The sequence below is a fragment of the Priestia sp. ST2 genome, from assembly GCF_055810735.1.
Map to the genome: position 1 here is coordinate 57672 of NZ_JBVVNT010000008.1, position 57671 is coordinate 115342.

The 57671-nt window shown below is 38.1% G+C and carries 54 protein-coding genes, 1 pseudogene and 2 riboswitches (2 of these 57 cut by a window edge); of the genes and pseudogenes, 40 read left to right on the forward strand and 15 right to left on the reverse strand.

The features are described 5' to 3' along the window. Positions 1 to 395: the 5' portion of a response regulator transcription factor gene (locus AC0KUU_RS25815; protein ID WP_043975761.1), read on the reverse strand. The gene continues 331 nt to the left of window position 1, outside the view; only the first 395 of its 726 coding nucleotides appear in the window; it begins with the start codon at positions 393 to 395; the stop codon falls past the left edge of the window. A gap of 170 nt (positions 396 to 565) precedes the next feature. On the opposite strand from AC0KUU_RS25815, the gene AC0KUU_RS25820 reads away from it, so the two are divergent. The 7 genes from AC0KUU_RS25820 to AC0KUU_RS25850 all read left to right on the forward strand — a co-directional run bounded on the left by AC0KUU_RS25820 (position 566) and on the right by AC0KUU_RS25850 (position 7357). Next, positions 566 to 1780 (forward strand): DUF418 domain-containing protein, encoded by a 1215-nt coding sequence (locus AC0KUU_RS25820; RefSeq protein WP_043975760.1) that lies wholly within the window; start codon positions 566 to 568, stop codon positions 1778 to 1780. 35 nt (positions 1781 to 1815) lie between these two features. Next, positions 1816 to 2499: an ABC transporter permease gene (locus AC0KUU_RS25825; protein WP_043975758.1), complete on the forward strand. Its 684-nt coding sequence runs from the start codon at positions 1816 to 1818 to the stop codon at positions 2497 to 2499. A 1-nt stretch (position 2500) separates the two neighbouring features. Continuing rightward, the gene (locus AC0KUU_RS25830) at positions 2501 to 3433 is read left to right on the forward strand and encodes an ABC transporter ATP-binding protein (protein ID WP_043975756.1); all 933 of its coding nucleotides are present in this window, start codon (positions 2501 to 2503) and stop codon (positions 3431 to 3433) included. Positions 3434 to 3579: 146 nt separating this feature from the next. Then, positions 3580 to 4173, forward strand: coding sequence for an undecaprenyl-diphosphatase (locus AC0KUU_RS25835; RefSeq protein WP_043975754.1), 594 nt, complete (start codon positions 3580 to 3582; stop codon positions 4171 to 4173). Positions 4174 to 4325: 152 nt separating this feature from the next. Next, positions 4326 to 4745 carry an organic hydroperoxide resistance protein gene (locus AC0KUU_RS25840; protein ID WP_165575634.1) on the forward strand — a complete coding sequence of 140 codons (420 nt, stop codon included), beginning with the start codon at positions 4326 to 4328 and terminating at the stop codon, positions 4743 to 4745. A 105-nt stretch (positions 4746 to 4850) separates the two neighbouring features. Then, positions 4851 to 5033: riboswitch (cobalamin riboswitch) on the forward strand. Positions 5034 to 5166: 133 nt separating this feature from the next. Continuing rightward, positions 5167 to 5964: a HoxN/HupN/NixA family nickel/cobalt transporter gene (locus tag AC0KUU_RS25845; RefSeq protein ID WP_043975750.1), complete on the forward strand. Its 798-nt coding sequence runs from the start codon at positions 5167 to 5169 to the stop codon at positions 5962 to 5964. Positions 5965 to 6193: 229 nt separating this feature from the next. Then, complete coding sequence (locus tag AC0KUU_RS25850; protein ID WP_043975748.1) at positions 6194 to 7357, forward strand: M20 family metallopeptidase; 1164 nt, start codon at positions 6194 to 6196, stop codon at positions 7355 to 7357. Between the two features lie 69 nt (positions 7358 to 7426). Here the strand turns inward: AC0KUU_RS25850 and AC0KUU_RS25855 are convergent, their stop codons facing one another. Further along, positions 7427 to 7849 carry a DoxX family protein gene (locus tag AC0KUU_RS25855; protein ID WP_016762814.1) on the reverse strand — a complete coding sequence of 141 codons (423 nt, stop codon included), beginning with the start codon at positions 7847 to 7849 and terminating at the stop codon, positions 7427 to 7429. A gap of 305 nt (positions 7850 to 8154) precedes the next feature. Here AC0KUU_RS25855 and AC0KUU_RS25860 point away from each other — a divergent pair, with 305 nt between their 5' ends. Beyond that, the gene (locus AC0KUU_RS25860; protein ID WP_013055087.1) at positions 8155 to 8679 is read left to right on the forward strand and encodes a type 1 glutamine amidotransferase domain-containing protein; all 525 of its coding nucleotides are present in this window, start codon (positions 8155 to 8157) and stop codon (positions 8677 to 8679) included. Positions 8680 to 8725: 46 nt separating this feature from the next. Here AC0KUU_RS25860 and AC0KUU_RS25865 read toward each other — a convergent pair whose 3' ends face one another. Then, positions 8726 to 8965 carry a hypothetical protein gene (locus tag AC0KUU_RS25865; protein ID WP_230184681.1) on the reverse strand — a complete coding sequence of 80 codons (240 nt, stop codon included), beginning with the start codon at positions 8963 to 8965 and terminating at the stop codon, positions 8726 to 8728. 346 nt (positions 8966 to 9311) lie between these two features. Here AC0KUU_RS25865 and AC0KUU_RS25870 point away from each other — a divergent pair, with 346 nt between their 5' ends. Beyond that, positions 9312 to 9800, forward strand: coding sequence for a DinB family protein (locus AC0KUU_RS25870; protein ID WP_013081487.1), 489 nt, complete (start codon positions 9312 to 9314; stop codon positions 9798 to 9800). 26 nt (positions 9801 to 9826) lie between these two features. Here the strand turns inward: AC0KUU_RS25870 and AC0KUU_RS25875 are convergent, their stop codons facing one another. Beyond that, complete coding sequence (locus AC0KUU_RS25875) at positions 9827 to 10579, reverse strand: lipase family protein (RefSeq protein WP_013081488.1); 753 nt, start codon at positions 10577 to 10579, stop codon at positions 9827 to 9829. A 254-nt stretch (positions 10580 to 10833) separates the two neighbouring features. Here AC0KUU_RS25875 and AC0KUU_RS25880 point away from each other — a divergent pair, with 254 nt between their 5' ends. After that, positions 10834 to 12288 (forward strand): alanine/glycine:cation symporter family protein, encoded by a 1455-nt coding sequence (locus AC0KUU_RS25880; protein ID WP_043975744.1) that lies wholly within the window; start codon positions 10834 to 10836, stop codon positions 12286 to 12288. Positions 12289 to 12320: 32 nt separating this feature from the next. Here the strand turns inward: AC0KUU_RS25880 and AC0KUU_RS25885 are convergent, their stop codons facing one another. Continuing rightward, entirely contained in the window at positions 12321 to 13376 is a 1056-nt protein-coding gene (locus AC0KUU_RS25885) for an aromatic acid exporter family protein (RefSeq protein ID WP_322551674.1), read from the reverse strand. Positions 13377 to 13519: 143 nt separating this feature from the next. On the opposite strand from AC0KUU_RS25885, the gene AC0KUU_RS25890 reads away from it, so the two are divergent. Next, positions 13520 to 14686: a M20 family metallopeptidase gene (locus AC0KUU_RS25890; protein WP_322551675.1), complete on the forward strand. Its 1167-nt coding sequence runs from the start codon at positions 13520 to 13522 to the stop codon at positions 14684 to 14686. A 54-nt stretch (positions 14687 to 14740) separates the two neighbouring features. Here AC0KUU_RS25890 and AC0KUU_RS25895 read toward each other — a convergent pair whose 3' ends face one another. Further along, positions 14741 to 15196 (reverse strand): ferritin-like domain-containing protein, encoded by a 456-nt coding sequence (locus AC0KUU_RS25895; protein WP_162215174.1) that lies wholly within the window; start codon positions 15194 to 15196, stop codon positions 14741 to 14743. A 151-nt stretch (positions 15197 to 15347) separates the two neighbouring features. Here AC0KUU_RS25895 and corA point away from each other — a divergent pair, with 151 nt between their 5' ends. The 3 genes and pseudogenes from corA to AC0KUU_RS25910 form a co-directional block, all read left to right on the forward strand. Further along, a complete protein-coding gene (gene corA / locus AC0KUU_RS25900) occupies positions 15348 to 16313 on the forward strand; it encodes a magnesium/cobalt transporter CorA (RefSeq protein WP_162215175.1) in 966 nt (321 codons plus the stop codon). Between the two features lie 154 nt (positions 16314 to 16467). Next, on the forward strand, positions 16468 to 18054 hold the full coding sequence (dcuS, locus tag AC0KUU_RS25905) for a DcuS/MalK family sensor histidine kinase (protein WP_322552482.1): 1587 nt from the start codon (positions 16468 to 16470) through the stop codon (positions 18052 to 18054). After that, positions 18047 to 18379: pseudogene (locus AC0KUU_RS25910) on the forward strand (response regulator); the annotation flags it as partial. The gene dcuS and the pseudogene AC0KUU_RS25910, both read left to right, overlap by 8 nt. 241 nt (positions 18380 to 18620) lie before the next feature. Here AC0KUU_RS25910 and AC0KUU_RS25915 read toward each other — a convergent pair. Next, the gene (locus AC0KUU_RS25915; protein WP_354002547.1) at positions 18621 to 18770 is read right to left on the reverse strand and encodes a DUF952 domain-containing protein; all 150 of its coding nucleotides are present in this window, start codon (positions 18768 to 18770) and stop codon (positions 18621 to 18623) included. A 163-nt stretch (positions 18771 to 18933) separates the two neighbouring features. On the opposite strand from AC0KUU_RS25915, the gene AC0KUU_RS25920 reads away from it, so the two are divergent. The 13 genes from AC0KUU_RS25920 to essA all read left to right on the forward strand — a co-directional run bounded on the left by AC0KUU_RS25920 (position 18934) and on the right by essA (position 35700). Beyond that, the gene (locus tag AC0KUU_RS25920) at positions 18934 to 19548 is read left to right on the forward strand and encodes a cobalamin B12-binding domain-containing protein (RefSeq protein WP_473453791.1); all 615 of its coding nucleotides are present in this window, start codon (positions 18934 to 18936) and stop codon (positions 19546 to 19548) included. 236 nt (positions 19549 to 19784) lie between these two features. Further along, the gene (locus AC0KUU_RS25925) at positions 19785 to 20537 is read left to right on the forward strand and encodes an STAS domain-containing protein (RefSeq protein WP_043975732.1); all 753 of its coding nucleotides are present in this window, start codon (positions 19785 to 19787) and stop codon (positions 20535 to 20537) included. A gap of 293 nt (positions 20538 to 20830) precedes the next feature. Next, the gene (locus tag AC0KUU_RS25930) at positions 20831 to 21925 is read left to right on the forward strand and encodes an ATP-binding protein (RefSeq protein WP_280558985.1); all 1095 of its coding nucleotides are present in this window, start codon (positions 20831 to 20833) and stop codon (positions 21923 to 21925) included. Between the two features lie 365 nt (positions 21926 to 22290). Then, positions 22291 to 23496, forward strand: coding sequence for a DEAD/DEAH box helicase (locus tag AC0KUU_RS25935; RefSeq protein WP_043975728.1), 1206 nt, complete (start codon positions 22291 to 22293; stop codon positions 23494 to 23496). Between the two features lie 251 nt (positions 23497 to 23747). Further along, positions 23748 to 24065 carry a hypothetical protein gene (locus AC0KUU_RS25940; RefSeq protein WP_013055102.1) on the forward strand — a complete coding sequence of 106 codons (318 nt, stop codon included), beginning with the start codon at positions 23748 to 23750 and terminating at the stop codon, positions 24063 to 24065. A 109-nt stretch (positions 24066 to 24174) separates the two neighbouring features. Then, on the forward strand, positions 24175 to 24774 hold the full coding sequence (locus AC0KUU_RS25945; protein WP_043975725.1) for a WXG100 family type VII secretion target: 600 nt from the start codon (positions 24175 to 24177) through the stop codon (positions 24772 to 24774). Positions 24775 to 24835: 61 nt separating this feature from the next. Then, the gene (locus AC0KUU_RS25950) at positions 24836 to 25228 is read left to right on the forward strand and encodes an SseB family protein (protein ID WP_013055104.1); all 393 of its coding nucleotides are present in this window, start codon (positions 24836 to 24838) and stop codon (positions 25226 to 25228) included. A 372-nt stretch (positions 25229 to 25600) separates the two neighbouring features. Then, positions 25601 to 25894 (forward strand): WXG100 family type VII secretion target, encoded by a 294-nt coding sequence (locus tag AC0KUU_RS25955; RefSeq protein ID WP_013055105.1) that lies wholly within the window; start codon positions 25601 to 25603, stop codon positions 25892 to 25894. 93 nt (positions 25895 to 25987) lie between these two features. After that, the gene (gene yukD / locus AC0KUU_RS25960) at positions 25988 to 26227 is read left to right on the forward strand and encodes an ESX secretion system protein YukD (protein ID WP_013055106.1); all 240 of its coding nucleotides are present in this window, start codon (positions 25988 to 25990) and stop codon (positions 26225 to 26227) included. 14 nt (positions 26228 to 26241) lie between these two features. After that, positions 26242 to 27546: a type VII secretion protein EssB gene (essB, locus tag AC0KUU_RS25965; protein ID WP_230184685.1), complete on the forward strand. Its 1305-nt coding sequence runs from the start codon at positions 26242 to 26244 to the stop codon at positions 27544 to 27546. A gap of 12 nt (positions 27547 to 27558) precedes the next feature. Next, entirely contained in the window at positions 27559 to 32037 is a 4479-nt protein-coding gene (gene essC / locus AC0KUU_RS25970; protein ID WP_230184686.1) for a type VII secretion protein EssC, read from the forward strand. Next, entirely contained in the window at positions 32034 to 35225 is a 3192-nt protein-coding gene (gene esaA, locus AC0KUU_RS25975) for a type VII secretion protein EsaA (protein WP_322551677.1), read from the forward strand. Before essC ends, esaA begins: the two co-directional genes overlap by 4 nt. Further along, positions 35203 to 35700, forward strand: a complete 498-nt coding sequence (essA, locus tag AC0KUU_RS25980) for a type VII secretion protein EssA (RefSeq protein ID WP_043975714.1) — start codon at positions 35203 to 35205, stop codon at positions 35698 to 35700. Before esaA ends, essA begins: the two co-directional genes overlap by 23 nt. A 50-nt stretch (positions 35701 to 35750) precedes the next feature. Here the strand turns inward: essA and AC0KUU_RS25985 are convergent, their stop codons facing one another. Beyond that, positions 35751 to 36227, reverse strand: a complete 477-nt coding sequence (locus tag AC0KUU_RS25985; RefSeq protein WP_013081504.1) for a hypothetical protein — start codon at positions 36225 to 36227, stop codon at positions 35751 to 35753. Between the two features lie 288 nt (positions 36228 to 36515). On the opposite strand from AC0KUU_RS25985, the gene AC0KUU_RS25990 reads away from it, so the two are divergent. Next, positions 36516 to 37670, forward strand: coding sequence for an endonuclease (locus AC0KUU_RS25990; protein ID WP_043975712.1), 1155 nt, complete (start codon positions 36516 to 36518; stop codon positions 37668 to 37670). Between the two features lie 106 nt (positions 37671 to 37776). Further along, entirely contained in the window at positions 37777 to 39414 is a 1638-nt protein-coding gene (locus tag AC0KUU_RS25995) for a family 14 glycosylhydrolase (RefSeq protein WP_322551678.1), read from the forward strand. Between the two features lie 49 nt (positions 39415 to 39463). On the opposite strand, the gene msrA is transcribed toward AC0KUU_RS25995, so the two are convergent. Continuing rightward, the gene (gene msrA, locus AC0KUU_RS26000; RefSeq protein WP_043975708.1) at positions 39464 to 39979 is read right to left on the reverse strand and encodes a peptide-methionine (S)-S-oxide reductase MsrA; all 516 of its coding nucleotides are present in this window, start codon (positions 39977 to 39979) and stop codon (positions 39464 to 39466) included. Between the two features lie 368 nt (positions 39980 to 40347). On the opposite strand from msrA, the gene AC0KUU_RS26005 reads away from it, so the two are divergent. Next, positions 40348 to 41685, forward strand: a complete 1338-nt coding sequence (locus AC0KUU_RS26005; protein ID WP_322551679.1) for an ATP-binding protein — start codon at positions 40348 to 40350, stop codon at positions 41683 to 41685. A 163-nt stretch (positions 41686 to 41848) separates the two neighbouring features. Beyond that, complete coding sequence (locus AC0KUU_RS26010; RefSeq protein WP_043975703.1) at positions 41849 to 42745, forward strand: hypothetical protein; 897 nt, start codon at positions 41849 to 41851, stop codon at positions 42743 to 42745. A gap of 193 nt (positions 42746 to 42938) precedes the next feature. Here AC0KUU_RS26010 and AC0KUU_RS26015 read toward each other — a convergent pair whose 3' ends face one another. Next, positions 42939 to 44495 carry an ABC-F family ATP-binding cassette domain-containing protein gene (locus AC0KUU_RS26015; protein ID WP_013055117.1) on the reverse strand — a complete coding sequence of 519 codons (1557 nt, stop codon included), beginning with the start codon at positions 44493 to 44495 and terminating at the stop codon, positions 42939 to 42941. A gap of 261 nt (positions 44496 to 44756) precedes the next feature. Here AC0KUU_RS26015 and AC0KUU_RS26020 point away from each other — a divergent pair, with 261 nt between their 5' ends. Both AC0KUU_RS26020 and AC0KUU_RS26025 read left to right on the forward strand, forming a co-directional pair. Continuing rightward, positions 44757 to 45689 carry a D-2-hydroxyacid dehydrogenase gene (locus AC0KUU_RS26020; protein WP_043975701.1) on the forward strand — a complete coding sequence of 311 codons (933 nt, stop codon included), beginning with the start codon at positions 44757 to 44759 and terminating at the stop codon, positions 45687 to 45689. Between the two features lie 99 nt (positions 45690 to 45788). Continuing rightward, a complete protein-coding gene (locus AC0KUU_RS26025) occupies positions 45789 to 46874 on the forward strand; it encodes a nitric oxide synthase oxygenase (protein ID WP_043975699.1) in 1086 nt (361 codons plus the stop codon). Between the two features lie 48 nt (positions 46875 to 46922). Here the strand turns inward: AC0KUU_RS26025 and AC0KUU_RS26030 are convergent, their stop codons facing one another. Next, on the reverse strand, positions 46923 to 47054 hold the full coding sequence (locus AC0KUU_RS26030; protein ID WP_016762840.1) for a YflJ family protein: 132 nt from the start codon (positions 47052 to 47054) through the stop codon (positions 46923 to 46925). Between the two features lie 173 nt (positions 47055 to 47227). After that, positions 47228 to 47677, reverse strand: a complete 450-nt coding sequence (locus AC0KUU_RS26035) for an Rrf2 family transcriptional regulator (RefSeq protein WP_013055121.1) — start codon at positions 47675 to 47677, stop codon at positions 47228 to 47230. 216 nt (positions 47678 to 47893) lie between these two features. Here AC0KUU_RS26035 and hmpA point away from each other — a divergent pair, with 216 nt between their 5' ends. The 4 genes from hmpA to AC0KUU_RS26055 all read left to right on the forward strand — a co-directional run bounded on the left by hmpA (position 47894) and on the right by AC0KUU_RS26055 (position 52199). Then, positions 47894 to 49075, forward strand: a complete 1182-nt coding sequence (gene hmpA / locus AC0KUU_RS26040; protein ID WP_043975696.1) for an NO-inducible flavohemoprotein — start codon at positions 47894 to 47896, stop codon at positions 49073 to 49075. 72 nt (positions 49076 to 49147) lie between these two features. Beyond that, entirely contained in the window at positions 49148 to 50437 is a 1290-nt protein-coding gene (locus tag AC0KUU_RS26045; protein ID WP_043975694.1) for a lysine N(6)-hydroxylase/L-ornithine N(5)-oxygenase family protein, read from the forward strand. Positions 50438 to 50580: 143 nt separating this feature from the next. After that, on the forward strand, positions 50581 to 51093 hold the full coding sequence (locus tag AC0KUU_RS26050) for a type 1 glutamine amidotransferase domain-containing protein (protein ID WP_013081517.1): 513 nt from the start codon (positions 50581 to 50583) through the stop codon (positions 51091 to 51093). A 359-nt stretch (positions 51094 to 51452) separates the two neighbouring features. Continuing rightward, entirely contained in the window at positions 51453 to 52199 is a 747-nt protein-coding gene (locus AC0KUU_RS26055) for a CAP domain-containing protein (protein WP_322551680.1), read from the forward strand. 238 nt (positions 52200 to 52437) lie between these two features. Here AC0KUU_RS26055 and ade read toward each other — a convergent pair whose 3' ends face one another. Both ade and AC0KUU_RS26065 read right to left on the reverse strand, forming a co-directional pair. Further along, complete coding sequence (gene ade, locus AC0KUU_RS26060) at positions 52438 to 54174, reverse strand: adenine deaminase (RefSeq protein ID WP_043975688.1); 1737 nt, start codon at positions 54172 to 54174, stop codon at positions 52438 to 52440. Positions 54175 to 54257: 83 nt separating this feature from the next. Beyond that, positions 54258 to 54359, reverse strand: a riboswitch (purine riboswitch). 182 nt (positions 54360 to 54541) lie between these two features. Then, positions 54542 to 54769, reverse strand: a complete 228-nt coding sequence (locus tag AC0KUU_RS26065; RefSeq protein ID WP_013055127.1) for a DUF1128 domain-containing protein — start codon at positions 54767 to 54769, stop codon at positions 54542 to 54544. Between the two features lie 176 nt (positions 54770 to 54945). Between AC0KUU_RS26065 and AC0KUU_RS26070 the strand changes: the two genes are divergently transcribed. The 3 genes from AC0KUU_RS26070 to AC0KUU_RS26080 are packed head-to-tail and all read left to right on the forward strand — an operon-like array spanning position 54946 to position 56650. Continuing rightward, positions 54946 to 55419, forward strand: coding sequence for a low molecular weight protein-tyrosine-phosphatase (locus tag AC0KUU_RS26070; protein WP_043975685.1), 474 nt, complete (start codon positions 54946 to 54948; stop codon positions 55417 to 55419). Between the two features lie 38 nt (positions 55420 to 55457). Further along, positions 55458 to 55796, forward strand: a complete 339-nt coding sequence (locus AC0KUU_RS26075) for a hypothetical protein (RefSeq protein WP_013055129.1) — start codon at positions 55458 to 55460, stop codon at positions 55794 to 55796. A 14-nt stretch (positions 55797 to 55810) separates the two neighbouring features. Continuing rightward, on the forward strand, positions 55811 to 56650 hold the full coding sequence (locus AC0KUU_RS26080; RefSeq protein WP_013081521.1) for a YihY/virulence factor BrkB family protein: 840 nt from the start codon (positions 55811 to 55813) through the stop codon (positions 56648 to 56650). A gap of 229 nt (positions 56651 to 56879) precedes the next feature. Here the strand turns inward: AC0KUU_RS26080 and AC0KUU_RS26085 are convergent, their stop codons facing one another. Continuing rightward, a protein-coding gene (locus tag AC0KUU_RS26085; RefSeq protein WP_043975683.1) for a heavy metal translocating P-type ATPase crosses the window boundary here: on the reverse strand, positions 56880 to 57671 show its 3' end. It continues 1128 nt past the right edge of the window; 792 of the gene's 1920 nt are visible here — the last part of the coding sequence; the start codon falls outside the window, past its right edge; the stop codon is at positions 56880 to 56882.

The following is a 57671-nucleotide window of genomic DNA, read 5'->3' on the forward strand; positions in this document are numbered from 1 at the left end:
CTTATAGAAGTTCCTTCAGTCAGCGCTTGCTTTCTGCGCAGTCGTGCTTTAATTCGTGCCGCAATTTCTAAAGGATTAAACGGCTTAGTTACGTAGTCGTCTCCTCCCATGGCGAAACCCGTTAGTACGTCCAGGTCGGATACTTTGGCTGTTATGAATAAAATATACGCGTTTGAGAGCTCACGAATTTTAGGACAGATATCAAATCCGCTTTGATCGGGAAGCATTACGTCCAACAAAATAATATCAATTGTTTGATTATGTAAAACATCCAGCGCTTCTTGAGCGGTGTGAGCTTTATAAATTTGGTTGAATCCTTCTTTTTTTAATACTGTTTCCAGCATTTTGACGATGGCAATTTCATCATCAACTAGCAATATAGACGCATCTTCCAACGTAAATCACCTCTGTTTCATTTCATACGTATTCGATTTTAGCATAAGAACATTACGAAAAGATTAACAAAATTGGAAAATGTTAAGGAAAAGATAATCTCCTGGTTATTTTCTTGAAAACTTCATTTCATATACTAAATGCACAGACACATAGTAAAGGAGTTAAAAGGATGAGTAATGATTTTAGGCGGGTTAAAGTAATTGATAGTATGAGAGGATTCAGCTTGTTTGGTATTTTACTAGCGAATATGCTGATTTTTCAATATGGCATTTACGGAAAGGATATGATTCATCTCTTCTCGCTATCACCAAGTGATTCAGCAGCCTATGTCTTTTTAAAAGTCGCGGTAGAGGAAAGTTTTATGCCGATTTTCACCTTTTTATTTGGCTATTCAATGGTGAAGATGAAAGAAAGCTTAGAAAGAAGGAAGCTAGGGGTAAAAAGGCATTTCTTTCGCCGTTTTCTTCTACTTCTAGGGTTTGGCTTACTGCATGGAGTGTTTTTATGGGAAGGAGATATTCTTACATTTTACGGAATGATGGGAGTATTTTTACTACTTTTCTTTTTAAAGCGTAAAGCCAAAACACTTTTGGTGTGGGCATCGATTTTGCTGGTCCTTACAGGAGCATCCGGATACGGTTCATTAAACGATAATATGTATCTTCTTAGCGATAAACAAACGCTTACGACATATGTAAAAGATACGATTCATGTGTATGGAAGTGGAACTTATGAACAGATTAAAGACCACCGCAACAATGTTGATCCGATGAATATAGCAGGATATAAATTTGCTTTTGCCTTCTTGTTTACGCCATTTATAATGGGCGCTTTGTTTTTATTTGGTATGTATGCAGGAAAGAAAAAGTGGTTTTACGATGTTTCAGCTAATCAAAAACAGTATGGCCGTTGGGCAGCCGCGCTGATTCCGCTTGGCTTGCTGTTAAAAGGGACTATGTACGTATGGCCAGATGCGAATTGGGCTGGTTCTACACATATGTTAGGTGGAAGTCTTCTATCTCTTGGTTATATTGCAGGCTTTGCTTGGTTATATGCGAAATACGAGAAGTCATTTTTGATAAAGGCTTTTGAAAGTGTAGGCAGGATATCGCTTAGTAATTATTTAATGCAAACGGTCATATGCACGACGATTTTTTACGGTTACGGATTAGGTTATTTCGGAAAGCTCGGCATGATTGCAGGGATTTTTGTCTGCATAGGTATTTACGGAATTCAGCTTATCAGCAGCTATATGTACGTGCAAAAATTTCAAACTGGACCGGTGGAAAAGCTACTGCGTATATGGACAAATTTTTCTTGGAGTGGAAAGCCCAAAGAAAAAAAAGCCTTACCGGCGGAAGTAAATCATCCTTTTGTTGGATGATAGCATTCAAATTTATTTAAAAGGAGATTTTAAAAATGTGGGCTATTAGTGTAAAAGAGTTTCAAAGCTTATTTAAAAGTATTAAATCAATTATCGTTATCTTAATCGTATGCGGTGCTTCCTATGGAATAGCCCATATAGTTAGTCAACTTGGAGGTCAACTGACGAGTGCACAGATTCAAGATGGAGCCAACGGGGGAATTTTGGTGATGCTTCTCGGGTTCGGACCTTTATTTATTTCAAGTCTTTCTCATAATGTTATTAATCAAGAAATTAAAACAAGAACAGCAAGGTTTTTAGTTACCAAAACATCAAGAGAGCGTATTGTACTAGGAAAATTCTTAGGTATTTGCTGTTTCTGGCTTGTTTGTATCTCTATTTCATTTCTACTGATTGTGTTTATTTCGCATCATTTTTCTTTTTATATATTTTTAGAGTGCCTGCTATTCACCGTTTGTATCATTTCATTTGTTTTAATGCTTTCAGCTTTAATGCCAAGCCCAACTCATACTATGTTTTTATCAATTATTTTATCGTTTGTTCTACCGGTACTGAGCGTGTGGAGCATATTTTCATCAAAAGCGTACATTGCATGGTTTAAGTATGTGACACCCTACTACTATTTAAAGCTGGAGAAAGGGTATCTAACAGTTCTTCTTATTTTTGCAGCACTTTGTTTATGTACGGCACTTTGGAGTTTTAAAAGGAGAGAAGTATAATATGTATGCTATTGAAACAAGTAAATTAACTAAAAAATATGGATCTAAAACAGTTGTTAACGGTATTAATTTACAGGTACCACAAGGGGAAATTTACGGATTTTTAGGAAGAAACGGAGCAGGAAAGTCTACATTTATTAATATGCTTACCGGCGTTTCATTTCCTTCAGCAGGAGAATTTACGCTGCTGGGACAGAGTGATATTGATTTAGAGCTTCAGAAGAAAATAGGTGTGCTTCCTGACTATGCTAACTTTTATGATGAGATGACAGCGCTCAATCATTTGCGCTATTTTTTAAAGATAAACGGCCATCGTTTTTCGAAAGAACACTGTAGTATTGTACTGAAGAAAGTAGGATTAGAAGGACATGAGCATCAGAAAGTTGGAAAGTTTTCATTTGGAATGAAAAAGAAGTTAGGAATTGCTCAAGCAATTGTAGCAGACCCAGATCTTATCTTTTTAGATGAACCAACTTCTGGAGTAGATGTTGAATCTGCTCTTCACATTCATGAACTAATAAGAGAACTCCAAAATCAAGGCAAGACAATTTTTATGACGTCTCATAATTTAAATGAAGTTGAGAAGATTTGTACACGTGTAGCGATTATGAAAAATGGGGTCATTTTAATAGAAGGTACAATGGAAGAGCTGCGCTTTCAATATCAAGCGAAAAAAACGGTGATGATTAAACATGATCCCTACCCAAGCAGCCATAAAGAATATATTCAACAGTTTTTCCGTACGTTGAGTCCCGAAGTTGAATACCATCACATGTACACAAAAGTGATGCTTCAAAAAGAAAGAAATATTCCTCTTATTATTCGCGAATTGATTCAATGCGGCATCGACATTTATCAAGTTCACGTCGAAGAACCTTCTTTAGAGGAAATCTTTTTGCAAAAAAATATTGTGGATCACTCACAGGTGAGTTAATGGGCGAAAGTCCGTTGGTTTACTACTCAGTCTGAATACATTATTTATAAATACCAGTTAGGAAGCTTCTGACAAAAACATGTTCATTTTCTCAAGAAACTGATAAGATAGCTAATGACATTTAAAAATAAGAAAGGATTTCGATTATGTTATCAGCTATTAATTCAGTAGATTATACCATCTTCCACGCGGTGAATCAGTATGCCTCACACGTAAAGCCTCTAGATTCGCTGATGGTATTCTTTGCAGATTATGCCCAGTATGTACTTATCGTTTTACTCGGCTTGTTTTTACTTATTAATAAAAACGGCAGCCGTGTTGTAGCATTTCAAGCTTTGTGTGCTTGTGCCACAGGAGTCATTATCAATAAAGTGATTAGTTTATTTGCTTATCGAGATCGTCCGTTTATCTCTCACCACGTGAATCAGCTTGTTGATCACGCCGCAAATTCTTCATTTCCAAGCGATCATGCTACATCTGCATTAGTTATCACTTTTACCATTTGGCTGCATTTCAAACGTTCAGGACGCATGTGGGTTGTCATGGGCGTACTCATTGCCTTTTCACGCGTATGGGTTGGCGTTCATTATCCATTCGATGTGTTAACAGGAGCCGTTTTAGGCTGCGTGCTGGCGCTGTTTATTCATTATGTTATTTTTAATACGAAACTGATGAGGTCCATTACCAACTTGTCTATTTTTCGAAAATCAGCTTATGACGAACAGTCTCAATATTATTAAGAAAAAGTCGCAAATACGCGGCTTTTTTTATTGGGAAATTTTTAACGTATTTAATACTTGTTTTTTAAAATTAAATTGTGTACAATTAAATCATAGAAACGATAAATAAAAAACTTTTAATAAAATTAATGAAAAAGAGGAGAGGTTTATACATGAAAGCTTTATATGAAACAACAGTCGTTAACACAGGTGGAAGAACAGGAGAAGTTCACTCTTTAGATAACATCTTTAACTTAGACGTTGCAACACCTCCAGCGCTTGGTGGAGAAGCAACAACAGCAACAAACCCAGAGCAGCTGTTTGCAGCTGGATACAGTGCTTGTTTCAACAGCGCGTTAGAATTTATGTTGAAAAAACATAACGTAGAAATCAAAAGCAGTGAAGTAAAAGCTACTGTTCAGCTGCTTCCTGATAAAGCTGATCAAGGAGTGAAAATTGAAGTAGCGCTTGAAGCACATATCGAAGGCTTAGATTTAGAAACAGCGAAAAAATATGTAGACCTAGCTCATTCATACTGCCCGTATTCAAAAGCAATCAGCGGCAACGTAGACGTAACGATAGAAGTAGTTTAATTGCTTTAAAAAGCCCTGCTAAGCATGTAAAGCTTAGCAGGGCTTTTTTATTTGAATTTTCTCTATTCATTTGTAAGCGGTACTAGTATAATGAGGAAGAAAATGAATCATTCGCACAGTTTAGGTGCTCTTACATAGCGTAAGAGGTAACAGGGAATCGAGTGCAAATCTCGAGCGGTCCAGCCACTGTAAGCAGGGAGTTTTCTATCTTATCGTCACTCAAAATGGGGAAGGCGGTAGAAAATGATGATCTCAAGCCAGGAGACCTACCTATTCTGTACACTTGACTCTTCTAGGAAAGAGGCGGTGTATCAAGGTACGCAGTGAGCAATTGCTGTTTATTTTCATATGCCGACACGTCCTCAATTTCTATAGAATTGAGGCTTTTTTACGTTTTATTTTAAAAAAAGGAGTGTAGGAAATGGAAGGTTTATCAGTTTTTTTACTTGTCTTTTTATTAGGAATCAGGCACGGATTGGATGCAGATCACTTAGCTTTTATTGATGGCCAGACCCGATATAATTGGAGAATGGGCAGCCGTTTTGCCCCGTGGGTTGGAACGCTGTTTTCACTAGGTCATGGAGGAATGGTGGCCGTCACGGCCGGGGTGCTGGGCGTGGTGATGAAGAATTTTACGTTTCCTTCATATTTCGATCATTTTGCATCTTGGGTATCCATTATCTCTCTCTTTCTGATTGGAACATTAAACACATATCATTTGCTTCGAACTAAAAATAAAGAAGAAGAGTTTCAGCTGAGCGGATTAAAAGGGAAGTTTATTCCGAAAATCGCAAAAGGAACAACGAATCCTTTTTTAATTATTCTTGTAGGGGCATTGTTCGCTTTAGCAGCCGAAACGGTCAGTCAAACGGCCGTGTGGTCTCTAGCTGCAGGGAACGCAGGCAAGTATACGCCGCTTTTGTTGGGACTAGTGTTTATGTTTGGCATGATGCTTACAGATACAATCGATTCGATGATTGTACATAAAATGGTGAATGAATCGAGTAAATTTGGACAATCTGCTTCCCGCTTGATGGGCTGGGTTATTGTTGTCCTCGCGTATGGTGTGTCGTTCTATTTAGCATTCACTTTCTTTAACCCATGGGCCGAAGTAAACTTTGAAATGGTTGGCGTTATTCTGTTTATTTTTTTAGTGTCTATGTTTGTTTTTGTGAGTGTGAAGTCAAAAGGAAAAAATATTAAAATAAATGTCAATTAGTCAAACGAAAGCTTTAATCTGTTGAAGATTGAAGCTTTTTTGTATGAATTTGTTGAAGTTTATGGCTATTTTCGGTCGGTTATGAATAAGTTAAAGTATTATCTGTATTTAAAGGATGGAAAATTGTCTGAAAACCATTATAATTAAGGATAATTTAAGGTCGTTATGTGAAACGTAGAACATAGTTATACGTAAAATAAATAAAAGCATTTAATGCAAGCAGCAGGGGTTGTTTGGAGGAGGAATTGATTTGAGTCAGGTAATGGTAGAACAAAGCGTGTTTAGTTATTTAAAAGAACACGAACAAGATATGCTTGAAGATTTAATTGGATTTGTGAAAAAAGAATCACCGTCCTACAGTAAAGAGTTAGTAGATCAGTGTGGAATGTATTTAACGCAGCTGTTTCAAAAGCGGTTAGGGGTAGGGTACGAAATCATAGAAGAAAAAGAAGTAGGAAACCACTTGAAATTTACGATTGGAGAAGGAGAAAAGCAGCTTTTAATTATCGGTCATTTTGACACGGTATGGGAAAAGGGAAGGCTGAGTCTAAGAACGGAGGGAAACAAGCTGTATGGTCCGGGAATTTTAGACATGAAAGGCGGCATTGTACAATCTATATGGGCGATTAAAGCGATTCAAGAGCTTGGCTTATCGCTCGATAAAAAAATTGTGTTTTTCTGTAATTCGGATGAAGAGATTGGGTCAATTTCTTCTAAAAAATACATTGAAGAAGAAGCACAAAGAAGTGAAGCAGTGCTAGTAGCGGAACCAGCGGTGGCGGGTTCAGGTGCGTTAAAAACGTCGCGCAAAGGAGCGGGGATTTTCACCGTAAAAGTATGGGGACGAGCAGCACACGCGGGTAATCACCACAAAGAAGGAATCAATGCGATTGAAGAGCTGGCGCGCCAAGTGATTTTCTTGCAGGGCTTAACAGATTATGAAAAAGGTACAACGGTTAACGTTGGGACATTTACGGGAGGCAGCGGTACAAATGTAGTGCCGGAATATGCAGAAGCGCACGTGGATTTACGTGTTTCTACAGAAGAAGAAGCAAAACGCATGACGGATATTATTTTGAATTTAACACCCATTTTAAAAGGGATTAAGCTCGAAGTAACGGGAGGCATGAATCGTCCTCCGATGGTCAAGTCTAAACAAACGGAAGAGCTATTTGAATGCGCTCAGTCAATCGCGGCGAAACTGGGTATGAAATTGGAAGAAGCAGCTGTGGGCGGCGGAAGTGATGGCAATTTTACAGCGGCCATTGGTGTTCCCACGCTGGATGGATTAGGAGCATGCGGAAAAGGAATACATGCAGAATATGAACATATTCAAATTGATACGTTGTCCGAGCGTTCTTCTTTATTTGCGAATTTGCTGCTGCAAATATAAAAAAAGCCCGCCTCAAACGGCGGGGACTAATCTTAAAGCTTATATTGGGAGAGTATAAGCTTTCTTTTTTTATTTACTGCTTTCTTCTTGAAGAGAAAAGGCAGTTTCTTTCTTTTTGAATACCACTGCATCAAGAGCAAGGAACTGGCTTCCTGCAAGAAATAAGTGAGCAGACATGGCAATTAAGGCAATATCAAATTCAAACCCGCCAACAAATCCGCTTTTAAGCTTGGCTGTAAAAATGGCGCCAAGCATAACTGCCACAAATAAAGCAGATACGACTCTTGTTGCTAGGCCAAGAATAATAAGAATCCCACCTACAAGTTCAATGGTTGCAACAATATATGCCATGAAACCAGGGATTCCTAAGCTATCGAAGAACCCTACTGTATTTTCAATCCCGCCTTGCCATTTTTGAAAGCCGTGTACTAAAAATGTAAAACCTAATACTAAACGAATAATAAGTGAACCAATTTCCACGTTTTTATTCACTTTACTTCCTCCTTTAAGTGTATTTGAAAAACACTACATTATGTAGTGTGAAAGCCCGAAAAAAGAAATGTAGCAATTAAATCAGAAAGTCTTTCTTATTTGGATAATTTTATAACATTATGAACATCACACTACACATTGTAGTGTGATGTTTGTCCTCAGTCAAGAGGAAATATAAAATTAGACCATTTGGCATACAAAAATTTTCTGAAGAGCACTTGAAAAATCCTTTAATTATGTACAAGTTAGTCCCTTATTTTCAATCTTATTCTCCAACATGCTATACTGATGGCGGAGGTGTTACGATGCGTTTAGAAAATAAAAGAGTTATTGCGCTTGTTAGTGCAGACTTTGAAGATCTAGAACTATGGTATCCAGTGATGCGTCTTCGAGAAGAAGGAGCAGAAGTACATTTAGTTGGAGAAAAAGCAAACGAAACGTACATGGGGAAATACGGTGTTCCAGCCGTATCGGACTACGCGTTTAAAGATGTTGATCCAGCTGAATATGATGCTATTTTAGTACCTGGGGGCTGGGCGCCGGATAAACTGCGCCGCTATCCTGAAGTAATTGAAATGGTTCGTCATATGGATGAACAGCAAAAACCAATCGGCCAAATCTGCCATGCAGGATGGGTATTAATTTCTGCAAAAATCTTAGATGGCCGAAACGTAACAAGTACGCCAGGAATCAAAGATGATATGGAAAATGCGGGAGCTATTTGGCATGATGAAGCAGTCGTAATCGACGGCCACATTATTTCAAGCCGCCGTCCGCCAGACCTTCCTCCTTATGCAAAAGCATTTGCTGATGTACTAGCAGAGCAATAAGAAAAAAGCCGAAACCACATTGGTTTCGGCTTTTTTATAAGATCCGTTAAAAAAAGAAATGATAAAGTAAATAAAAAGTATCATTAAAAAAGCGAGCAGATGCATCTGCTCGCTTTTGTTCGTGTTTCTTATCAGTAACTTGCTTTTGCAAGTGTAAAAACAAAATGATTACTTTCTTTATAAAATCCATGATTACGGTTTTTGTATGTTTCGTTGTTGTTAGGGCACAATTAGCATTGATTGTGCTTGCATGGATTTCATCCATTGCCGCGGTTTGTTTTTCCACATGATCGATTAACCTAAACGACGCAAGCCCTACCTCTCTTGCATCCTTACGGCTCCGAAGCCGATCCAGTGTGAATAAGTTTTGTTCAAAGACATGTGTCGAATGCCAGTATTTTTACCTTGCATTGTACGATACATCCTTTCAAGTTACTTTCACTATGTCCAGCTCTTAAAGAAAAGCCAGAAATCTAAATATAACACCTCAGTTGATCTATGTCAAATAGAAAATGTGATTTTTTCACGTGAAACAATTGCAGCTAAAACATGGTTAAATAAAGGGATATCTTTTTTATATGGAAGAGTTTTTTGATACGATAAGTTAGAGGAATCCTAGAGGAGGATGAAAAATGAATAAAAATGAACAGTTTCGAAATGATGTATTGAGAAGTGTAGAATCATTAACATATGAACAATTAAATCAACAGCCAGCATCTAATACATGGAGCGTTATGCAAGTATTAGAACATTTATATTTGATGGAGCGCATGATTGTTTCACGTGTAAAGGATCAGTTAGAAAACGGTGTGGATCAGCCAACTGAAGATAAGCCGTTTCATTTAGCGGTAGACCGTTCGCGAAAAGTAGATGCACCGGCTCAAGTTACGCCTTCTAATGAAAAGCAGACATTAGAAGAGATGAAGAGTAAGCTGGCAGAATCAAGAGCGGCTTTAATAGAGCTAGAAGAAACAGCAAGTGAAGACAAGCTAAAGCAAAAATCATTTCCACACCCTGTGTTTGGGTTAATGGATTTAAAGCAGTGGATTGATTTTATTGGCTATCATGAAAAGCGTCATCAAGAACAAATAGAAGAAATCAAAACAGCAATTGGTGCATAAAAAAAACAGGCAGTCCGCCTGTTTTTTTATTTTTGGACCAAAATAGGATAGTCCGACATCATCCAAATACCAACACTGTATGTTTGGGGATTATGATTCCCTACGGTAGAGCCTGTTTGAATCGTAAACGAGAGTTGCAGAGGATCTTGATCGTAATAAATCGTTTGCTTGGTGGAAGGGGAATAAAGGCGCTTCGGAGGGATTTTAGGAACCGTATCCGTCGTGTTAACAAAACAGCGGCTATTTGAAACAAGATTTGTGTATGTTTGAACGAATTGAGGATCACCTACTCGAGGAGCTCCGTAGTTGTACATTGTAACTTCCGGAAAAGATGCGTTTGTGGCGACATCTAAGGCATGAAGAGCAGCGAGTGCACCACCTAGGCTATGCCCCGTTATATAAAGTGGCTTGGGGGTAAGGGACTGATATGTTTCAAAAATTTCATCACGGCATGATTCGTAAACGGCTAAAAAACCTTCGTGAACGAGACCAGCTTGTTGATTGTATGGATAAGGGCGCTGCCTAATGCGAGCATCAGCAATCCAGTCTGCCTCAGATTGAGTTCCTCGAAAGGCAATTACGATAGAGTCATCAGATTCTAAAATAAAACCAAACCATTCTTGCACCCCTACGGCAGAAGCTTTAAACGATTTAATAAGCCGGTAGCCTTCAGGTACATCAAATGTGCCTCCCTGTGCGTATTGCTTATAAGCTAAGACGCACGCATAAAGAAGGTCTAGAGCTAAAGGACGATAAAATAAAGGCTCTATTCTCATCATTGTTTTTCACACCTTCTAATAGAAAATAACTCCTATAGCCTATGTGTTCCTGAGAAGAAAGGTGCAGATACCCCTCTTTTGAAAGCAATAATTACGGAATGTAAACGGTTTATTGTTGGATGTTTTTGAGGATTTTACAAGTTTTTTTGTATATTTTAACTAAAAATTAGTTTTAATTTAGAGTTTTATTGTTAAAATTTATAATTTAACTTATAATTTAAAATAGTCTGAATGTAAAATAAGGGGGTTATCGTTTGGAGCAATTTGTAACGAGTTTGAATAATGTGCTATGGAGCACGCCTGTTATTTATGGGTGTCTTGCGATTGGCCTGTTTTTCTCAATTTTAACGAGGTTTTTGCAGGTGAGACACTTAAAAGACATGATTATGCTGATGTTTCAAGGTAAAAGTTCAGAAGCAGGAGTTTCTTCCTTCCAAGCCCTGTCTCTAGCGCTGTCGGGACGAGTCGGAACAGGAAACATTGCTGGAGTTGCGACAGCTATCGCGTTTGGAGGTCCAGGGGCTGTATTTTGGATGTGGACAGTTGCTTTTATTGGTGCTTCTAGTGCATTCATCGAATCAACACTTGCTCAAATTTATAAAGTTAAACAAGATGGCCAATATCGAGGTGGCCCAGCGTACTACATTGAAAAAGGAACGGGTATGAAATGGTATGGCATTTTATTTGCTATTGCAGCACTTGTTGCGATGAGTATCTTAATGCCGGGCGTTCAGTCTAACTCCATCGCGCTTGGAATCGACAACGCATTTGGCGTTAGTCCAACGGTTACAGCAGTAGGATTAGTTATTATTCTTGCTTTTATTATCTTTGGAGGCGTTAAGCGTATTGCAGGAGTGGCCCAATTCGTTGTACCTTTTATGGCACTTGGGTATATTATTTTAGCTCTTATTATTATTGCCATGAACATTTCCGAGTTGCCGGGAGTTATCGCTCTTATTTTTAAAAGTGCTTTTGCATTAGATTCTGCTTTTGGAGGAATTGTTGGTTTAGCTGTTTCTTGGGGAGTTAAGCGAGGCATCTATTCAAACGAAGCAGGACAAGGTACAGGACCTCACGCAGCAGCTGCAGCAGAAGTTTCACATCCGGCGAAACAAGGTCTTGTACAAGCTTTTTCGGTTTATATTGATACACTGTTCGTTTGTTCAGCAACAGCGTTTATGATTTTATTCACAGGCATGTACAACACAGAAGGACCAGGCGGTTCATTTATTATTTCAAATTTACCGGGTGTAGAAGCAGGACCTGGATTTACACAAGCTGCTATTGAAACAGTGTTGCCGGGGTTCGGAGCTGGGTTCGTGGCAGTTGCTCTATTTTTCTTCGCGTTTACAACGATTATGGCTTATTATTACATTGCTGAAACAAATATTGCTTATCTAACTCGCGGAAAGAACGGAAAGTGGGCTATGTTTGCATTAAAGCTTGTCCTTCTAGGAGCTACGTTCTACGGGTCAGTTAAACAAGCATCACTAGCTTGGGCGTTAGGTGATGCGGGACTTGGTATCATGGTATGGCTAAATTTAATTGCTATCTTAATTTTAGCTAAGCCTGCGTTAGTTGCATTAAAAGACTATGAAGCTCAGAAAAAACAAGGGGTAGACCCTGTGTTTGATCCCGTTAAACTAGGAATTAAAAATGCAGACTACTGGGAGAAAGAATATAAGAAAGATGAGTCACAAGTTTCGTAAACAAGAAAATCCTCACATATGTGAGGATTTTTTTATGAAGAAAGCGAGACAGAGGAGTTATTTAAGTTATATCGATCCTTCAAACAATGAATACGGTGTAGTTCTTCAAGCAGATGGTGAATTGCAAGCAGTTCGTAAAGCATTGTTGTTTCCGTTGAAAAAGGGTGATCCTCTCTGTTTTCTTCCTGCTTATGTGCCCAAAACCTTTGTTTTAAAGTCAAAACAAGCGTTTGATGATGCAAAGAGCTTTTATATTGTTCATTTTGTAAGACGTTATGAAAGGAAATGAATGTATCCCATATTACTTGATGTCTTGCACTTTGCAGCTGATGAGCAGGCAAGTAAATTAAATTACCAATATGGTAGACAAGCTGCCTCATAAGAGAAAGTTTCTTATATTCATAGTGGAATTTTCTCATAGCTGTACGAGTGAAATGATGAAACTTCCATTCTTTTCGCTGATACTCACAAAGCGTCTCAATTTTTTCAATTTCAGCGGAAAGCTGCTGAAATTGAAGCTTTGTTTGTTTATGACAAGCATGTACTTGGGAAAGTTCGCTTCCTCTTTGCTGTAAAACGCTGCTCATTTGTTTTGAGAGATTTTGAATTTTCCTCGTAATAATCGGTGTATAATTAGGAGGAAGAACGATGATATTCACAAGTGAAGAAGTAAGCAGCCCAATACTGGTGGTCGCTAAACGAATTAAAAACGAGATGAAATAATGATCGTGCACAATCGTCAGCATAGCCACTCCTGTTAGCGTGGCAACGAGTGTTCCTGCATGCAAACGCAATTTAGAACAGGATATAATAGTAGAAACAGCAACAAGCATATAGGTAAGCGGCGTCACTCCTAATAGAAATGTGTAAAGCATGGCAAAAGCAGCTCCGATTGCTGAAGCAGGAAAGCGGATGAACGCTTTTTTAATAGAATCGGCAGCTGTTGGTTCAATCGTAACAATAGCTGTAATAACAGCGAGCATATATGGCCAGCCGATAGACTGGCAAATGAGTGCAGTCAAAAAAACGGCAATGCCTGTTTTAATAATACGACCGCCTAAAAAATTGAATTTTTTTACGTAAATCATTATGCATACCTTCTTTAAAACAGTTAGTAGTTTAATTATAAGGCATATTAAGGTGATAGGAAAACATGTCTTAAAAACTAGCTTTTAAAAAACGAATAAATATACTATAATTTGTTTAAATATTTAAAAGAGGAGTACGACTAATGAAACAATTAATAAATGAAGCAATTAATAACTTACAGGATACATTTTATAATATAAGCAAATATATTGGGCAAAACCCTGAGCTTGGCCACGAAGAATTCAAAGCGTGCAAAGCATTAACGGATGTTTTAAAAGAACAAGGGTTCACAGTTGAAATTGGTACATGTGACTTGCCAACGGCTTTTACTGCTGTTTATGACAGTCAAAAGCCAGGTCCGTCGATTGGGTTTATGGCTGAGTACGATGCTTTGCCGGATCTCGGACATGCATGCGGCCATAACTTAATTGGAACCATGTCGATTGCAGCTGGTATTGGTCTTAGTAAAGCAGTTGCAGAAACAGGCGGTAAAGTATACGTATATGGAACGCCTGCAGAGGAAACACGAGGCGGCAAAGTAACGATGGCCAAGCAAGGCATTTTTAATCATTTAGACGTAGCTATGATGGTACATCCTTATTACTGTCACCAAAAAAGTGGACGTTCTCTTGCAATGGATGCCATTCAGTTTGAGTTCTTCGGAAAATCCGCGCACGCAGCTGCTGCTCCTCATGAAGGAATCAACGCGTTAGACGGCGTATTACAAACGTTCAACAGCATTAATGCGCTTCGCCAGCATGTGAAGCCGGATGTACGCATTCATGGAGTGATTACAGAGGGAGGCAAGGCGGCCAACGTTGTACCGGATTATGCAGTAGCACAATTTTATGTCCGCGCTTCAACCCGTGCATATGTAGATGAAGTGACAGAGAAGGTGAAGGCATGTGCCAACGGCGCTGCTCTAGCCACGGGAACAAAATTAAAAATCTCAAACTATGAGTTTTCTTATGATGATATGCAAACGAATCAAACATTATCCGATGTCTATACAAATAATCTCATCTCATTAGGCGTGAGCGAACAAAGCATTACGGAAGACCAAGGCGATCATGGATCTTTAGATATGGGGAATGTAAGTCAGGTTGTTCCGGCTATTCATCCGTATATTCAAATTTGTGATGATTATTTTGTTTGTCATACGCACGAATTTAGAGAAGCAGCTTTAAGTGAGCAAGGAAGAGAAGCAATGATACTCGGGGCACAAACAATGGCATTAACAGGGTATGACGTATTAACAAATCAAACGCTGCTCCAAAAAATCAAAGAAGAATTTAATGCTACAAAGTAAGAGGTAATGATAAAACCATACCAAATAATACGCTTGCGACTGCAAGCGTATTATTTAGTATGAGAAGCGGGACTGAATGGTTCGGAAAATTTGACCGTGGCGCTGTTCATCGCTCGCAGCTCGAACAATGCGGCTTTGAATTCGAGCATTGGTGATTCTTCTAGCGATTGATTGATAAAATGGAACGGTTTCTACTTCATCTTTAATGGATTCAGAGACCCCTTCTTGAAAAGTATTTGGCAGTTTTATGTTTAATGAAATTTGTGGGTAGCTGCCTGATAAATCATAATAGGCTTTAGAAAACCAGTCAAAGTGTTTAATTTCATCCTGCCGAATACCTAATATAGCTTGTTGAACCTGATTATTAGGAGCCAGTTCTGCTAAGCGTGTATAGTAGTGAATAGCGGAAAACTCGTCGTTTACAGCTTTGTTTATATCTCTTAGAAGCTGTTCGTCTAGCCTTGTATCATCTTCCCAATATTCTTCGTGCCGGGAGTAAAACTCATACATATGGATATACCTCCTCACCGTTTTGTTCTCTTGTCGTCACCATCATCGTATGTATAGACGAGAAAAGACGTACATTAAAAGAAAAAAGTTTAACAAAATGGTAAAAAGGGTATGTGCAGAGAATAGTATCAAAAAAGACAGAGGTTATCTTATGATTAAAATTGTAGCTAAAACCAAAGAAGGAGCTATTAAAGAAATAGAAATGAATGAGATTCGTTCAAGCCATGAGTTTCAATGGTATTGGGTTGATTTTTACAATCCCACCGAGGAAGAAAAAAAGCAGCTTGAACAATTTAATTTTCATCCTTTAGCAGTTGAGGACTGTTTAAATCAAGGTCAGCGCGCTAAATTTGAGTTGTATGATGAGCATTATTTTTTAGTCTATTATGCCCTTCATAAAGAAGAGCTTGAGCACTTAGAAGTATCTGCGTTTGTAGGGGATAACTTTTTAGTCACTTACCATATGGATAAGCTAACGAGCGTGGCTAGGGTTTGGGAGCTTATTAAAAAAGACCCTGAGGCTACCGAAGATGGAACATGGGATATCATGTATGAACTTTTAGATCATACCGTTGACGAATACTTCCCCGTGCTTTATAAATTTGAAGATCACATAGACGATATTGAAGACAATGCAAAAGACGAACCTATGGATGAATTAATGAGGCAGCTTTATGACATCCGAAGTGATTTGTCACGAATGCGCCGCATTTTAAACCCCATGAGAGATTTAATGTATCGTATTATGTCAACCAATGCGTTAAAAGCAAAAGAGCAGGTTCGCTATTTTAATGACATTTATGACCACTTATTAAATATGATTGAAATTATGCAAGCAAGCAGGGATTTGTCAAATGATATTCGAGAAAGCTTTATGTCCATTAACTCGGATCGTATGAATTCAATCATGTTTACGCTAACGCTTATGTCAGCTATTTTCTTACCGTTGACGTTTATTGCTGGCCTCTATGGCATGAACTTTTCATATATGCCGGAACTGACGGGGAAATATAATTATTTTATTGTACTTGGCATTATGATTGGGCTTGTAGGCGTAATGGTCTTTGCCTTTTATAAAATGGGATGGTTTAAATATCGAAAAGGACCGAAACTATAAAGTAGATTGTTAACCTTCCTGTATAAATGTTAATCAACTCAGTAAAAATGAAATTAAATAAGCGAAGATCTTATCTGACTCTAGATAAGATCTTTTTCTTGTGCTATAAACAAGAAAAGCAGGGAAGCGAGGGAAGAATGTGAAACACGGAAGAATGGGTCTGCGAAGCATCACGGTGCTGCTTGTATGCATGGTGGTGATTCTATCGCTATTGTTAACGGATTTATTAGTTAGCAGTTCAATTGGAAAAAATATTCGGGATCAACAGGCTGAAAAAGCTCGGACTATTGCTACGATTATTTCAGAATCAACGAACGTGAAAGAAGGACTAGAGACAAAAACACCTCAGTCAATTCAAGAATTCACTAAACGAATTCGTAAAAAATCAAGCGTCTTGTTTATCGTTGTTATGGATATGAATGGAATTCGGCAATCTCATCCAGATCCTAAAAAGATAGGAAAGAGGTTTGCCGGAGGGGATGAGCAAAAATCATTGCACGGGAAATCTTATGTATCTGTATCAAAAGGAACGCTCGATAAATCTCTGCGCGCTTTTGCACCTATTTATAATGAAAAAAATCAACAAATTGGCGCAGTAGCTGTGGGGATTTCTTTGAATAATGTAAATGAAGCAATTAGAGATGGGCATCGTCGAATTGTTTTAGGTTCATTAATTGGTTTACTTGTAGGCATTCTTGGTGCTATTTTATTAGCGAATTACATAAAGAAAATTTTATTTGGCTTGGAACCTTCTGAAATTGCTAAAATTCTAGAAGAGAGAAGTACCATGCTGCAGTCGGTTCGTGAAGGAGTGATAGCTGTTGATAAAGAAGGTAATATTACACTTGCTAATCGTTCTGCACGCCGCTTATTTGTTAAAGCAGGGTTAGCGCCAGAGCCAATCGGTTTGTCTATTCGAGAATATATGCCCACCTCCAGGCTGGACGACGTTTTGTCTACGGGGGAATCTCATTACGATGAAGAGCAATTCATAAATGGAGTAGCCATTGTGGTTAACAGGGTTCCGCTAGTAGTAAACGAAGAGATTGTAGGGGCACTTTCTACGTTTCGGGATAAAACAGAAGTTAACATCTTAGCAGAACAGCTAACAGGTGTTAAAATGTATGTGGAAGCGCTTCGAGCACAATCGCATGAATTTATGAATAAACTTCATGTGATTTTAGGAATGGTGCAGATGAATTATTATGATGAGCTAAAAACGTATATTCATCAGCTTGTTAATCACCGTGTCGATGAATCTAGTTCAGTGACTAAATCTATTAAAGATCATGCGTTGGCAGGGTTCCTCATGGGCAAAATGAGTTATGCTAGAGAGGAAAGTGTAGAACTGACGTTTTCCGCTCATGAAGTTATTCCAGAACCTTCAGATCCACACGTTACTCATCATCTCATTACCATTATTGGAAATTTAATTGATAATGCAATTGATTCAGTTTGTCATCAAGCCTCTAAAAAAGTGTCCGTTATGCTTGTTTATAAAAACAATAAACTTACGATTCAAGTCACGGATACAGGCTGCGGCATTCCTTCCGATACAATGAATCAGATTTTCAAGAAAGGTTTTTCTACAAAAGGCACGAGCAGAGGGTTTGGACTGCATTTAGTGAAGCAAACGATTGATGAACTAGGTGGCCAAATCGTCATTGACTCATTTATAAATAGCGGTACCACATTCTATATTGATATTCCGTACGAAACAAGGAGAGATCAAGTTGATTAAAGTATTAATTGTTGAAGATGACCCAATGGTTGCTCAGTTTAATCAAAAGTACATTGAAGAGATAGAGGGGTTTACAGTGGTCGCTGTTGCTCATTCGGGTCATGAAGCCTTGGTGAAGGTAAATGAATATCAAGTTGATTTAGTGCTGCTTGATGTCTTTATGCCTGGGCAAAATGGTTTGAAAGTTTTACAAGAGATTCGAACAAAACAAGAGGAAATAGATGTCATTTTTATCACCGCTGCTTCGGATGCCCAAACGATTCAGCAAGCTCTACGCTACGGAGCAATTGATTATTTGATTAAGCCTTTTACATTTGAACGCTTTTATCAAGCACTTTCGGCTTACAAACAAACATTTCGTACGTTAAAACAGCAACCTCAGCTTAACCAACAGGAATTAGACGGGCTGCTGTCTAATAAAAAAATAAAAGAAGCTCGGGTAGAGCCGTTGCCTAAGGGTTTAACGACAGGAACATTAGAAGTTATCGTAGAAGCCATTGAGCATCTTAAAGATCACCCTTTTTCGACTGATGATGTAGCTGAAAAAACGGGAATTTCAAGAGTATCTATTCGGAAATATTTAAAATTTCTAACAGATATAGGTCTTCTTGGGGAAAGAATGACTTACGGCACAATAGGACGACCTGTGTATGCGTACTTATACAATGAACAAAACCGTCACTTGCTGCATCACTACCTCGTTGACTTTGAAAAATAAAGAGATTGACCTGTTAGAGACGTCCGGTGCTATTTTGTCAGTGTGAGAATATTTTACTGTAGAGTGCGGGTGAGTTAAGTGGTATGGTTGATAATAACAAAGGAAAAAACAAGTCGTTTGACTGAAAAAGAGGTGGTTTCTTGATTGAAAGCATAGAACGCTTGACTGAATTACTGTTATCAGGGAATCAAGATGAAGCTTGGAATATTGTGTGGGAAAAAAGACAGCAGGGTTTCGATACATTTTATATTTTTCAGCAATTCATTTCAGTGTCGATGGCTCAAATCGGTATGATGTGGGAAGAAGATGAAATTTCAGTGGCTGATGAACATTTAGCTACTACTACCTGTGACTATGTTTTGTCACGCTATCAATTGTGTATAGAAAAAGAAGTTATTAAAAATGAAAAAAAAGGTCTGTTTTTGTGTATAGAAAATGAACAGCATTTTTTAGGTTTAAAAATGATTTCCATTCTCTTTGAAGAGCACGGCTGGCAGACGAAACTTTTAGGAGCAGATTCTCCGCTTTTACATGCAACGCACACTGTTGAACAATGGAAACCTGATTTAGTAGGAATCTCGTTCAGTTTAACTCATCATATAGAAAAAGCAAACGAATATATAGAAGGACTACAAAAGACAAAACATCAGCCGCTTATTTTAGTTGGAGGTCGAGTAGTTTCAAGCTATAAGTTTCCTCTTGCTCAAACAAATCAAGTTCGGTTTATTGNTTTTAGGAGCAGATTCTCCGCTTTTACATGCAACGCACACTGTTGAACAATGGAAACCTGATTTAGTAGGAATCTCGTTCAGTTTAACTCATCATATAGAAAAAGCAAACGAATATATAGAAGGATTACAAAAGACAAAACATCAGCCGCTTATTTTAGTTGGAGGTCGAGTAGTTTCAAGCTATAAGTTTCCTCTTGCTCAAACAAATCAAGTTCGGTTTATTGCACAGTTAGAGGAGTTGAAAGAGTTTTTTCATTATCAATCGATTAGGGGGATTAAGGTTGTCGACTATTAAATATGCTCCGCTTCCTGTTTTTATTATGGATGAGGAAATGAATATTCTAGCGCAATCTGATGAAGCAGCCGCTTTATTTGGAGAGGTTCAACATTTTTTAGAAATTGTTGACGAAGATAGTCAGATCAAAGCTAGAAAACGATTAGGGCAGAAGAAAAAAATAAAAACAGAATTAGTCATGCATTCGCACAAAGCTAAGATGTCTCTTTATACCGTGAATTGCAAATGGGAGCAAGATAAGGCGCATGTGATATGTGTAGAGGAAGATTCTCAAATTAGAATTCTTTCAGAAAAAATCCAACAACATACAGCGCGTTTATCTGAAACAGACTTAGAACTGCTGCTGCAAAAAGAACGATTAGAAAAAGCAATGAACCGAGTTATAGAACTGTCGGGACCGTTTATTCATTTATCGAACAACATGGTGCTTATACCTCTGTTTGGCGATTTATTTGAGGAAGTCATCATGAAAAATGAACATCGGCTGCTCAGACAAATAGATGAGGAAACGGTTGATCGAGTTATCATTGACTTTAATGGAATAGGTCAAATTGATGAACGAGGTGTTGCAGCCCTAGAACATTTAATATGGGAATTTCAGCTAATGGGTGTACAGATTTATTTAACAGGTGTGACACCCGATCATAGTCAATGGCTTCACCAGTATCATTTTCAAGCAAATGTAAAATCTATTAGTAACTTAGGTCAGGCCATTCATCAATTTTTTACAACGGCATGAAATGGCTACAAAAAGTGAACACTTCATATAAAGACAATAAGACAGGGGATCAATATTGATAAACAGGTGATTAAAATTTGGTGAAACACGCGCGTAAAGTAGCTTTAAGAATTTCAATTATATATATCATTATTGGCGCTGTATGGATCTTGATATCTGATAATATATCTAGAACATTAGCGCAAGGTCGTTTTGAAGTATATATTTTTTTTCAACAATACAAAGGTTGGCTTTTTATTTTAGCTACGGGGATTATTTTGTATGGGTTGGTATATAGGAGAGCTTATAAACTAGTGGAGTCCCAGCAAGAGCTCGTAGTGAAAGAACACGAACTTCAAACGAGCAATCAGCACTATCAATCTTTATTCAAACATAATCCCGATGGCGTTTTTGAAATAAGTAAAACGGGTGAAGTTCTTCTTGCTAATCCAGAAGGTGAAGGAATCGTTGGATACTCCAGTGAAGAATTACGAAAAATGAAACCTTCAGCTCTTATCGCAGCTGAAGAGTTTGATATGTGTAAAGAGTATTTTAAAGAAGTGCTGAATGGAAAAGGTGCTAAGTTCGAAATGAATGTGATCAATAGAAAGCGAGAAAGACGGCTGCTTAGGTGTTCATTGCTTCCCATCATCGTTCATAAGCAGGTAGTAGGTGTATTTATGATTGCACGTGATATTACTACATACCGTCAAGATGAAGAGCTTATGATAACCTCGGAAAAAATGTCCGTTATTGGACAAATGGCAGGTGCCGTCGCACATGAAATTAGAAACCCGCTTACTTCTTTAAAAGGCTTTGTACAGGTTATGCAAGCCTCTAAGGAAACAAATGACACATATTTAGATATTATGATGTCTGAAATCGACCGCATCAACTTAATCTCCAGTGAAATGCTCATTCTTGGAAAAAAGCAGCATGTATCTTTTGAAAAGACCAATTTATGCGAGATTTTAAAACAAGTTATTACGCTAATGGAAGCGCAGGCCAATTTAAATAATGTTTCTATTTTATTGAAAGAAACAGCCAAAAGGCCTATTTATGTTTCGGCTGATGCAAATCAATTGAAACAAGTGTTCATCAACGTGATCAAAAACGGTGTAGAAGCTATTATGGAGAAAGGTCATATTACAATAACAGTTGAAGAAAAAGGTACACGAGCATTGATTCACTTTGAAGACAATGGAATCGGAATGAGTCAAGAGAGGATTGAACAAGTAGGAACGCCGTTTTATTCTACAAAAGAAGCTGGCACTGGCTTAGGGCTGGCCGTATGTTACAAAATCATGGAGCGTCATCAAGGTACCATGCATTTTAAAAGCGGTAAAGGAAAAGGGACAACTGTTATTATTGATATGCCAATTATAGAACGAAACAGCCGCCTCTCGTAGCTCAGAGAGGCGGCTGTTTTCTTGAAAAAGAGGAAGTAAGCAGCTGAGCCCTTTGCATCTTAATCCATATAGGACATAAAACCTCCTTCTTATACAAGTTTTCGTCCATAATAAAGAGGATCATATTGTTTTCTATAGAAGCAATAGTGTATCATAGTTGAAGCTATGTTTATTGATGTAGAAAAGTTAAGGTAACAACCGATTTTTCTACTGACGGATTGACAGGGTCCCTTGGGATAAGAAAGGTTTATTTATAAATAGAAATTAAGGTCAGTATTAACGCACATGGCCACTGATACATTCGTTTAATTGAAATGAAAAAAATCGTTTATAATATCGAGAAAAGCATGGAAAAGGAGATAGATATGAGTCAGTTTATAGAGACTTTACAGCCTTTTTTACAAGAGGCGTGGAAAAAAGCAGGGTTCAATGAGCCTACTGCCATTCAAACGAAAGCTATTTCAGAGATTTTAGCTAATAAAGATGTAATAGGAGAATCCCCAACGGGAACAGGAAAGACGCTGGCATATCTGTTGCCTGTCTTACATCGCATTCAGCCGGGACCATCTCATATTCAAGCTGTTATTTTAGCATCTTCCCATGAATTGGTTATGCAAATTCACGGTGAAATTCAAACTTGGTCGCAGGGAAGCGGTATTTCAAGCGCTGCGTTTATTGGCGGAGCAAATATGAAACGGCAATTAGAAAAACTTAAAAAACGTCCCAATATCATTGTTGGTACCCCAGGACGTTTGAACGAGCTAATTAAAATGAAGAAATTAAAGATGCACGAAGTCAAAACAATTGTGATTGATGAAGCGGATCAATTGTTTGTACCTGAGCATGTTCAAACGGTTCAACAGATTGTAAAAATGGCGTTAAGTGATCGTCAAATCCTAGTCTTCTCAGCTACTGTATCAGAACGTACCAAATCGCTAGCGAAAGATATGATGAACTACCCTCTTGAAATAGAGGTAGGAAGAGATGAACTTCCGGCTTCGAAGGTAGAGCATGTATACATCAAAAGTGAAGCTAGAGATAAAGTGGACGTGCTTAGAAAACTAGTTCGTCAAGAACAAATGAAAGCTTTAGCCTTTTTTAAAGGAATTGATACTCTAATCGAGTTTGAAGAAAAATTAACATTTAAGCGTGTAGAAGCAGGTTCTTTACACAGTGAAACGAAAAAAGAAGATCGTGCTACGACGATTAAAGGGTTTCGAAAAGGAGATTTCCCTGTCTTATTAGCAACGGATGTCGCAGCTAGAGGATTAGACATTAAGGGATTGACGCATGTAATTCACATCGATGTTCCTCAAGATGCAGATCAATACGTCCATCGCTCAGGTAGAACAGGCAGATCGGGAGCAGAAGGTACAGTCATTTCTCTTGTGACTGAACGTGAAGAGCGAAATTTAAAACAAATCGCACGTGAACTTCAACTTTCATTAGTGAAAAAAGAGCTTTATATGGGTGAAATAGTGGATGAAGGAACAAAAGAGCAGTCCCGTACAGCTAAAAAACCTTCAAAAAAGCCATTTAACAAGAAAAAGAAACAAAAAGGTCGAATGTAAACTAGGTATTCTTCCTTTTATAACAGCAGTGTCACAACCTAAAAAGCAACGTCTACTGCTTTATTACAGCAGCCTGGCGTTGTTTATTTTCTCTATTTCACCTGTATAAATAAGTAAAAAGAGAGAAATGTAGATATTTTTTCCTAGGTATGAAAATAGTTTGAATGATGGATTTTGTTTTTTGTAACCTTATTTTAACATTACTTTAAGAGACTTCTAATAAAAGAGGAAGAAGGACGTGGGGACATTTTATGGATGCAATTGATGATCTCTTTGACGACATAGAGCGAAGAAGAAAAAGTAAAGAATATAGTCGAGATGCAGATCAATTAGAATCATATTTACATGAAGTTCAACGTATCATGGAATTTCTTGAAGAGGGTATCTATCTGTTTCAAAATTCGCACCAACAATATGCGTCAGATTGGTCAGGGCGTTCTAAGAGCTCATATGAGGATATTTATAATGATATTACGCAATCTACTTTTCATCTGTACGACGTAAGGGATGAATTGTTTCAAACTTTACGCTTAGAAATTTCACGATTAAGAGAGTTAGCATCGGCGTAATAAATAACATTATCGACTCACTCCTTTAGAAAGTGAGTCTTTCCGTATAGGCTTAAAAAATGTTTGGATGATGACTGAAGGCTTACAAGAGATAGGGGGACGGACATACATGGAGATAAAAGTAAATCCAGAGGTGCTGCAGACGTTTGCAGAGCGAATTCAGCACTCTCATTCACAGACGGCTGATGCACTTCAAAAACTAAGCTGGGAAGCTACAAATCTACATTTCTTGTCTGTTGCAGATATTGATAAAGTGCTGGACTTGCAGGAAGAGTTACAGCATATGATTCGCAAACTTGATTCGCTAACGGAAAACGCACATTTATTAGTAAAAGACACTGCAGAACAAATGAGAAAAGCAGATGGAGAGCTAGAAGGCTCTTCAGGCTGGACGGAGTTTTGGTCGAGCGTGTGGAGCGATGGGGGCACCCATTCACAAGATACGTGGAATGACATAAAGAACTTAAAAGAATGGAATACGTATGACAATATGCATAGAACGATTGAAAAACCTTTAGGTACTCTTAATGTTATGTGGAATTCGCTTTCTATGTCTTGGGAAGAAAAAGTAGTGAATGGTTCTACATGCAGTCGAACGGAATTTTTTACTTATGGCGTTATTCAAATGGGGTTGGGCATTTTAAGTCAGGAAATGAATCCTTCAAACATTATGTTTAGTGACAGCACAGAGGAAGTGAAGAGAGAATGAATGAAGTATATGATGGCGCTGGAAGTGAAATGGTACAGTTCCTTACAGGGTTGTCTCGGCAATGAAATATACATTTAACTTATTAGAAAAATCGTTAATTGAAGCAATGAAAGATAATAAGAAAATTGCTCAATTTTATAAAACTTTAATGAATAGCAATTTATGGCTAGTTGTTAGTTCAGAGCATGGAGCATCAGATATATTGATTGCAGAGCACTACGTTCAGACGATGAAAAGCGCAGCGTACCGATATTTACCTGTTTTTTCGTCAAAATATCCGATTGAACAGATGCTGAAAGATGAAAAGACCGTATGCGTATCATTTAAGGATATGCTGCCTGTATTAAATGAAGAAATAGCGATATTACTTAACCCTGACACGCCTCTCTCAAAATTATTCATCCCCGAAGAAATAAGGATGTTAAAAGAAGATCAAAATTATTTTAAGCAGTAGCCAAAAAATAAAAAGCGCATGTGCTTTTTCAAAACATGTCTGAATCTTAAATAAATAGAAGATATATAAAGAGGCAGGGCCTTAAATAGGCTGCTGCTTTTTTATTACTAGTAAATAGTTTTATAGATAATGAACAAAAATGTAATTTAATAGTCTTATAGTTTTTATTTTCCTTTAAATAGGTACCTATAGATCAGATGGAAAAGGTTTAAATGAGAACAAAATCTTGGTTTTTTAGGTTTTATTTGCATTTTTTAGGGGTATTTGTAGATACATATTCTCATTTTTGGAGGCTTTTGCAAGTAACCTTTGACCTTATCACTAGAGTTTCTTACAATAATAGTAAATATATAAACCGAAGGAGAGATATGTATGTCAGGAATTATTCGCGTAACACCAGCAGAGCTTCGCGACATGGCGGGTCGTTATACTAACGAAAGCGGTCAAGTTCAAGAATTAGTAAGTCGTCTTGATACAATGAAAAATCAACTTCAAGACATGTGGGAAGGTGCTTCAAGCGAAGCGTTTGCTGCTCAATACGAAGAATTAAAGCCTTCTTTCGTTGAAATGTCTAACCTACTTACAAAGATTGCTAAGCAATTAGATGACTCTGCAAACGTTCTTGAAGATACAGATAACCAAATCGCTAGCCAAATCCGCGGTTAACTTCATCTAATAATCTAAGTGAAGTAATAAAAGGAGCGCCCTATTCTCAAAAGATGAAGGCGCTTTTTCTATGTTTTGAGGTGATGAAACCCTATGTATATAGAAGTAACAGTAGACTTAAAGCACTATACAGGTGATCGGTTCGATTTGCGACTATCAAACTATCATTCACTCAAAAAAGTAGTCGAGATCGTTTGGCAAGCTAAAAAGATTACTCAATCACCAAAGGACGGTGCGTGGATACGTGTTTCAAATAAAAATCTTATTTTCTCGGGAAATGAGACGATGATTAACTGCGGAATTACCACAGGTGATTGTATCGAAATTCTCTAAAGGAGTCTATTAGAATGTCAGAGAAGAAACCGACTTACTTAGAAGAACAGCTCGAAGCTGTAATGACACGTCATAATAATGAATATACATTTGTTTTTCAAAAAGAAAAAATTCGACTTAATCGTTCTGTTGAAATTGAAATGTTAAAGGATGTAAACACGAATTTTCAAAAAGAAATCATGATGAGCGATGATGAACTTAAAATAACAATTAAGCCTACCTCTGAATTTCAACCTTTTTCAGCATTAAGAGGAAGAGAAGAACAGCAAAAGTGGCTGTTTGCAGATCAGCTTATCAAACAGGTAAAGCAGCATTCTTTTTCAAGGCTGCATTTGTTGATTTGTCCAGAGAATATCATTTTTGATAAAAGTTTAAGTCCGGCTTTTTTACATTATGGAGTGAAAGAAAGTTTACCTCCTTATGAGTCTAACGGGGAACAAAGTTTTCAAGAGTTAAAGGCTACGATAGCAGCAGCCGTTGACTCATCGCATACATTTGAACAGTATTTTAAGTTATATGAGACCTTGCAATTAAAAGAAGACGCTAAAAAAATAATGCATATCAGCAATGAGGAAGAGTTGAGTCAATTTGTTCAGCATAAGCTAACCCAAATTGAAAAGCATCAAAAGACACTTGTTCAACTTCCTCAAAAACGCTGGACCATTTTTAAGTTTTCATCTGTGGGTATACTTGTCTTATTAATTCCAGCTCTTATTTATACTTTTTACTCTTATTTTTTTGCTCAGCCGAAACAAGAAGCATTTGTAGAAAGCAACGAATACTTTCTTGAAAAAAACTACAGCAAAGTAGTCGATACACTTGAAGATTATGACATTGAAAGCATGCCTAAAATTGTGCAGTACGAAATAGCAACTTCCTATCTTGTTAATGAAAAGTTAGGTGAGGAGCAAAAAGCAAATGCTTTAAAGACTATTACGCTTCAGTCAGATCCTCAGTATTTTGCCTATTGGTTTTACATTGGCCGAGGAGACAACAAAAAAGCGCTAGAAGTCAGCAGGTTGTTAGAAGAACGTTCGTTAATTATCTATGCACTAATGAAATACGAAGGTCAGCTAAAGACAGACAACGATTTAGCGGCTGATAAAAAGCAAGAGGAGCTTGATAAAGTAGCGAACGAACTTGAAGAATTTAAGAAAGAAAATGATCAGCAAGAAGCGGAAGCAGCCAAGCAGCAAGAAGAGAAACAAGCTGAGGAGGCACAGGCGGCCAAGCAGCAGGAAGAAGAACAGAAAGCTGCAGAAGCCGAGAAAAAGAAACAAGAAGAGCAGAAAAAACAGCAGGAAGATCAATCGAAGTAGGGAGGTAGTTGTATGAATATGCTTTGGGTAGTTAGTGGGCAAACGTATCAGCAGCTGCCTGTAGATTTTAAAACCTTTCGCCAAGCAACGGTAGGAAACACTCAGCATCAAACTTTTACATTTTCCTATCCGTTTGAGAAAGGGCAAATGACGCTGTCATCTGAAAAAAACGGCCGGCTCTTGATTTCCTACGGAGAAAAAAGGATAGCAGAGCTATCTGTTTCTCAGTCGTTTGTATGGCGAGAACAAGGACATGCTTTAACCTTTGTCCTTACAGACACGGCTGTTAAAGAAGCTGTCTATTATATTGATTACGGCTCAGAAGTCTCGTTTTCCACAAGTGATGAAACAGCTGATGTGTATCAGCAGAAAGAAAAGTGTGTAGTAGAGCCAAAAGAAGGATTTTACTTATCAAAGATAAATGGAAAGTGGAAGGTCTTTTATAACCAAGAACCGCTTTATCTTAACGGACACCGACTAGAAGAGAATACGAACCTTCAGCCCGGAGATCTCATTTTATGGTCTTCTATGACGATTCAATTGATCGAAAAAGATTTGCTGAAGATTCAAAGCTGCTATGATTATGCATCTAAGCTTCCAACTACGGCACAGCCTATTTCTGAAATGAAAAAGAAGTACCCGGTTTATAGACGGACACCGCGCATGATATATGATTTGCCTAATGATAAGGTGAGCTTGTCCTTTCCATCTCAAGACAATGATGAAAATAACCGAAGCTTGTGGCTTACTATTTTACCGCCATTAGTCATGCTTTTAGTCATGGGTACGGTCTCGATTATTCAGCCTAGGGGAATTTTTATTATTATATCTGTCATGATGTTTACGACCACGCTGATTGTATCTACCGTTCAATATTTCAAAGATAAAAAACAGCGCAAGAAGCGGCAGGAGCGTCGTCGTCGAATTTATACCAAGTATTTAGAGAACAAGCGCGAGGAATTACAAGAACTAGTATCAGTTCAACGAGATGTATTATCTTATCATTTTCCGACGTTTGAACGCATGAAATATTTAACAGAACAGATTTCTGATCGAATTTGGGAACGAACTGTAGAAAGCAGTGATTTTTTACAGGTGCGCCTTGGAACAGGAACAGTTCCGGGAAGCTACCAAATTTCTTTGAATAGCGGAGATATGGCTAATCGAGAAATTGATGATTTGCTTGAGCAGTCTCAGCACATGGAAAAGGTCTATCGAGAAGTGAAAAATGCCCCTGTTACCGCTCATTTAGGTTTAGGCTCTATCGGTCTGGTAGGAAAGATGAAAACGGTGAAGAATGAACTGCATCAGCTTGTAGGACAGCTGGCATTTTCCCACAGTTATCATGACGTAAGATTCGTATTCATTTTTGATGAAGAAGAATATAAAGAGTGGGAATGGATGAAATGGCTTCCTCATTTTCAGCTTCCGCATTCTTTTGCGAAAGGTTTCATCTATAATGAACAAACGAGAGATCAGCTTTTATCTTCTATTTATGAAATGCTGAGAGAACGCGATTTAGATGAAGCAAAAGGAGAAGGTGTCTTCTTGCCTCACTTTGTTTTTATTATTACGAATCAGCAGTTAATTGCAGATCACGTTATCTTAGAGTATTTAGAAGGATATCACCCTCACCTTGGGTTTTCTGCGATATTTGGGGCAGAGACAAAGGAAAGCTTAACGGAGCATGTTCATACACTCGTCCGTTATATTAACGAATCCGAGGGGGATATATTAATTCAAAAGCAAAAAGCTGTGAATATTCCATTTCAGCTTGATAAACACACGCTTGATTATAATGAAAGATTTGCAAGGATGCTGCGGACATTGGATCACCAAGTTGGTATGACCAACTCAATTCCAAATAGCGTTTCATTCTTAGAATTATTTAAAGCAAGAGAAATTGGTGAGTTGGATATCGTGCAAAGGTGGCAAAGCAATGAATCAGCTAAGTCGCTAGCAGTTCCCATTGGTTTAAAAGGAAAAGAAGATATTGTTGAACTAAATCTTCATGAAAAAGCTCACGGCCCTCATGGATTACTTGCAGGTACGACGGGGTCAGGGAAAAGTGAATTCTTACAAACGTACATTCTTTCTCTAGCGGTGAATTTCCACCCCCATGAAGTCGCGTTTTTATTGATTGACTATAAGGGCGGAGGAATGGCTCAGCCGTTTAAAAACATGCCTCATCTGCTTGGAACCATTACAAACATTGAAGGAAGTAAGAATTTTAGTACAAGAGCCCTAGCTTCTATTAAAAGTGAATTAAAGCGACGCCAGCGCTTGTTTGATAGATATGAAGTCAATCACATTAATGATTATACAGATTTATATAAGCAAGGTATGGCAGAAGAACCTCTGCCTCATTTATTCTTAATCTCGGATGAATTTGCCGAGTTAAAAAGTGAAGAACCAGAGTTCATTCGGGAATTAGTCAGCGCGGCGCGCATTGGACGTAGTCTGGGCGTTCATTTAATTTTAGCGACGCAAAAGCCAGGCGGTGTTATTGACGATCAAATTTGGAGTAATGCACGCTTTAAAGTAGCTTTAAAAGTCCAAGATGCCGCTGACAGTAAAGAAATCTTAAAAAATGCGGACGCTGCTTCTATTACGGTGACGGGTCGAGGCTATCTGCAGGTTGGAAATAATGAAGTGTATGAACTGTTTCAGTCAGCTTGGAGCGGTGCCCCGTACATGGAAGATACGTATGGGGCTGAAGATGAAGTCGCCATTGTCACAGATCTCGGGTTGATTCCTTTATCTGATGTATCTACTCAGCAGACGTCATCTAAACAAGCGGAAGCAGAAATTGATGTTGTGGTGCAAAAAATTGAAAAAACGCAGCAGGAACTAGCTATCAAAAAATTAAATAGTCCATGGCTGCCGCCTCTTAAAGAAAGATTGCTTCGCAGTGAGTACAAAGAGAAGCGAGACGGCGTATTCCCAATTGGCTTGATTGATGAACCGGAAAAGCAAAGCCAAACGGTATATAACTATCAGCTGATGGACGATGGAAACATTGGTATATTTGGTTCGTCAGGATACGGTAAATCGTTTACAGTCATGATGTTGCTTCTTAGTCTAGCTGAAAGAAAGAGCCCGGAGCAGCTTCATTATTACATTTTTGACTTTGGAAACGGCACGCTGCTGCCGCTTCGTCAGCTGCCTCATACGGCGGATTATTTCTTAATGGATCAAATGCGTAAAATTGAAAAATTCATGACGATTATCAAACAAGAAATCGCAAGGCGAAAGCAGTTATTTCAACAGCGGGAAGTTAGCAATATCAAAATGTATAATGCTCTAAGTTCAGAAGAGCTTCCTCTAATTTTTATCACGATTGATAATTTTGATCTTGTCAAAGAAGAAATGCAAGATCTAGAAATGCAGTTCACACAGCTCGTGCGTGACGGTCAGTCTTTAGGAATTTATATGATCTTTACCGCGACGCGGGTGAATTCTATTCGTCAGTCGCTTATGAATAATTTGAAAACGAAGGTTGTTCATTATTTAATGGATCATTCAGAAGCGTATTCTATTTTAGGACGTACGCCGTATGCGCTAGAGTCTATTCCAGGCCGGGCTATTATCAAAACGGATCAACCTTATTTTGCGCAGCTGTTTTTACCTGCGGAAGGAAAAGATGATTTTGAAATTTTTGATACAGTTAAGCTGCACATTCAACGATTAAAGAATCAATATGCTGATGCTATTGTTCCGGAGCCTGTACCAATGCTGTCATCAAAACTTGTACTTGCCGAGTTTATAACGGACAGAAGGGTTATTAGGGAAAAAGGAGTCATTCCTCTTGGATTAGATGAAGAGTTTGTTCGACCGGTGCATATGAACTTTAAGAAAAATAAGCATTGCATCGTCATGGGGCAGACGCAAAAAGGAAAGACAAATGTAGTGAAGGTCATACTGCAAACAGCGCTTGAACAAGGCGTGAAGCAAATCGGACTATTTGATTCGGTTGACCGCGGTTTATCAAGTTATGCAGCTGAAGAGCAAGTTGTTTACATGGAAACAAAAGAACAGATTATCGACTGGCTTGATTTAACTGAAGAACGATTGCAGCGACGTGAAAATAAGTATTTGGAAGCAGTGCAGGAAGGAACGGTACACAGTCTTTCATTTTCCCCGATCATGCTTGTAGTAGATGGATTTGTACGATTCCAGCAAAACTTAGACAGCGTCCTGCAGGATCGTATTACAAAATTGATGAAAAATTACAGTCACCTGGGCTTTAACTTGATTGTTGCAGGGAACAACAATGAGTTTTCAAAAGGATTTGACGCCTTAACAACAGAAGTGAAGCAAATTAGCCAAGCCGTGCTGTTGATGAAGAAAACAGAGCAAAGCTTATTTACACTTCCTTATGACCGAAAAGAAGCTGACGTTAACCCTGGCTTCGGTTATTATATTAAAAGTGGAAAAGAAACAAGAATTCAAATCCCGCTATGTGTAAGTGAAAGGAAGATCTTAACATGACCGAACAGCGTAAGTATACACTTAAAGTCATATTAGCTGTTGTTTTAATTTTGGCTCTTCCTTCTTTCTTTTTCCAGTATATTGGAGACAACCCACTGCAAGTCACAGAAAACTCAACAAGAACGATTGCGGTGGTTAACGAAGATAATGGAGTAAAAGAAAATAGTGAAAAAGCGATAGAGTTTGGAGAAAAAGTGACTCCTCTTTTACAGGAGGGGTCGGATTATCAATGGACCGTGCTTGGACGAAGCGCAGCTACAAGCGGTTTACAGAATGGAAAATATGATGCGGTTATCTATATTCCCTCGACCTTCTCACAAAATATTTTATCGTATCAGGAAAAAAAGCCAGAAAAAGCTACTTTGGAATACAAAGTTCAAAGTCAGCTTAACGCAGTTAATAAGGAAAAAGTAGTAGGGGAATTAGAAGATGCTACTACAAAGGTTAATAATGAAATGTCCTCTTTGTACTGGAGTTATGTATCACAGGAAGTGGATAAGGTACGAGGACAGTTCGATAAAATTCTAAATAAAGAAATCGCCTTTCAAAAAACAATGGTCGCTTTTTATAAACCGAATTCAAAAGATTTAGCAGGTGAATTAAATGATCAAAAGAAAATTCTTCAGCAAATCCAAGATAATGTAAATAAAGCAGAAAAAGGTTCGAGTGACAGACAAGGCGACGTAGAACAGGTTGAAAAGAATTTAAACAGCTTTATTGGATATGTAAATCAATATCAAACATATCAAGAAACACAGAAACAAATGCTTGAAAAAACGCAGGCTCAAAGCGTCACTGCGATTCAAGAAGGGCTGTCTTCCCTTGAATCTAATCAGCCAAGCTCTAAGCAAAATTTTAATGAGCAGGCCAATCAAGTGTTTAGTGGCTTATCTTCCATTCAACAGCAGTTGGATCAAAATCAAAAAGCCGTCGGAGAACTTGGAGACCAACAAGCGGATAACGTCAGTGAACAAGAAAAAGCTCTGCAAGATTTGAACGGCCAAATAGTCAGTTCATATAAACAGCAGTCTGAGCAAACAACCCTAAATCAAATTGAAAGTAAGCTAAAGCCGCTTCGTGCGCAGCTAGAGACAGCTTCATCAAATGAGGGTGGCGGAGGCTCAACGGATCCAGGAGAAGACGGCGAAACTCAGCCAGATCCGAATCAAGGCGGAGAGACGCCAACGGACCCTGGGGAAGGTGACGGAACTCAGCCAGATCCGAATCAAGGTGGAGAGACGCCAACGGATCCTGGAGAAGATGATGGAACTCAGCCAGATTCCGGTCAAGGCGAAGGAACGTCAGAACCAATTAAAGTGGATTTATCTCAGCAAACAGCAAAGCTTGATGATATATCAAAAGGCCTTGAAGACTTAGAACAGCAGCTCCAAGGAATGGTGAACGAAACACCTGAAGCACCTGAAGCACCTGAGACATCTGAGGGAACGGAAACGCCTGAAACGCCTGAAACGCCTGAAACATCGGACACATCGGATGCATCAGGTACATCCAATGCTGTGAAAAGTGCGCTTGAAAAAGTGGCTAATCTGAAAACACAGGTACAAGCAGTCAAAGATGAGCTGCAAAATGTAACAGTTCAGCCGGAAGCTTCAGGAGAAAATACGGATGAGCTGAAGCGGAAAATTGCCAGTTTGGAAGCAGACGTTAAGTCTTTGACAGCACAGAAAAACAAAGCAGAGAAAGACTTAGAAGAAGCGACCAAGTCGTCGAGCAGTCAAATTGCTAAGCTTCAAGAAGAAAATGAACGATTAAAAAAAGAGAATGAAAAGTTGAAAGAAGACGGCAAAAAGCCTTCTAAAGGTAGTGTGAATGTAGACAATCTCATTACGATGATTACAAACAAAGAAGATAAAATTTTATCTTCTCCAAACCTTTCAGCTTCTCGCAAGGAAAAGTTGAGCAATACATTCTCAGGTAAGATTCAAAGCAGCAGTGCAGAAGATCTGCTAAAGTACTACGGTGATTTATCGCAGTATGATTTGACTTTAGCTCAGGTAGGAAATACAGACATACAGAACAGCGTCCTTAACAATGACTCTATTAAAGGAAGTTTGCAGCAGGCGTTAGCTGGTACCGTCTCTTCTCAAGATGCACGTAAGCAAATCCAACAAAACCTGTCTCTAACAAAAGAAGAGTTAGCACAGTTCCAAAGTTCAGTGCAAGATTTTGCTGATCAATATGGACAAACAGTTGATGCTGAACAAGCATCTATTATGGAAGAGCTATCAGCTATTCAAGAAAAAGCAAATGCAATGAATCAAGAGCTTCAATCTAGCGCAGGTGAAGATCAAGCATTAGAAAAGAAAGAAGCTCCGGACGTAACGGGCTTAATGACGCTGCAGCAAAGCATGGGTCAAGAGTTGAAGGGAATGAACGAACTCATTTCATCTTTAGGTGAAAGACAAGCAAATGTTGTCACATACACAGATGAATTGCAGAAGCGTGTAAATGAAGTCCAGGATAAAGCTGACACGCTTAACAGCAAGTGGGCCCAAAACGTGGATTCAACGAAGTTGGTTCGCGGCCAGGTATACCGTTTGTTAAATAATACATTAGTAGATGGACAGAATAATGATTACGTTTATCATTATTTAGCCAATCCTCTTCAAGTAAGCGGTGAAGTGCCGGCTGAAAAAGTAAAAGAGGTTCCACCAGTTGTCATTTTGGTTATTATCTTAATCAGCAGCTTACTAATTGGCTATTTCAGTCAATACTACCGACATGCACCTATGCTTGTGAAAGGTACGCTGTTTGGGTTATTGAATTTGATTGTAGGGTTAATGGTAAGTATCTTTAGCCTTAATATTTATTCGTTATCGGGAGACCGGGCAATGGAATGGTCAATCTTTACGATCGTCTTATTGCTTGCTACATCTACACTCGTACGTATTGCTTTCTTATTAGGAAGCTTCGCTGGATGGGTTACGACAGTAGGGTTGATTTTATTTTATATTACCCCGCTTCTTAACTTATCTATGCCAAACTTTAATTACGAAGATCCAGTATCTAAAGTATATATGTCAATTCAATATGATACGCAGTCTCTGTTTGGACAGGCGCTTATTGTATTACTGGGAATGACTGCCGTTTTAAGTGTTCTGCCATCTATTATTCGTGCTTTAAAGACGACTAAAGAGGTTGAAAATGATGAAACCTATAGTGCTTAATAAGAAGATTGGAAGTATTGTTCTTATTTTTTCACTTCTTTGTTTCCCTATAGCAGCAGCGGCTGAAGCTGATGACGGAAACGTTGAAGAGATTAAACCAAATGTATATAAGGATGATCCGATTAACTTGGACCCCGAATCTTTGCTAGAAAATAAAAAAGAAGTAGGAAATATTCCGGAGGAAATAAAGGATCTTACATTTGAAAAAGAGGAAGATGTAGAGAAAGAGAGCTTAAAAGAAAGTCTTTTTGCGAACGCATCAGCTGAAGATAATACGATTTCTGCGAAAGCAAAAGAATATAACTTGTTTTCTTCTAAAAACACTTCCTACAAGAAAGATCGAACAGAACAAACTGCTTCTGAAAAGTCATCAGACCTACAATGGTTTTATTTATTATTGATTGGTGTGGGGGTTGTTGTATTATTTGCGGTTTTAATACCGCGCATTAGCCCTCAACCTTCTGTGAAAAAATGAAAAAACCTCGCTGTTAATCAACAGCGAGGTTTTTGCGTATAGACGCAAGCTTATAGGCGGCGGAAGCCTTCTTCAAACAAATAATCTTCTGCTTCTTCGTAAGATAGAAATGCTGCCTCTAAATTCAAGCCAGAATAAACATTCCACAGATCATCTTCATGAACAAGTAAAAGCGTTGCATTGTCTGGGCCGTTCCAGCGCTGTTCATTTCCATTCCCTACAATAGCTTCTTCTCTAGCTGTATCAGGAAGGGTTGACAAAGATTCAATAGAAGCTTCAATAATTGAGCGGAGCTCTTCTTCTGTATAATCACGGATATTTACAAGACCTTTGTCATTTGTTTCATATCCTTTTAAAAACCCTCCATATACAAATCCATTTCCATTAGGATGCAGATGATGCACAACAACCGTTTTATCGTACACGCTTTCTTCATAATGAAAATTCACGCGTCCTAAAGATACATCTTTTCGATGCAGCTCTGGAAACGATGAAATAATAGCTAATTTTTCGTCAAAACTAAGCATACACAATCCTCATTTCTATTTAAATCATTTCATTTTCTGAAATGGTATAAGCTCTTTTACGATTCGGTTGATTATACCATATATAAAGAAAGACACATAATGCTTTTTCCAATGTGGACTTTTAAAAATATAACCCTTCGCATAAAGTGGCCGTCACTGTAAAGAAGAATACATCTTTTTCACTATAAAACTTAACAAAAAAGAGGCAGGGAATTCACAGTGAAAAAATAATATAAAGAGGTGGAAGAAAACTAGTTTTCAAACCTATCATATAGGAGGAATAAAAAAGTGAAATTATACGCTCTGTGTAAAAAAACATGGGCAATATCCCTGCTTGTTTTTGTTCTTTTAGTGAGCTTAACTCCTGTTAGTCAAGCAGCCGCATTTTTATCTGTTGCACAAGCTCTTGAGAATCAAAACAATAGTGTACAAACGGTTAAAGGATATGTAGTAGGTCAACCTACAGGCACATCTACAGTTATTACGAGCAATTACCCAAGCGATTATGCACTTGCTCTTGCTGACAGTTCAAATGAAACCAATACAGACAAGATGGTGTACGTTCAAATTCCTTCAAATTTGCGAAGTACATTTGGACTTCAAAGTCACTCGGAGTTAAGAGGGAAAAATCTTACTGTTACGGGCACACTCACTCCTTATTTTTCACACCCAGGAATAAAATCAGTTACTTCTATCAGTACAGAAACAGGAGGAACTGATCCGGCTCCAGATCCCACAGAGCCAACCGTTCCAGTAGAAGACTACTATCGTACTGCAGCTAAAAAAACAGGAAACAGCTTAAAGACAGAGCTTCATAACATTATTGATCATCACACAGAACTGTCGTATTCAGCCGTATGGGAAGCTTTAAAGAAAACGGATGAAGATCCAGCTAACGCAAATAACGTTATTTTGCTCTACACAGGGCGTTCACAGGCTAAGAGTACAAATGGAGGCGGAGTGGACGATTGGAACCGTGAGCACGTCTGGGCAAAGTCTCACGGGGATTTTGGAACAGCTATGGGACCTGGAACAGATCTTCATCACTTACGTCCAACCGATGTATCTGTAAACAGTACGAGAGGAAACTTAGATTTTGATAACGGAGGGACGGAACATAGCGAAGCACTCGGAAATTATTTTGACAGTGATTCATGGGAACCTCGAGATGAAGTAAAAGGCGACGTGGCTCGTATGTTGTTTTATATGGCCGTGCGCTATGAAGGCGATGTAAGTGATGAGCCTGACTTAGAACTTAATAACACAGTGAATAATGGTACTGCTCCTTATCACGGGAAATTATCTGTGCTTCTTCAATGGAATACCCAAGACCCAGTAGATGATCGAGAACGACGTAGAAATGACATTATTTATTCAGACTATCAGCATAACCGCAATCCTTTTATTGACCATCCTGAATGGGTGAATGAGATTTGGAACTAATGAAGAAGGCGTCCTGGCGGGGCGTCTTTTTTTTTTATAAAAGAAAAAGGAAAAAACTAAAATCCGCCGAATACCTATAGGTGATTTTGAAAAATGGAGGGAAGATATGAAACAGCTATGTAAAAAAGGGTTGGCTTTCGTTTTGATGTTTATTTTTGTTAACGCTTTCATTTTAAGTCCAATTAACGGAGCGGCTGCCGTAGATGGAAAATCAATGAATCCAGGTTACAAAACCTATTTAATGGCGCCTTTAAAAAAGGTAACAGACTATACAACATGGGAAGCGTTTGAGAACGATTTACGCAAAGCGAAACAAAATGGATTTTATGCAGTGACAGTAGACTTCTGGTGGGGAGATATGGAGAAAAACGGCGATCAGCAGTTCGATTTTTCCTATGCGCAGCGCTTTGCTCAAGCAGCTCGTAATGCAGGTATAAAGATCGTTCCTATTATTTCTACTCATCAGTGCGGAGGCAATGTAGGAGATGATTGTAACGTTCCGCTTCCATCTTGGGTATGGAACTTAAAAAGTGATGACAGCCTTTACTTTAAATCTGAAACAGGTACGACAAATAAAGAAACGCTAAGCCCGCTTGCAACGGACGTTATTTCTAAGCAATACGGAGAGCTCTACACGGCATTTGCGCAAGCGTTAGCACCTTATAAAGACGTGATTGCTAAAATCTATTTATCAGGAGGCCCTGCAGGTGAAATTCGTTATCCGTCTTATACAGCAGCAGACGGAACCGGCTATCCGTCTAGAGGGAAATTTCAAGTGTATACATCCTTCGCCAAGAGCAAGTTTCAATCATATGCTTTGACTAAATACGGTTCACTCGCTGGCATTAATCAAGCATGGGGAACCAATTTAACGTCTGCATCGCAAATTTTACCGCCATCAGATGGCTATCAGTTCTTAAAAGATGGTTATTCAACAGCTTATGGAAAAGATTTCTTAGCATGGTATCAAGGAGCTTTGGAAGATCATACAAAACGTATTGGACAGTTAGCTCATCAGGCTTTTGATTCCACCTTTAACGTACCAATCGGTGCAAAAGTGGCAGGAATTCATTGGCAGTATAACAATCCCACGATTCCTCATGCTGCAGAAAAACCTGCTGGATATAATGATTACAACGCGCTTTTAGATGCGTTTAAAACAGCTAAGCTAGATATAACGTTTACGTGCTTAGAAATGACGGACAGCGGAAATTATCCGGAATATTCTATGCCAAAGACGCTTGTACGCCAGGTAGCGGGTATTGCGAATGCAAAAGGAGTTGTTTTAAACGGGGAAAATGCTTTAACTATAGGCAGTGAAGATCAATATAAAAAAGCAGCTGAAATGGCCTTTAACTATAATTTTGCAGGATTTACTTTGCTTCGTTTCTACGATGTTATCAACAATGATACGCTGATGGGGCAATTTAAAAATACGTTGGGCGTTACACCACTTGCGCAAACGGTTGTAGTAAAAAATGCGCCAACTGCATTAGGAGAAACGGTTTATATTGTTGGAGACAGAGTTGAGCTAGGTCAGTGGGATACGTCCATTTATCCAATTAAATTAACATATAATTCATCTACAGCTGATTGGAGAGGCACCGTCTATTTTCCTGCGAGTCAAAATGTTCAATTTAAAGCAATTGTGAAGAGAGCTGATGGATCGTTAAAAGCATGGCAGCCTTCGCAGCAATATTGGAGCGTGCCGTCAACAACAACGACTTATACAGATAATTGGTAAAACAAAACCGCATAGCGTTTGCTATGCGGCTTTATTTTGAACACAAGAATTATTTCCAGTTCGTTTGAATAAATTCATCTCGACCAGACTTAGCGCGGTCTTCTTTATAATGCTTTGGATTTTTCTTGTGAAAATCTTGGTGATACTCTTCGGCTTCATAAAACGTAGAGGCAGGAAGAATGCTTGTTACGATGGGTTTTTTAAAACGTCCGCTTTCTGCGACCTCTAGCTTCGTCTCTTCAGCTGCTTGTTTTTGGTTGTCGTTATGGTAAAAAATTGCTGTTCGATATTGCGAGCCGCGATCTTGAAATTGACCTCCGTCATCTGTTGGATCAATTTGCGGCCAATAAAGATCTAGTAAACGTTTATACGGAAACACTTCGGGGTCAAATGTGATTTGAACCACTTCGTAGTAACCGCTTGTTCCAGATTTTACTTGCTCATAAGTAGGGTTATCCACAGTTCCCCCCATATATCCTGATACAATGCCGTGAATACCTTCTAGCTCTTCAAAAGGTGTAACCATACACCAGAAACATCCACCTGCAAATGTAGCTTTTTCCATACGTAATCCCTCACTTAATCCGTTGTTATGAAGGGTATTATAACAAATTTATATTGAAACAGCTAGAAAAGGGTTTGTAGTCTGTGTAAAAGCTGTGGATAAAGGTGAATATCCACAGCTTTTACACAATAAACTCGACTGTTTTGAAGATTGAAAAATGAAGGAGAGAATAAAGAAAAAATGATAGAATAGATAAGATGTATATATCGTTTTAGAAGAAATTGCACAACAGAAGTACAATCTACGGACTGGACTTTGGGGTGCTGATGGCATCTAGATAAATAAAGTTAGTACGTTAGTAACAAGAGGTAAGAAACAGCATATTCGCGCTGTTAAATAAATATACAAAGATAATAGGAGAGTTGAATATGTTACAAGATAATCTCATCCTAGAGCACTATGGATTAAACGAATTAAATTTTGATACGATCAAAAGCTATCGGGATCGGTTTGCTGAAGTAAAACCAGCTCATCCTTGGAATGCGCTTGAAACAAAGGAGTTTTTATACAAAGTAGGAGCTTGGGGAAAGGTTAGAGATACCCATAAAGAAGGAGTCACACTCGCAGGCCTGCTTTTATTCAGTGAAGAACGGATTATCACAGAAGTTTTACCACAATATTTTTTAGAATACCGGGAAAGTAAAGGGAACGAAGAATGGACAGAGCGCTTTACCTCTCAAGACGGGACGTGGTCAGGAAATATTTTTGATTTTTATTTTCATATTCATGAAATTGTTCGTAATAGCGAACCTCAGCCGTCAATCGCTTCCTCTTTAACAGAAGTTTTGATTAATATGCTTATTCATGCAGATTATAATGGGGAGGGCGGCGTTATTTTAGAAAAGCAACCTTCTCATTACGTTTTTTCTAATCCAGGCCTTTTGTTAGTACCTACAGATTCAGTTTTTAGCAATACCGTTAGTCAGCTTCGAAACCCAAATATCGTTAAGCTATTCAGTTTACTAGGGCTATGTGAACGTTCGGGCTCTGGTTTGAAAAAAGTAAAGCAAAATTGGAGCCTGCATCATTATAAAACGCCAGCTATTGATCAAGATGTTTCTATGCATCGTACAGTGGTCACGTTATCTTTGTCCACTCAAGAAAGACAGGTAAGTTCTTCTGAAAAAGACACTTACAATACGTCCATAACCGATTCGGGAAATAATTTTAAGGATGTCGAAAAATATCAAAATACACCTGAAAACAATGTCAAAATCGACTCATATAATAAAAATGAGTACTCCTATAATAAAGGATTAATAGAGGAGTTTAAGTCATATAATAACGATAATAACTCCTTCAATAAGGAAGATAACTACTATAATAACGAGAGTAACTTATATAATAACGATGATAACTCCTGTAATAATAACCATAACTCCTATAATAATGAGCAAGAAGAGGATTCTTCTAATTTGGTAAATGTAGAGAATATTGATACGAAGCTATGGGATATTGCAGCGTTGGCTCGTGAAAAAAAACGGCTTTCGCCGAATCAGATGGAACATATTATTCTTGAGTTATGTAAAGAAAAACCGCTCATGCTTAAAGAGTTTGCTTATTTACTAGAAAGAACGCCGGATGGAGTACGTAATAATTATTTAACAAAGCTATTACGAAAAGGACAATTACAGTTGAAATATCCAAATCAGCCAAACCATCCAAAACAGGCATATTTATTTAATAAGAAAGATATAGAGAAATAAATCAAGCAACCGATAGAACATATAGAGATTCAGCTGCAAAAAATTGATAAGGAGGAGTTTGCTAAAAGCTACAGATTTAAGGAGGAAATTCACCATAAAGTTGTGCCAAGCTGTCAGACTCTCTTTATATGAGTTCTGGCTCGTATAAAGGAGGAAAAAGAGTGTGAAAAGCAAGTGCGTTCTTATTTTTCTGGTGGTTGTATGGCTGTTTAATATGGGGAAAGGAATAGGATGTGGATCAAAGGTGAATGCAGAGATAAATATACCGCTGTCGACGTGGGTGTGGGATACAAAGAAATGGATGCTGAACCAAGAAGCTATCCTCGAAAAGCTTCAAGAAAAAAAGGTGACAAACGTTTATTTACAAATTGATACTCATCTTTCACCTTCCGTATATCGGCATTTTATCCAACAAGCACAAGCCCAGGGCATAAGTGTTTACGCACTTGACGGCGCTCCTTATTGGATAGGGCCTTCCGGTATAGAAGAGCAGGAAGCATTTTTTAATTGGATAACAGCTTACCAAGCACAAGCAGACGAGCCACAGCAATTTTCAGGGGTTCATTTGGATGTAGAGCCTTATTTGTATAAAAGTTGGGAAAATAATCGAGCGAAAAGTATTCTGCAGTATCAATATGTTATTTCTCAAGCCGCTGTACAGTCTCATGAGTTACACTTGCCGCTTGCTGTAGATATCCCGTTTTGGTTTGACGAAGTTCCATTCAAAAATAGCAATGGTTCCGGTTCGCTGGGGCGGTGGATTATTCAGTACGCTGATGAAGTCACAATTATGGCGTACCGGAACCACGCAGATAAAGAAAACGGTATTGCTGAAATAACAGAAAATGAACGCAAGTGGGGACGTGTACTATCCACTCCGATTGAAATAGGGGTAGAAACGATGGCTTCAGATGAAGGAGAATACATTTCTTTTTCTGCTAAAGGAGAAGAAAAGATGATGCAAGAGCTGGGTATGTTGCTTACAAAGTGTCAAGCTGAAAATCCTCCAAGCAGTATAGCTGTTCATTATTTTGATAGCTGGCTTCAGATGAAGCAATGACAACGAAAAGACCGCTGCATCGCTGCAGCGGCCCTTTTGGGTTTAGGGAGTATAGATACAATATAGCCATTTTCTTAAAGGACTATACATAAAAAAAGTAACCATTTAAAAAATGGCTACTCACACAAAGGGGGGGAACTTAATCTTATCATTCCCACTTTTTCTAAAAGATATGCCTCTTTTAACCCGTTTTTTAAAATAATTTAGTCGTCCAAGATTCACAGTTCCACACGTCTGTGACAACATCTTGATAAAATTCAGGTTCGTGGCAAATAATTAAGATACTTCCTTTGTATTCTTTTAAAGCTCGTTTTAATTCATCTTTCGCATCTACATCTAAGTGGTTTGTAGGCTCATCCAGTACAAGAATGTTGGTTTCATTGTTAATTAGCTTACATAGACGAACTTTTGCTTTTTCTCCACCGCTTAGAACTTCTACTTTACTTTCAATATGTTTTGTTGTTAAGCCGCATTTAGCTAAAGCTGCACGAATCTCGTATTGGGTAAAGTGAGGAAACTCATTCCATACTTCTTCAATACACGTATTGTAATTAGCCGTTTTGATTTCTTGTTCAAAATAGCCAATATGCTGGTAATCTCCTTTTTCTACAGAGCCTGAAATCGGTTTGATTTCTCCTAAAATACTTTTTAAAAGAGTTGTTTTCCCGATTCCATTTGCTCCTACAAGGGCAATCTTTTGACCTCGCTCCATTTTTAAATTCAGTGGCTTAGAAAGCGGCTCTTCGTATCCAATGACTAAATCAGATGTTTCAAAAATTAATTTGCTTGAAGTACGAGCACCCTTAAAGTTAAACTCTGGTTTTGGACGCTCCTGAGCTAGTTCAATTACTTCCATTTTATCGAGCTTTTTTTGACGGGACATGGCCATATTTCGTGTCGACACACGGGCTTTGTTTCTCGCTACGAAATCTTTTAAATCTGCCATTTCTTGCTGTTGTTTTTTATAAGCTGCTTCAAGCTGCTGTTTTTTCATCTCATATACTTTCATAAAATCGTCGTAGTCTCCTACATAGCGATTTAACTCTTGGTTTTCCATATGATAAATTAAATTGATCACGCTATTTAAAAATGGAAGATCGTGAGAAATTAAAATAAAGGCATTTTCATATTCTTGCAAGTAGCGTCGCAACCACTCAATATGCTGTTCATCCAAGTAGTTTGTAGGCTCATCCAGTAAAAGAATTTCTGGTTTTTCAAGCAGCAGTTTGGCTAATAATACTTTCGTACGCTGTCCGCCGCTTAAATCCTGTACATCGCGATCTAAGCCGATATCTTCTAATCCTAATCCGCGTGCAATTTCTTCGACTTTCGCATCGATAACATAAAAGTCATTGTTTGTTAAGAGGTCTTGAAGCGTACCGACTTCTTCTAATAGTTTTTCGAGTTCTTCTGGTGATACCTCCGCCATTTTCTCGTAGAGGCCATTCATTTGAGCTTCTAAATCAAATAAGTATTGAAAAGCACTTTTTAGTACATCACGAATAGAAAGGCCGCGCTCTAATGCTGTGTGCTGATCTAAATAGCCAACGCGCACTTTTTTAGACCATTCTACTTTTCCAGCATCCGGTTCTAGCTTGCCTGTAATGATGTTCATAAATGTTGATTTACCTTCGCCGTTTGCTCCAATTAAGCCGACGTGTTCACCTTTTAACAATCGAAATGATACATCGTTAAAAATCGCACGGTCACCAAAACCATGGCTTAGATTTTTTACGTTTAATACACTCATGCTGACACACCTTTTCTTTTAAAATATCTATCGTACGTTTCGTTATAAACAAATTGATTCATAACGATTATAGCGAACTTATATACATAAATCCATATGAGTTTTCCGGCCTTGAAAGTCATATAAAATTCACTCGCGTCTTCCTTTCACTTCATTCATACTATATATATCAATGTAGAAAATCCTTCATGATGAAGGAACGGTTATATCGAATCATTCAAATAGAGTATACAAAAGAATAAAAAGGCAGGGGGAAAAGAAATGAACATTCATACAATACTAGTGGCAGGAAGAATGCATAAAGAGCTGGAGGAGATAATCAAACAAAAGCAGCTGTCTCAGACGTTTCGATTTATGGAAGAGCAAGACGTTACAATTGAAGATTTAAACTGGGCTGACGCGCTTTTATCCTTCGGTCCAACGAATTGCTTTGAAGATCATAGCCTTAAATGGGTTCATTCTCTCGGCGCAGGAGTCGATCGGTTCTTAGAAAGCGGTAATTGGAAAAAGAGTGTGATGTTAACACGTACGGTTTGTTCATTCGGTCAGCGAATCAGTGAATATTGTCTTAGCTATATGCTAGCTGAACTTCAGCACCACGCACAGTTTCAGCAACAGCAAAAACAAAAGCAGTGGAAAGTGGTAGAGCCTAAGCAGCTTTCTACTCAAACGGTCATAATTTACGGAACAGGTGAAATCGGCGGGCGTCTTGCAGCCGTTTTAAAATCTTTTGGTGTACGAGTAATAGGTGTATCTAAAAGTGGAAATGAAAAGCCGTCATTTGATCAAGTGGTCTCGATTTCGAAGGAAAAAGAATTGCTAAAAGAAGCCGAATGGATTATTAGTACAATGCCGCTAACACATGAAACAAAAAGCTACTTTGATCCCAAATGGATGAATGTAGTTGAAAATGCATACTTTATAAATGTTGGACGAGGAGCAACTGTAGATGAAAATGCGTTAGTAGAGGCTATTGAGCAAAAACGTATTCGAAAAGCATACATAGACGTGTTTGAGCATGAGCCGTTAACGAAAGAATCTTCTTGGTGGGATTATTCAAACATCATCATAACACCTCATATTTCAGCGGTGACTACGGCTGAAGAAGCCATTGAGTGCTTTGTTGAAACGCTGCAAAAAGTTGAGCAAGGCGAATTGCCTTCTAACTTGGTTAATATTGAAAGAGGCTATTAAAGCATTATGATGCGCGTTTCCGCTATGAGAATGGTATACTGAAACTTGCTTTTCTTGAACGAAAAGAATGAAATCTGTTCTTCTAGGGGGGAACAAACGTTGAAGCAAGAAGAACTATTTGAACAAGCACGTGTATTTATAGAGACGTGTTACGCTGAACTTGAAAAAAGCGAAGCGGATAAAAACAAGCGGTTAAAAGAAATCCATCAGCAAATTATGTCACTCGGACATTATGATCATACATTTGAAGAGTTAGAGCACGGAGCTCGTATGGCTTGGAGAAACAGCAATAAATGTATTGGACGATTATTTTGGCAATCGCTCAATGTATTTGATAAGCGAGATGCGAACACAGTTGAAGAGGTAAGAGACGCCCTTTTTCACCATATTGAATATGCAACAAATGACGGGAAAATCCGGCCTACTATTACGGTGTTTAAACCGAAAATGAAAGCAAAAGAGCCGGTTAGAATATGGAATCATCAGCTAATCCGCTATGCGGGATATGAGACGGAATATGGTATGGTAGGAGATCCTGATTCTATTGCGTTTACGGAGGTTTGCCAAAATTTAGGATGGGAAGGTGAGAGAACTCACTTTGATGTTCTTCCTCTTGTACTGCAAGTTAATGAAGAGTCACCTCGATGTTTTGAGATTCCCAAACATTTAGTGAAAGAAGTAGCTATTACGCATCCAGAACTTCCTGAATTTGAAGACTTACAGTTAAAATGGTACGCTGTCCCGATGATTTCAGATATGAAGCTAGAAATTGGAGGGATTGATTACGTCGCGGCACCATTTAATGGATGGTACATGGGGACTGAGATTGGGGCGCGAAATTTAGCGGATACGTATCGCTATAATCAACTTCCAAAAATAGCTTCTATGATGGGATTGAACATGGATTACAACGCGACGCTTTGGAAGGATAAAGCTCTTGTTGAATTAAATGTTGCAGTGCTTTCTTCTTTTAAACGAGAAGGAGTTAGCATTGTAGACCATCACACCGCTGCTCAGCAATTTCACTTGTTTGAAGAAAGAGAGCAAAAAAATGGCCGCGAAGTGACTGGGAACTGGACGTGGTTGATTCCGCCCGTTTCGCCAGCTACCACGCATATTTTTCATAAGCCTTATAAAAATAAAGTATTATCACCAAATTATTTTTATCAAGACGCTCCTTATTAAATGAACAAAAAAGAGAGTACGCATTTGTACTCTCTTATTACACGTTAATTAATTTTTGTGTTTATCAAGCAAGTTAGCAAGTACATATGTTTTGTACTTTTCTACTTTGCGGCCTTCGTGGTTGCGAACTCCTCGTTTCTTAAGTTCCTCAACATACCAACCTTTGCTTCCTACGTGCATACTCAAACACCCTTTCGTCATTTTTTTAGGATGAACAGAATGAGGTTCATTGTCTGCTCGAATGGAGACATCTTGTCTTTCCAATACGTGCCTCATTGTAACATCTTTTATTTTATGATGAAAGGGAAAAAGGTTAAAAAAACGAGAATGATTTCAAATGAATTTTAGTTTAATCATTCCTCGTTTTTTTGAGATAGAAGGAGGAGGTTTAATTCATCTTTATTTTGAATTAGATCTTCTAGCGTATATTGATCCAATACCTTAATGAAGGCTTGCATGGCTTCATGTAAAACACTTTTTAACTTACAGACGGGGCTAATAATGCAGAAGTTTCCTTCACAGTCAAAACATTCCACGATATGAAAATCTTCTTCTGTTTGACGTACCACTTTTCCAATATTAATGTCTTTTGGAAGCTGAGCTAAACGAATACCGCCGTTTCGTCCTCGAATCGTTTCAATTAAGCCAAGTTTTCCAAGCTCGTGAATGATTTTCATAAGATGGTTTTTTGAAATATTATACGCTTCAGCAATTTCTTTTATATTGCTTAGTTTATTATTATCGCGAACGCCTAAATATAATAAAACTCGCAGTGAGTAATCTGTATATTGTGTGAGCCTCATCTTTTTACCTCTTCTCTTATCAGCAGCTGATATATCTATAATAGCATGTCTATATCTAAGAAATACAGAAAGAATGCTCTCATTTTTGACGAGGCGAATTTGTGAACATTTCTTTAAATATGTATATAAAATATATCTTTTTAAGTTGGATATGAGTATCATAAAGATGTATTAAAAATATATCTTTTAAAAATGAATCTTTCGGAGGCGAAAGTTATGAAACAAACAACTATTTCTATTGTAAAAAGTACAGTTCCTGTTTTAGAACAGCATGGTCAAGCAATTACCACTCGTTTTTATGAGATGCTTTTTGAACAGTATCCTTCTTTAAAAAATGTATTCAACCAAACAAATCAAAAAACAGGCCGTCAGCAAATGGCGTTAGCTAATACAGTTTATGCCGCTGCGCAGTATATCGATCGGCTTGAAACGCTGCTTCCAGTTGTAAAGCAAATCGCTCATAAACACCGCAGTATCGGCGTAAAAGCAGAGCACTATCCAATTGTCGGAGAGTTCTTATTAAAAGCAATTAAAGATGTTTTAAAAGAAGCTGCGACCGATGAGATTATGGAAGCTTGGAAAGAAGCATACGGTGCCATTGCGGACGTGTTCATAAGTGTGGAGCAAGAATTATATGAAGAAGCCGAAGAAAAAGGATGGAAAGATTATAAAAAACTAATGGTTCATAAAAAAGTAAAAGAAGCAGAAGACGTGTACTCGTTTTATTTAGTATCACCTGATCAAAAAGCGTTGCCTGCTTTTCTGCCAGGTCAGTATGTGAGTGTACGCATTCCTGGTCAAGAGTATTTATCTATTCGTCAGTACAGCTTATCAGGCTATCCAAGTCAACCATATTATAAAATTACGGTGAAAAAAGAAAAGCAAATGGAAGACGGGGTCGTGTCAACTTATTTACATGACCAATTGAAAGAAGGAGACTTGCTTGAAGTCAGCGTTCCAGCAGGAGATTTTGTCTTAAAAGAAAATAGTAAATCAGTATTTATCAGCGGAGGTGTAGGAATTACTCCAATGATGTCAATGCTGCATCAAGCACTGGAAAACAATCAAGAAGTAACATTTATTCACAGTGCTAAAAATGAGCAGTTTCATGCAATGAAACAAGACCTTCAATCGTTGTCAGAGACATATACGTTTGAACAACACGTTTTCTATAGTCAAGCGCAAACAGACCAGCATGATGAACATATAACGTATGGTCGCTTAACTAAAAAAGAGCTAGCTAAATATGCCGGCGATAAACACGCATATTATTATGTTTGTGGATCTTCTTCATTTACGCAAATGGTGTTAGAAGGCCTAGCTGAAATGGGTATTTCCCAAGAAAATATCATGTATGAATCGTTTGGCCCGAAAATGAGTATGACTCCTTCCGCATAAATGTATGGAAAAAGGGTAAAAAGCTAACAGTAGACAATACTGTTAGCTTTTTTTATGAAAGGGAGTTTAAAGATGACAAATAAGCAGTATGACATGGTGGGAATAGGAATAGGACCTTTTAATTTAGGCTTAGCGGCCCTTGCTGAGCCTCTTGATGAAATTGATGCCGTCTTCTTTGATAAAGAAGAGAAATTTGAATGGCATCCGGGCATGTTAATTGACGGCACGGACTTGCAGATTCCGTTTCTAGCAGACTTAGTTACATTTGCGGATCCAACAAGCCCCTATTCTTTTCTAAATTATATTCACAAGCAAAAACGCTTGTATCCGTTTTTTTTCTTTAATCGTTTTGACATTCCGCGTCAAGAATACAACGAGTACGCAAAATGGGTAGCGGAGCAGCTATCTTCCTGCCACTTTTCTTCAAAAGTTGTGGACGTGATACCGAAAAATGAAGAAGAGTATTATGAAGTAAAGGTAGAAACACCTGATGGAATTCAAACGGTAAATGCTAAACACGTTGTAATGGGAACAGGAAGTATTCCACTTGTACCTCCGGCTTTTGAAGAAAAGCTTAATGAGCATATTTTACACAGCAGCGGCTATTTACATAAAAAAGAAGAGATTCAAAAAGGAAAGCATGTAACGATCGTTGGTTCAGGGCAAAGTGCTGCAGAGATTTTTCTTGATTTACTAGAAGAACAGACTGAACATCATTACCACCTTACATGGTTTACAAGATCCTCTAATTTTTTTCAGCTTGATCAATCCAAGCTTGCTCAAGAGTTATTTTCGCCAGACTATGTAGATTACTTTCATTCGCTGCCTTTTGAGGAACGTACAAGCACGGTAGAAGATTTAAATCCTTTACGTCACGGAATTGAATCTTCTACCTTAACGAAAATCTATGATTTACTTTATCATCGTTCACTTAAAGGAAAAGTACCCGTTACGATTCAAGCTTCGACTGAAGTAAGTGATATTCATAAAAAAGGAAATGGATATGAGCTGGAGTGCAAACAATTAAAGGCTGAACGCTCTTTTCAATACGAAGCGGATCGTTTGATATTGTCCACGGGCTATAAGCCAAAAATTTCGCCGTTCATCGAACGAATAAAAGATGATATCGAATGGGAAGATGACAAGCGTTTTAAAGTCACAAAAGATTACCGGCTTGTCTTTAAACAACCTCGTAACCACCACTTTTTTACGTTAACCAATATTGAACATTCACATGGATCTGGCGCAACAAATCTTGGTTTATCCGTTCAGCGCAATCAGCGTATTCTGAACGTGATTGCAGGGAGAGACGTGTACCCAGTTCCAGAAGAGACGACGTTCCAGACATTTAATTTGTTTTGAATTTCTTCTTTATAAAAATCTTCAATGTGGTTTTTGATTATTGTAGAAAAGTTTTTTACCCATAAACTATGTTTAAAAGAATAGTGTACGGGTATTTTATTTATAGAACATTAGTACACAAATCAATTAAGGAGTTGCTTAGAATGAGTAAGAAAATTGCAGTACTAGTAACAGATTTATTTGAAGATGTGGAATATACAGATCCAGCCAAAGCCTTTGAAGAAGAAGGCCATACGCTAACAAAAATCGATGTTAAAACAGGTGAAGTAACAGGTAAACAAGGCGAAACAACATTAACAATTGATAAAGCAATTGCGGATGTAAAACCAGAAGATTTTGACGCATTGTTTTTACCGGGAGGTTTCTCACCAGATATCTTACGTGCGGACGATCAAGTCGTAGCTTTCACAAAATCATTTATGGATGAAGGCAAACCGGTTATGGCTATCTGTCATGGACCACAGCTGCTAATCAATGCTGAAACATTAAAAGGACGTGACGTAACTGGTTTCAAATCAATTGCTATTGATTTGAAAAATGCAGGTGCAAACTTCCATGACAAAGAAGTGGTGGTATGCGGTAATCAACTAGTTACAAGCCGTACACCAGACGATATGGAAGCATTCGTACGTGAATCAGTAAATGTCTTAAAGTAAGTAAATAATATTAGTAAAACTTTCTGTAAAAGGTGATAACAGGGTGGTTTACCACTCTGCTGTCGCCTTTTTTGTATGTAACGATTTTGACGAGGAATTTACAGTTATATTACTGCATTGGATGAAGCGGTTTCTAAAAGAATATGAAAACCTTTTACTATCAATAGATAGAAGCCACGTAACACAATCGAAATATTTTTTACATAAATGAAAGTATAATTTTGGTAGCTTAAAAGACGTTGCGAGTTTCATAGTTTTCATGCAACAATGAGGGTGCATCACGAGATTGGCTTGCTACAAGCTTAGATGCGTTGCGGTTTTACAAAAAAACTTTATTATCACATAGGAGGATTTCAAACATGAAGAAAAGGTTTCGTATTGCCACTGTCGCAGGTGCCGTATCATTAGGATTACTAACAGCAGGACAAGCAAATGCAGCAGCTCCTGATTGCAACACTCCAAAACAAATTAACATTAAAGATGCTCAAGCAGCACAAAATATAAATGTAGATGAGCTATTAAAGAAATTTAACGCTCAAGGACAATCTGCTCAAGCAGCAGCTCCACAACAAGAAACACAAGCATCAGAGCAAGCTGAAGCAGCTCCACAGGAACAAGCACAAGCACCAGAGCAAAGTGAAGAAGCAAAAGCTCCAGAGCAAACACAGCAAAACACAAAAGCTCAACAATCAGAAAATACTGATAAAGCAGAACAAACAAAAGATGCTAGTCAATTCGAACAAAAGGTCGTAGATTTAGTGAACCAAGAGCGTGAAAAACAAGGTTTAAAACCTCTAACACTTAACAAAAAATTAAGTGACGTTGCACGCACTAAATCAAAAGATATGATGGACAAAGGGTACTTTGACCACAATTCACCAACATATGGTTCACCATTTGATATGATGAAACAATTCGGCATTGAATATACAACTGCAGGTGAAAACATTGCAAAAGGTCAGCAATCTCCTGAAGATGTAATGAATGCTTGGATGAATAGTGACGGTCACCGCAAAAACATTCTAAACCCTGATTTCACTGAAATTGGTGTTGGATACGTAAAAGGTGATACTACGTACTGGACTCAACAATTTATCGGTAAGTAATACAAAAAGAGCAGGATATACCTGCTCTTTTTTGCGTTTTTAGCTGTCCAATTTGGGTATAGTAAAGTAAGAACACGTAAAGGAGTGCCTTAAATTGGGACGTATATTAAAAAAAATTCTAGTCGCTGTTTTTCCTATCCTTTTAAAAGAAGGATATCGTCATTATAAAAATCGTAAAACTCGAACTACGCCGTCTAAAGGATATAAATAAAAAGGACTCGAAAGAGTCCTTTTTATTTTATGCTTGAACGGTGATATGCTTAAATTCTTTTACGTTAAATAATCCTTTGTCGGTTAATTTTAGACATGGGATAACAGGCAAGCTTAAGAAAGATAATGTCAGCAGCGGGTTGAATTTCTGTGAAATATCAAGCTCATGAAGAGCCCCGTGAAGCTGCTTAAGTAAGCTGTTTACTTCATTGTAAGGGTGAGGTGACATTAATCCTCCAATGGAAAGAGGGAGGGAGCCAATCACTTCATTGCCTTTTACAATAACAATACCTCCGCCGATTTCTTCAATTGCCGCAATTGCTTTTGCTAAATCTTCATCATTTGTTCCTACGGCTACGATATTATGTGAATCATGAGCAATCGTGGTAGCAATCGCTCCGTCTTTTAACTGAAAACCTTTTACAATCCCAAGACCAATATTCCCTGTTAGATGATGACGCTCAACAACAGCCATTTTTAGCTGATCGTTTTCTACAGAAGACTGAAATTCGTTTTGCTTCACTTGAACTTCTTCTACAATATGATTTGTAATCAGGCTGTTTGGATTAATTTCAATAATATTAGCCCGATTGTGCTGAAGTGGTATCGTAAGTTTTTTAATGGAAAACTCTTTGAGATGAACAGAATTCATTAGTTCTGTTGGAAGATCAATTTGTTCTTCTTGAACAGAAAGCATCTCTCCATTTTCAGCAATAAGCTCTCCGTTTTGATAGACATGTGCTGCAGATATATCGGTTAAGTCGTCTAATAGAATAAAATCCGCTTTGTAACCAGGAGCAACCGCACCTCTATCTTTTAACCCGTAGCATTCAGCGGCATTTAACGAAGCCATTTGAATCGCAATTAGCGGATCCAGCCCGAGTTCAATAGCAAAACGAACATTGTAATCAATAGAACCTTCCGTTAATAAATCATCTAGGTGTTTGTCATCGGTACAGAATAAAAATCTGCGCGCGTTACGTTCATTTACAGCAGGTAATAGTTGTTTCAAATCTTTAGCAACAGAACCTTGGCGGATCAGAACATACATCCCGCGCTGAATACGCTCAATTGCTTCTTCTGCTGTTACGCATTCATGATCTGTTGAAATATCAGCGGTACGATAAATATTAACGCCCGTAGCATCTAGCCCTGAGCCGTGCCCATCAATTACGCCGTTTGCATCGTTAGCTGCTTGTAATTTATCGAGCATATCGTCATCGCCATCTCGCACAGCAGGGAAATCCATCACTTCTGCTAATCCAAGCACGCGAGGGTGAGAGAAAAATGGCGCTAAGTCAGCTGCTTTTAAGACGGCTCCAGAGCTTTCAAAAGGAGTTGCCGGCACGCTTGAAGGTAAGTTCACAAATACGTCTAAAGGAATGGAATCCGAGTTTTGAAGCATAAACTCAATGCCAGATTTCCCTGAAACATTCGCAATTTCATGAGGGTCCGTTACGACAGTTGTGACGCCTCTAGGTACAAGAAGTTTTGAGAACTCTTTAGGTGTAACCATTGATGATTCAATGTGAACGTGTCCATCAATGAATGTAGGAGAAATGTATTTTCCTTTTGCATCCACGACGTTATTCCCATCGTATTGACCTATTCCAACAATCACTCCATCAGCAATCGCAATATCGGCTTCAATGATGGAAAGCGTAAAGACATCGATAATTTTCCCGTTTTTCACTACAAGATCTGCAGGTATTTTTTTATTGGCAACAGCAAGCTGTTTTTTTAAGGTTGTTTTTGTATTTGACATGAATGTGACTCCTCTCATTGTATAACTGAATAACAATGAAGGACTATGTAAGGGAGAACATAAAGAAGAATAAAAATGCAGTATGAATGATGTTCAACCCTCGTAGTCCAACTATTTACGGTAGTTCGGTAGAAACTCTTGGACCCTATTTCCAAGACTATACGAGCTTTAGGTATTTCGATACATTCTATAGACAAATAATAAAAACGTCAATTCCTAATAAAAAAGAAAGATTTTTGGGAATATTTCATCTATGTGTATATAAACGATTTAACTCTTATTTGCTCGCTAAAAGGCGCAGCATTCATGTATAGAAAAAAATGTAGAAAAAACCGTCAATGGCTATTAGTCATTGACGGAGTTGTCATTAAGCTTGTTTACGCAGTGTACCTAATTCTTCCGCGATCGCTTGCATTTCACTTGGGCTAAAAGAATCTTTTCTCATTACCATATCGTATAAGTACTTTAAGTCTTCATACATTTCTTCGTCAAAAGCTTCAGCTTTAATTGCTCCGATATTTAGCATGCGCAGTTTTTCACTAATGCTATCGACCATATGTTTAATATTCTCTGGAGATTTTACTGATAAATCCACTTTGTTCATCCTTCCAGTTGCGTTTTTTTTATTGTAACATGTTTTTATCGTGTGAACACTTTTATGTCAGGTTCTTATCCACAGAAGAGTGGAAACGATATAAATAAAAGAAAACTATTTTTTAGTTTAAAAATGATTGTATATAATGTTTGTAATAAGGGAAAGGAGTCGAGACTATGATTAACGTATTATTCGTTTGTTTGGGAAATATTTGTCGTTCACCCATGGCAGAAGCGGTCTTTAAAGATATGGTGAAGAAAAAAGGGCTAGAAGGACAAATTCACGTAGATTCTGCAGGCACAGGAGGCTGGCACAAAGGCAATCCTCCTCATGAAGGAACGCAATCTATTTTAACGAGAAACAACATTGATTTTAAAGGGCAAACAGCAAGACAAGTGATTCAAGAGGATATAGCTAAATTCCATTATATTATTGGAATGGATGTCGAAAATGTAGGAAACCTGAGAAGGATGGCTGGACATACTAAAACAGGTTATATTGCAAGGCTTTTGGATTTTGTGCCCGATTTACATATTGAAGATGTGCCTGATCCTTATTTTACGGGAAATTTTGACGAAGTATATGACTTAGTTCAAGAAGGATGCAAGGCTCTTTTAGACGAAATTATAGAGAAGCATTTCTCGGAATAAGCGATACTTAAAAAATAAAAGCGGAGGAGAAACGACAAATGGGTAAACGAAATAAGCTAGTAGAAGGTATTGTCATTGGAGCAATTATAGGAGGAGCTGTTTCTTTATTTGATAAAGAAACAAGAAGCTCTGTCATTCAAGGAAGTAAAAAACTGAAAGACAAAACAACAACTCTTATTCAGCACCCTGAACTTGTAACGGATACTGTCAAAGAGAAATATGAAACCATCCGTACGACCATCGAGCAAGTTTCTGAAGATGTATCATTTGTAGCAGGAAAAGTAGAAAAGTTAAAAGAAACAACACCTCAGGTGATGGAAATTGTAAACGATACAAAAGAAGCATTTGTGGAGAAATATGGTGATGAACAAAAATAAATAAGGAGGCACATATGGCTGGAATGTACATAAATAACATCGTAAGGTTTGGCAAAGAACTGATGGGCCGCATTCATCGAGATGAGCTGCCTAGTTTATCAGCTGAATTGGCTTATTATCTGCTGCTCTCGCTATTTCCTTTTTTAATTTTCTTAATTACGCTGATTGGATTTTTGCCATTAGAATCAACAGACCTGCTTGACTTGGTCGAAAATGTAGCGCCACAGCAAACGCTGCACATGATTGAAAGCAACGTTTCCCATATCATTGGTTCTCATAATGAAAAGCTATTATCCTTTGGTATCATTGCCACGATGTGGTCTGCTTCAAATGGAATTAATGCGATCGTAAGAGCATTTAACCGAGCATATCACGTACAAGAAAATCGGCCTTTTTTAGTGGCGAGAGGTATGGCAGTTCTCCTTACTTTTGCGATGATATTTGTTATTATTGTAGCGCTTTTACTTCCTGTTTTCGGTCATATGATTGGCCTTTATTTATCGTCTACGTTTGGGTTTTCAGAAACTTTTCTCGCTTTATGGTCTGCTTCCCGCTGGATTATCAGCGGCCTCATTTTGTTTACTGTTTTTACGGGGTTATATTACTTTGCTCCTAATAAAAAACTGCTGATTCGAAATGTTGTAAAAGGAGCGGCTTTTGCTACGGTCGGATGGACAGTGGTATCGATGCTGTTTGCATATTATGTAAATCATTTCAATAACTATACAGCTACATATGGAAGCTTGGGCGGAATTATTATCCTGCTTATTTGGCTGTACCTATCGGGCATGATTATCGTTATTGGAGGAGAAATCAACGCTATTTTCTACGACCGTCGAGTCAAATCTTCATAGTCACAAATTGGGATGAAATCATTCGCAAGATATGAGCATACTAACAAAGTGAAAGGGAGGTTTTACATCATGACAAAGCATACAAAAAAAGACGGAAGCAATACAAAGCAAAATAAAAAGAGCCAGCCAAAGCATAAAACAAGCAACAGCCAAAATGGACAAAACGGTTACCATTAAGGCAGTGATTTCCATAATAAAAAGCCTAACAAATACGTTAGGCTTTTTTGCGTTAAGATTTTAGCAAGCGAAGGCCGTTTAAGATAACTAAAATGGTGCTGCCTTCGTGACCTATAACACCAAATGGCATATCAAGCACTTGGAAAAAATTCGAACAAATTAATAAAAAGATGACGGCAATAGAAAAAATAACGTTTTGCTTCACAATTGAGTTCATTCGTCTGGAAAGAGCTACTGCATCCGAAATTTTTGATAGATCATTTTTCATTAAAACGATATCGGCTGTTTCAAGTGCCACATCCGTTCCTTCTCCCATGGCTACTCCAACGTTAGCAGTAGCAAGAGCAGGTGCATCGTTAATGCCATCTCCCACCATTGAAACGGTAGGGAATTTTTCTTTTAACGCTTTAATTTTATCTACTTTCGCTTCAGGCAAACATTCTGCAATGTATTCATCGACTGCACACTCTTTTGAAATAGCTTCGGCTGTTTTTTCGCTGTCTCCTGTAATCATGACGGTATGAATGCCCTGCTCTTTAAGAGATTTAACAGCGTCTACAGCTTCTGTTCGTACAACGTCTTTTAGCGCAAGCAATCCCACAATACCATGCTGGTCTTTTGCGTACACAATCGTTTTTCCTTCACTGGCAAGTGTAGATGAAATCCCATTTTCAAATTCAGCTGCATCTTCTTTACCTACGAAATCTGCTTTTCCTATTTTCCACGTATCTCCTTGAAGAGACCCAATGACACCATATCCGGGAACGTCTTCAAGCGAATCTGGCTGAACAAGCGTCAATTCCTGCTTATTTTTCACAAAGTCAACAATAGATTGAGCAAGCGG

Excerpts from the sequence above, each read along its gene's own strand:
- AC0KUU_RS25820 (WP_043975760.1), top strand. The coding sequence starts at position 566 with ATGAGTAATGATTTTAGGCGGGTTAAAGTAATTGATAGTATGAGAGGA.
- AC0KUU_RS25825 (WP_043975758.1), top strand. The coding sequence starts at position 1,816 with ATGTGGGCTATTAGTGTAAAAGAGTTTCAAAGCTTATTTAAAAGTATT.
- AC0KUU_RS25830 (WP_043975756.1), top strand. The coding sequence starts at position 2,501 with ATGTATGCTATTGAAACAAGTAAATTAACTAAAAAATATGGATCTAAA.
- AC0KUU_RS25835 (WP_043975754.1), top strand. The coding sequence starts at position 3,580 with ATGTTATCAGCTATTAATTCAGTAGATTATACCATCTTCCACGCGGTG.
- AC0KUU_RS25840 (WP_165575634.1), top strand. The coding sequence starts at position 4,326 with ATGAAAGCTTTATATGAAACAACAGTCGTTAACACAGGTGGAAGAACA.
- AC0KUU_RS25845 (WP_043975750.1), top strand. The coding sequence starts at position 5,167 with ATGGAAGGTTTATCAGTTTTTTTACTTGTCTTTTTATTAGGAATCAGG.
- AC0KUU_RS25860 (WP_013055087.1), top strand. The coding sequence starts at position 8,155 with ATGCGTTTAGAAAATAAAAGAGTTATTGCGCTTGTTAGTGCAGACTTT.
- AC0KUU_RS25870 (WP_013081487.1), top strand. The coding sequence starts at position 9,312 with ATGAATAAAAATGAACAGTTTCGAAATGATGTATTGAGAAGTGTAGAA.
- AC0KUU_RS25875 (WP_013081488.1), bottom strand. The coding sequence starts at position 10,579 with ATGATGAGAATAGAGCCTTTATTTTATCGTCCTTTAGCTCTAGACCTT.
- AC0KUU_RS25885 (WP_322551674.1), bottom strand. The coding sequence starts at position 13,376 with ATGATTTACGTAAAAAAATTCAATTTTTTAGGCGGTCGTATTATTAAA.
- AC0KUU_RS25890 (WP_322551675.1), top strand. The coding sequence starts at position 13,520 with ATGAAACAATTAATAAATGAAGCAATTAATAACTTACAGGATACATTT.
- AC0KUU_RS25895 (WP_162215174.1), bottom strand. The coding sequence starts at position 15,196 with ATGTATGAGTTTTACTCCCGGCACGAAGAATATTGGGAAGATGATACA.
- corA (WP_162215175.1), top strand. The coding sequence starts at position 15,348 with ATGATTAAAATTGTAGCTAAAACCAAAGAAGGAGCTATTAAAGAAATA.
- dcuS (WP_322552482.1), top strand. The coding sequence starts at position 16,468 with ATGGGTCTGCGAAGCATCACGGTGCTGCTTGTATGCATGGTGGTGATT.
- AC0KUU_RS25935 (WP_043975728.1), top strand. The coding sequence starts at position 22,291 with ATGAGTCAGTTTATAGAGACTTTACAGCCTTTTTTACAAGAGGCGTGG.
- AC0KUU_RS25940 (WP_013055102.1), top strand. The coding sequence starts at position 23,748 with ATGGATGCAATTGATGATCTCTTTGACGACATAGAGCGAAGAAGAAAA.
- AC0KUU_RS25945 (WP_043975725.1), top strand. The coding sequence starts at position 24,175 with ATGGAGATAAAAGTAAATCCAGAGGTGCTGCAGACGTTTGCAGAGCGA.
- AC0KUU_RS25950 (WP_013055104.1), top strand. The coding sequence starts at position 24,836 with ATGAAATATACATTTAACTTATTAGAAAAATCGTTAATTGAAGCAATG.
- AC0KUU_RS25955 (WP_013055105.1), top strand. The coding sequence starts at position 25,601 with ATGTCAGGAATTATTCGCGTAACACCAGCAGAGCTTCGCGACATGGCG.
- yukD (WP_013055106.1), top strand. The coding sequence starts at position 25,988 with ATGTATATAGAAGTAACAGTAGACTTAAAGCACTATACAGGTGATCGG.
- essB (WP_230184685.1), top strand. The coding sequence starts at position 26,242 with ATGTCAGAGAAGAAACCGACTTACTTAGAAGAACAGCTCGAAGCTGTA.
- essC (WP_230184686.1), top strand. The coding sequence starts at position 27,559 with ATGAATATGCTTTGGGTAGTTAGTGGGCAAACGTATCAGCAGCTGCCT.
- esaA (WP_322551677.1), top strand. The coding sequence starts at position 32,034 with ATGACCGAACAGCGTAAGTATACACTTAAAGTCATATTAGCTGTTGTT.
- essA (WP_043975714.1), top strand. The coding sequence starts at position 35,203 with ATGATGAAACCTATAGTGCTTAATAAGAAGATTGGAAGTATTGTTCTT.
- AC0KUU_RS25985 (WP_013081504.1), bottom strand. The coding sequence starts at position 36,227 with ATGCTTAGTTTTGACGAAAAATTAGCTATTATTTCATCGTTTCCAGAG.
- AC0KUU_RS25995 (WP_322551678.1), top strand. The coding sequence starts at position 37,777 with ATGAAACAGCTATGTAAAAAAGGGTTGGCTTTCGTTTTGATGTTTATT.
- msrA (WP_043975708.1), bottom strand. The coding sequence starts at position 39,979 with ATGGAAAAAGCTACATTTGCAGGTGGATGTTTCTGGTGTATGGTTACA.
- AC0KUU_RS26005 (WP_322551679.1), top strand. The coding sequence starts at position 40,348 with ATGTTACAAGATAATCTCATCCTAGAGCACTATGGATTAAACGAATTA.
- AC0KUU_RS26015 (WP_013055117.1), bottom strand. The coding sequence starts at position 44,495 with ATGAGTGTATTAAACGTAAAAAATCTAAGCCATGGTTTTGGTGACCGT.
- AC0KUU_RS26020 (WP_043975701.1), top strand. The coding sequence starts at position 44,757 with ATGAACATTCATACAATACTAGTGGCAGGAAGAATGCATAAAGAGCTG.
- AC0KUU_RS26030 (WP_016762840.1), bottom strand. The coding sequence starts at position 47,054 with ATGCACGTAGGAAGCAAAGGTTGGTATGTTGAGGAACTTAAGAAACGA.
- AC0KUU_RS26035 (WP_013055121.1), bottom strand. The coding sequence starts at position 47,677 with ATGAGGCTCACACAATATACAGATTACTCACTGCGAGTTTTATTATAT.
- hmpA (WP_043975696.1), top strand. The coding sequence starts at position 47,894 with ATGAAACAAACAACTATTTCTATTGTAAAAAGTACAGTTCCTGTTTTA.
- AC0KUU_RS26045 (WP_043975694.1), top strand. The coding sequence starts at position 49,148 with ATGACAAATAAGCAGTATGACATGGTGGGAATAGGAATAGGACCTTTT.
- AC0KUU_RS26050 (WP_013081517.1), top strand. The coding sequence starts at position 50,581 with ATGAGTAAGAAAATTGCAGTACTAGTAACAGATTTATTTGAAGATGTG.
- AC0KUU_RS26055 (WP_322551680.1), top strand. The coding sequence starts at position 51,453 with ATGAAGAAAAGGTTTCGTATTGCCACTGTCGCAGGTGCCGTATCATTA.
- ade (WP_043975688.1), bottom strand. The coding sequence starts at position 54,174 with ATGTCAAATACAAAAACAACCTTAAAAAAACAGCTTGCTGTTGCCAAT.
- AC0KUU_RS26070 (WP_043975685.1), top strand. The coding sequence starts at position 54,946 with ATGATTAACGTATTATTCGTTTGTTTGGGAAATATTTGTCGTTCACCC.
- AC0KUU_RS26075 (WP_013055129.1), top strand. The coding sequence starts at position 55,458 with ATGGGTAAACGAAATAAGCTAGTAGAAGGTATTGTCATTGGAGCAATT.
- AC0KUU_RS26080 (WP_013081521.1), top strand. The coding sequence starts at position 55,811 with ATGGCTGGAATGTACATAAATAACATCGTAAGGTTTGGCAAAGAACTG.